The sequence below is a fragment of the Phycicoccus sp. Root101 genome (assembly GCF_001426245.1).
Classification (GTDB): domain Bacteria; phylum Actinomycetota; class Actinomycetes; order Actinomycetales; family Dermatophilaceae; genus Pedococcus.
Window position 1 is genome coordinate 391,496 of record NZ_LMCM01000010.1, and the last position, 57,671, is coordinate 449,166.

52 protein-coding genes and 1 tRNA gene (2 of these 53 running past the window's edge) are annotated in these 57,671 nt (G+C 71.8%); 40 read left to right on the plus strand and 13 right to left on the minus strand.

All coding sequences use genetic code 11. The features are described from left to right. The 18 genes from ASC58_RS18785 to ASC58_RS18870 all read left to right on the plus strand — a co-directional run. Positions 1-245 carry the end of an ABC transporter ATP-binding protein gene (locus ASC58_RS18785; protein ID WP_056915703.1) on the plus strand. Its footprint begins 463 nt before the window's first position, so the window shows 245 of its 708 coding nt (coding positions 464-708); the start codon falls outside the window, past its left edge; it ends in the stop codon at positions 243-245. Between the two features lie 72 nt (positions 246-317). Next, positions 318-1,589: an ABC transporter substrate-binding protein gene (locus tag ASC58_RS18790; protein ID WP_235529319.1), complete on the plus strand. Its 1,272-nt coding sequence runs from the start codon at positions 318-320 to the stop codon at positions 1,587-1,589. 93 nt (positions 1,590-1,682) lie between these two features. Beyond that, the gene (locus ASC58_RS18795; RefSeq protein WP_056915701.1) at positions 1,683-2,555 is read left to right on the plus strand and encodes a branched-chain amino acid ABC transporter permease; all 873 of its coding nucleotides are present in this window, start codon (positions 1,683-1,685) and stop codon (positions 2,553-2,555) included. Next, positions 2,552-3,580 (plus strand): branched-chain amino acid ABC transporter permease, encoded by a 1,029-nt coding sequence (locus tag ASC58_RS18800; RefSeq protein WP_056920351.1) that lies wholly within the window; start codon positions 2,552-2,554, stop codon positions 3,578-3,580. Before ASC58_RS18795 ends, ASC58_RS18800 begins: the two co-directional genes overlap by 4 nt. Positions 3,581-3,632: 52 nt before the next feature. Beyond that, positions 3,633-4,409, plus strand: a complete 777-nt coding sequence (locus tag ASC58_RS18805) for a MerR family transcriptional regulator (protein ID WP_056917280.1) — start codon at positions 3,633-3,635, stop codon at positions 4,407-4,409. A gap of 192 nt (positions 4,410-4,601) precedes the next feature. Continuing rightward, complete coding sequence (locus ASC58_RS18810) at positions 4,602-4,997, plus strand: hypothetical protein (protein ID WP_056920352.1); 396 nt, start codon at positions 4,602-4,604, stop codon at positions 4,995-4,997. 49 nt (positions 4,998-5,046) lie between these two features. Continuing rightward, positions 5,047-5,595, plus strand: a complete 549-nt coding sequence (locus ASC58_RS18815; protein WP_056915698.1) for a hypothetical protein — start codon at positions 5,047-5,049, stop codon at positions 5,593-5,595. Next, the gene (locus ASC58_RS18820; protein WP_056920353.1) at positions 5,596-7,080 is read left to right on the plus strand and encodes a sensor histidine kinase; all 1,485 of its coding nucleotides are present in this window, start codon (positions 5,596-5,598) and stop codon (positions 7,078-7,080) included. Next, positions 7,077-7,703: a response regulator transcription factor gene (locus ASC58_RS18825; RefSeq protein ID WP_056920354.1), complete on the plus strand. Its 627-nt coding sequence runs from the start codon at positions 7,077-7,079 to the stop codon at positions 7,701-7,703. Before ASC58_RS18820 ends, ASC58_RS18825 begins: the two co-directional genes overlap by 4 nt. Before the next feature lie 103 nt (positions 7,704-7,806). Next, positions 7,807-9,615, plus strand: a complete 1,809-nt coding sequence (locus tag ASC58_RS18830; protein ID WP_056920355.1) for a gamma-glutamyltransferase family protein — start codon at positions 7,807-7,809, stop codon at positions 9,613-9,615. 353 nt (positions 9,616-9,968) lie between these two features. Beyond that, a complete protein-coding gene (locus ASC58_RS18835) occupies positions 9,969-10,445 on the plus strand; it encodes a hypothetical protein (protein ID WP_056920356.1) in 477 nt (158 codons plus the stop codon). 79 nt (positions 10,446-10,524) lie between these two features. Continuing rightward, a complete protein-coding gene (locus ASC58_RS18840; RefSeq protein WP_056920357.1) occupies positions 10,525-11,694 on the plus strand; it encodes a hypothetical protein in 1,170 nt (389 codons plus the stop codon). Beyond that, positions 11,691-12,233, plus strand: a complete 543-nt coding sequence (locus ASC58_RS18845; protein WP_056920358.1) for a hypothetical protein — start codon at positions 11,691-11,693, stop codon at positions 12,231-12,233. The genes ASC58_RS18840 and ASC58_RS18845 overlap by 4 nt, the downstream gene beginning before the upstream one ends. Positions 12,234-12,244: 11 nt before the next feature. Beyond that, entirely contained in the window at positions 12,245-13,891 is a 1,647-nt protein-coding gene (locus ASC58_RS18850; RefSeq protein WP_056920359.1) for a chitobiase/beta-hexosaminidase C-terminal domain-containing protein, read from the plus strand. An 89-nt stretch (positions 13,892-13,980) separates the two neighbouring features. Further along, on the plus strand, positions 13,981-14,598 hold the full coding sequence (tmk, locus tag ASC58_RS18855; protein WP_056915689.1) for a dTMP kinase: 618 nt from the start codon (positions 13,981-13,983) through the stop codon (positions 14,596-14,598). Continuing rightward, positions 14,595-15,734 (plus strand): DNA polymerase III subunit delta', encoded by a 1,140-nt coding sequence (locus tag ASC58_RS18860; protein WP_056915688.1) that lies wholly within the window; start codon positions 14,595-14,597, stop codon positions 15,732-15,734. Before tmk ends, ASC58_RS18860 begins: the two co-directional genes overlap by 4 nt. A gap of 64 nt (positions 15,735-15,798) precedes the next feature. Next, a complete protein-coding gene (locus tag ASC58_RS18865) occupies positions 15,799-17,352 on the plus strand; it encodes an alpha/beta hydrolase (RefSeq protein WP_056920360.1) in 1,554 nt (517 codons plus the stop codon). 78 nt (positions 17,353-17,430) lie between these two features. Further along, positions 17,431-17,507, plus strand: a tRNA-Thr gene (locus ASC58_RS18870). 282 nt (positions 17,508-17,789) lie between these two features. On the opposite strand, the gene ASC58_RS18875 is transcribed toward ASC58_RS18870, so the two are convergent. The 3 genes from ASC58_RS18875 to ASC58_RS18885 all read right to left on the minus strand — a co-directional run bounded on the left by ASC58_RS18875 (position 17,790) and on the right by ASC58_RS18885 (position 21,209). Then, positions 17,790-20,021, minus strand: a complete 2,232-nt coding sequence (locus tag ASC58_RS18875) for a response regulator (RefSeq protein ID WP_056920361.1) — start codon at positions 20,019-20,021, stop codon at positions 17,790-17,792. Beyond that, positions 20,018-20,386, minus strand: a complete 369-nt coding sequence (locus ASC58_RS18880; protein WP_056920362.1) for an STAS/SEC14 domain-containing protein — start codon at positions 20,384-20,386, stop codon at positions 20,018-20,020. Before ASC58_RS18880 ends, ASC58_RS18875 begins: the two co-directional genes overlap by 4 nt. A gap of 73 nt (positions 20,387-20,459) precedes the next feature. Then, a complete protein-coding gene (locus ASC58_RS18885; RefSeq protein WP_056920363.1) occupies positions 20,460-21,209 on the minus strand; it encodes a DinB family protein in 750 nt (249 codons plus the stop codon). 219 nt (positions 21,210-21,428) lie between these two features. Here ASC58_RS18885 and ASC58_RS21195 point away from each other — a divergent pair, with 219 nt between their 5' ends. From ASC58_RS21195 to ASC58_RS18895, 3 genes are all read left to right on the plus strand, one after another. Continuing rightward, on the plus strand, positions 21,429-21,566 hold the full coding sequence (locus ASC58_RS21195; RefSeq protein WP_235529320.1) for a hypothetical protein: 138 nt from the start codon (positions 21,429-21,431) through the stop codon (positions 21,564-21,566). A 99-nt stretch (positions 21,567-21,665) separates the two neighbouring features. Then, entirely contained in the window at positions 21,666-22,286 is a 621-nt protein-coding gene (locus tag ASC58_RS18890; RefSeq protein ID WP_056920364.1) for a LysE family transporter, read from the plus strand. A 35-nt stretch (positions 22,287-22,321) separates the two neighbouring features. Next, positions 22,322-22,981 carry a GNAT family N-acetyltransferase gene (locus tag ASC58_RS18895; RefSeq protein ID WP_056920365.1) on the plus strand — a complete coding sequence of 220 codons (660 nt, stop codon included), beginning with the start codon at positions 22,322-22,324 and terminating at the stop codon, positions 22,979-22,981. A 69-nt stretch (positions 22,982-23,050) separates the two neighbouring features. Here the strand turns inward: ASC58_RS18895 and ASC58_RS21450 are convergent, their stop codons facing one another. Continuing rightward, the gene (locus tag ASC58_RS21450; RefSeq protein WP_056920366.1) at positions 23,051-23,800 is read right to left on the minus strand and encodes a hypothetical protein; all 750 of its coding nucleotides are present in this window, start codon (positions 23,798-23,800) and stop codon (positions 23,051-23,053) included. Between the two features lie 178 nt (positions 23,801-23,978). Continuing rightward, on the minus strand, positions 23,979-25,811 hold the full coding sequence (locus tag ASC58_RS18905; RefSeq protein ID WP_162246878.1) for an ATP-binding protein: 1,833 nt from the start codon (positions 25,809-25,811) through the stop codon (positions 23,979-23,981). Between the two features lie 420 nt (positions 25,812-26,231). Between ASC58_RS18905 and ASC58_RS18910 the strand changes: the two genes are divergently transcribed. The 5 genes from ASC58_RS18910 (at position 26,232) to ASC58_RS18930 (ending at position 33,282) form a co-directional block, all read left to right on the plus strand. Next, on the plus strand, positions 26,232-29,885 hold the full coding sequence (locus ASC58_RS18910; protein ID WP_162246879.1) for an ATP-binding protein: 3,654 nt from the start codon (positions 26,232-26,234) through the stop codon (positions 29,883-29,885). 4 nt (positions 29,886-29,889) lie between these two features. Further along, complete coding sequence (locus tag ASC58_RS18915; protein WP_056917277.1) at positions 29,890-30,291, plus strand: roadblock/LC7 domain-containing protein; 402 nt, start codon at positions 29,890-29,892, stop codon at positions 30,289-30,291. Positions 30,292-30,296: 5 nt separating this feature from the next. After that, complete coding sequence (locus ASC58_RS18920) at positions 30,297-30,668, plus strand: DUF742 domain-containing protein (protein ID WP_056920369.1); 372 nt, start codon at positions 30,297-30,299, stop codon at positions 30,666-30,668. Continuing rightward, positions 30,649-31,233, plus strand: a complete 585-nt coding sequence (locus tag ASC58_RS18925; RefSeq protein WP_056915676.1) for an ATP/GTP-binding protein — start codon at positions 30,649-30,651, stop codon at positions 31,231-31,233. The genes ASC58_RS18920 and ASC58_RS18925 overlap by 20 nt, the downstream gene beginning before the upstream one ends. Positions 31,234-31,344: 111 nt before the next feature. After that, on the plus strand, positions 31,345-33,282 hold the full coding sequence (locus tag ASC58_RS18930; protein ID WP_056920452.1) for a prolyl oligopeptidase family serine peptidase: 1,938 nt from the start codon (positions 31,345-31,347) through the stop codon (positions 33,280-33,282). Here the strand turns inward: ASC58_RS18930 and ASC58_RS18935 are convergent. Together ASC58_RS18935 and ASC58_RS18940 are read right to left on the minus strand one after the other, a co-directional pair. Then, positions 33,234-34,730 carry an LLM class flavin-dependent oxidoreductase gene (locus ASC58_RS18935; protein WP_235529321.1) on the minus strand — a complete coding sequence of 499 codons (1,497 nt, stop codon included), beginning with the start codon at positions 34,728-34,730 and terminating at the stop codon, positions 33,234-33,236. The genes ASC58_RS18930 and ASC58_RS18935 overlap by 49 nt on opposite strands. Positions 34,731-34,768: 38 nt before the next feature. Continuing rightward, positions 34,769-35,149: a VOC family protein gene (locus tag ASC58_RS18940; protein WP_056920453.1), complete on the minus strand. Its 381-nt coding sequence runs from the start codon at positions 35,147-35,149 to the stop codon at positions 34,769-34,771. A gap of 79 nt (positions 35,150-35,228) precedes the next feature. Here ASC58_RS18940 and ASC58_RS18945 point away from each other — a divergent pair, with 79 nt between their 5' ends. Further along, on the plus strand, positions 35,229-36,755 hold the full coding sequence (locus ASC58_RS18945; RefSeq protein ID WP_056920370.1) for a glycoside hydrolase family 32 protein: 1,527 nt from the start codon (positions 35,229-35,231) through the stop codon (positions 36,753-36,755). On the opposite strand, the gene ASC58_RS18950 is transcribed toward ASC58_RS18945, so the two are convergent. Then, entirely contained in the window at positions 36,746-37,597 is an 852-nt protein-coding gene (locus ASC58_RS18950; RefSeq protein WP_056920371.1) for an alpha/beta fold hydrolase, read from the minus strand. The genes ASC58_RS18945 and ASC58_RS18950 overlap by 10 nt on opposite strands. A gap of 87 nt (positions 37,598-37,684) precedes the next feature. On the opposite strand from ASC58_RS18950, the gene ASC58_RS18955 reads away from it, so the two are divergent. Both ASC58_RS18955 and ASC58_RS18960 read left to right on the plus strand, forming a co-directional pair. Then, positions 37,685-39,004, plus strand: coding sequence for a nitrate/nitrite transporter (locus ASC58_RS18955; RefSeq protein WP_235529322.1), 1,320 nt, complete (start codon positions 37,685-37,687; stop codon positions 39,002-39,004). Between the two features lie 406 nt (positions 39,005-39,410). Next, positions 39,411-40,796 (plus strand): NlpC/P60 family protein, encoded by a 1,386-nt coding sequence (locus tag ASC58_RS18960; protein ID WP_056920372.1) that lies wholly within the window; start codon positions 39,411-39,413, stop codon positions 40,794-40,796. 48 nt (positions 40,797-40,844) lie between these two features. Here the strand turns inward: ASC58_RS18960 and ASC58_RS18965 are convergent, their stop codons facing one another. Next, complete coding sequence (locus ASC58_RS18965; protein ID WP_056920373.1) at positions 40,845-42,017, minus strand: hypothetical protein; 1,173 nt, start codon at positions 42,015-42,017, stop codon at positions 40,845-40,847. 577 nt (positions 42,018-42,594) lie between these two features. Then, complete coding sequence (locus ASC58_RS18970; RefSeq protein ID WP_056915670.1) at positions 42,595-43,152, minus strand: inorganic diphosphatase; 558 nt, start codon at positions 43,150-43,152, stop codon at positions 42,595-42,597. Between the two features lie 93 nt (positions 43,153-43,245). Between ASC58_RS18970 and dacB the strand changes: the two genes are divergently transcribed. From dacB to ASC58_RS19020, 10 genes are all read left to right on the plus strand, one after another. Next, a complete protein-coding gene (gene dacB, locus ASC58_RS18975; protein WP_056920374.1) occupies positions 43,246-44,739 on the plus strand; it encodes a D-alanyl-D-alanine carboxypeptidase/D-alanyl-D-alanine-endopeptidase in 1,494 nt (497 codons plus the stop codon). A gap of 14 nt (positions 44,740-44,753) precedes the next feature. After that, positions 44,754-45,818: a zinc-dependent metalloprotease gene (locus ASC58_RS18980; protein ID WP_056920454.1), complete on the plus strand. Its 1,065-nt coding sequence runs from the start codon at positions 44,754-44,756 to the stop codon at positions 45,816-45,818. A 31-nt stretch (positions 45,819-45,849) separates the two neighbouring features. Then, a complete protein-coding gene (gene tilS / locus ASC58_RS18985) occupies positions 45,850-46,878 on the plus strand; it encodes a tRNA lysidine(34) synthetase TilS (protein WP_056920375.1) in 1,029 nt (342 codons plus the stop codon). Positions 46,879-46,968: 90 nt separating this feature from the next. Further along, positions 46,969-47,505, plus strand: coding sequence for a hypoxanthine phosphoribosyltransferase (gene hpt, locus ASC58_RS18990; RefSeq protein WP_082553477.1), 537 nt, complete (start codon positions 46,969-46,971; stop codon positions 47,503-47,505). 203 nt (positions 47,506-47,708) lie between these two features. After that, the gene (gene ftsH, locus ASC58_RS18995; RefSeq protein WP_056915666.1) at positions 47,709-49,805 is read left to right on the plus strand and encodes an ATP-dependent zinc metalloprotease FtsH; all 2,097 of its coding nucleotides are present in this window, start codon (positions 47,709-47,711) and stop codon (positions 49,803-49,805) included. Further along, the gene (gene folE, locus ASC58_RS19000; RefSeq protein WP_056915665.1) at positions 49,795-50,385 is read left to right on the plus strand and encodes a GTP cyclohydrolase I FolE; all 591 of its coding nucleotides are present in this window, start codon (positions 49,795-49,797) and stop codon (positions 50,383-50,385) included. Before ftsH ends, folE begins: the two co-directional genes overlap by 11 nt. Further along, the gene (locus ASC58_RS19005) at positions 50,382-52,127 is read left to right on the plus strand and encodes a phosphatidylglycerol lysyltransferase domain-containing protein (RefSeq protein WP_056915664.1); all 1,746 of its coding nucleotides are present in this window, start codon (positions 50,382-50,384) and stop codon (positions 52,125-52,127) included. The genes folE and ASC58_RS19005 overlap by 4 nt, the downstream gene beginning before the upstream one ends. 44 nt (positions 52,128-52,171) lie before the next feature. Next, positions 52,172-53,038: a dihydropteroate synthase gene (gene folP / locus ASC58_RS19010; RefSeq protein WP_056920455.1), complete on the plus strand. Its 867-nt coding sequence runs from the start codon at positions 52,172-52,174 to the stop codon at positions 53,036-53,038. A gap of 4 nt (positions 53,039-53,042) precedes the next feature. After that, entirely contained in the window at positions 53,043-53,927 is an 885-nt protein-coding gene (gene folK, locus ASC58_RS19015) for a 2-amino-4-hydroxy-6-hydroxymethyldihydropteridine diphosphokinase (protein ID WP_056920376.1), read from the plus strand. Further along, entirely contained in the window at positions 53,924-54,394 is a 471-nt protein-coding gene (locus ASC58_RS19020) for a DUF3180 domain-containing protein (protein WP_162246880.1), read from the plus strand. The genes folK and ASC58_RS19020 overlap by 4 nt, the downstream gene beginning before the upstream one ends. 4 nt (positions 54,395-54,398) lie before the next feature. Here the strand turns inward: ASC58_RS19020 and ASC58_RS19025 are convergent, their stop codons facing one another. Both ASC58_RS19025 and ASC58_RS19030 read right to left on the minus strand, forming a co-directional pair. Continuing rightward, complete coding sequence (locus tag ASC58_RS19025) at positions 54,399-55,568, minus strand: NADH-quinone oxidoreductase subunit D (RefSeq protein WP_056915662.1); 1,170 nt, start codon at positions 55,566-55,568, stop codon at positions 54,399-54,401. 49 nt (positions 55,569-55,617) lie between these two features. Next, complete coding sequence (locus ASC58_RS19030; RefSeq protein WP_056920377.1) at positions 55,618-56,199, minus strand: hypothetical protein; 582 nt, start codon at positions 56,197-56,199, stop codon at positions 55,618-55,620. A 96-nt stretch (positions 56,200-56,295) separates the two neighbouring features. Between ASC58_RS19030 and ASC58_RS19035 the strand changes: the two genes are divergently transcribed. Continuing rightward, positions 56,296-57,528 (plus strand): cytochrome P450, encoded by a 1,233-nt coding sequence (locus tag ASC58_RS19035; RefSeq protein WP_235529323.1) that lies wholly within the window; start codon positions 56,296-56,298, stop codon positions 57,526-57,528. On the opposite strand, the gene ASC58_RS19040 is transcribed toward ASC58_RS19035, so the two are convergent. After that, positions 57,512-57,671: the 3' end of an SAM-dependent methyltransferase gene (locus tag ASC58_RS19040; RefSeq protein ID WP_056920378.1), read on the minus strand. The gene runs 785 nt beyond the window's last position; only the last 160 of its 945 coding nucleotides appear in the window; its start codon lies off the right edge, out of view; it ends in the stop codon at positions 57,512-57,514. The two genes, ASC58_RS19035 and ASC58_RS19040, sit on opposite strands and share 17 nt — an antisense overlap.

Here is a 57,671-nt window from a genome sequence, read left to right on the forward strand (position 1 = left end):
CGCTCCTCCTGCTCGACGAGCCCAGCGAGGGCCTCGCCCCGGTGATCGTGCAGCGGATCGGCGAGATCATCCGCCAGATCAAGTCCCAGGGCGTCTCCGTCCTGCTCGTCGAGCAGAACGTGAAGTTCGCCTCCACGGTCGCCGACCGCCACTACCTGCTCGCCCAGGGCCGGGTCGTGGAGTCCCTGGACAACGACAGCTTCCAGTCCCGCACCACCGAGCTCCTCGAGTACCTCGGCATGTAGCCGGGGCTCGAGGCACCTGCACACCGCGTCACCACATCCCACACGCACCACTGAACAACCCCAGGAGGGGACATGCAGCGCACCCGGAACTCGATGTCCAGCTTCGCCCGGAGGCCCTTGGCCCTCGCGGCCACCGCGGTCACCGGCAGCCTCGTGCTCGCCGCCTGTGGCGCCGGAGGCCCGAGCTCGGGCGGCGGCAAGATCAGCGACGACAAGGTCGTCCTCGGTCTGCTCAACGACCAGTCGGGGGTCTACAAGGACCTGTCCGGCCCCAACTCCAAGGTCGCCATCGAGATGGCCGTCGCGGACTACAAGGCCAAGTACGGCGACAAGGCGGTGGCCAAGAACATCGAGATCGTGCAGGCCGACCACCAGAACAAGCCCGACATCGCCAACACCAAGGCGCAGGAGATGTACGACCGCCAGAAGGCCGACATCATCCTCGACGTCCCCACCTCCTCGGCCGCGCTCGCCGTCGCCACGCAGGCCAAGGCCAAGAAGAAGCTGTTCATCGACATCGGCGCCGGCACCACCGCGCTGACCGGCAAGTCGTGCAACAAGTACACGTTCCACTGGGCCTACGACACCTACATGCTCGCCCAGGGCACCGGCGCCACGGCCGTGCAGAACGGTGGCAAGAACTGGTCCATCGTCTACCCCGACTACGCCTTCGGCCAGGACATGACCAAGTCCTTCACCAACGCCGTCACCAAGGCCGGCGGCACGGTGCAGCAGTCCATCGCGACGCCGTTCCCCAACGACAACTTCTCGACCTTCATCACCAAGGCCGAGTCGAGCAAGCCCAACGTCATCGGGATCATGGCCGCCGGCGGCGACCTCATCAACTTCGTCAAGCAGTTCAACCAGGCCGGCCTGCAGGGCAAGACCCAGCTCGCCGTCGGCCTGATGTTCATCACCGACATCCACAGCCTGGGCGTCGACCAGTTCCAGGGCACGCAGTTCACCGACGCGTGGTACTGGAACTTCGACGACCAGAACCGCGCCTGGGCCGACAAGTTCAAGGCCAAGACCCAGACGCGTCCGTCCTTCGCCCACGCCGGCAACTACTCCGCGGCCCTGCAGTACCTCGAGGCCGTGCAGCGCGCCGGCACCGACAACTCCGACGCCGTGGTGAAGGAGCTCGAGGGCAAGAAGCTCAACGACGTCTTCCTGCGCAACGGTGAGGTCCGCGCCGCCGACCACCGCGTCCTGCACGACGCGTACCTGGTCAAGGTCAAGAGCAAGGACCAGGTCAAGGAGGAGTGGGACTACGAGGAGGTCGTCTCAACGATCCCCGCGGCCGAGGCCTTCAACCCGACCGTGAGCACCGACTGCACGATGTGACGGCCCGGACCCGGTGGGAACCCCCCCACCCACCGGGTCCGCACCCTACGCGCACCCTTCCCGCCACCGCCGCACCGACGAACCGGAAGAGCCATGACCGCATTCATCCAGTACACCCTCCAGGGCCTGGCCCTCGGCGGGTTCTACGCCCTGGCCGCCCTGGGCCTGGCGGTGATCTTCGGCGTGCTCGGCGTGGTCAACTTCAGCCACGGCGCCTGCTACATGCTCGGCGCCGTCGGTGCCGCCCTGCTGCTCGACGCGACCGGCCTCGGCTTCTGGGCCGCCCTGCCGATCATCACGGTGGCGATGTTCCTGTTCGGCGTGCTACTGGAACGGCTCTTCGTCCAGTGGCTGCTGCGCCTGGACCCCCTCTACAACTTCCTGCTCACCTTCGGCATCACCTTGTTCCTCGTCGACTTCGTCAAGCGCCGGTACGGCGTCTCGTCGCTGCCCTACGAGCTGCCCGCCGGCCTGCAGGGCCGGGTGAACGTCGGCAGCGTCTCGCTGTCGAGCTACCAGATCTTCGTGGCGGTCTTCTCGGTCGCCCTGTGCCTGGCGGTGTGGCTGCTGCTCACCAAGACGCGGGTGGGCATGATCGTGCGGGCCTCGACCGAGGACGCCGAGCGCTCGCGGGCGCTGGGCATCAACGTCGGCCGCTGGGTCACCCCCGTGTTCGGCTTCGGCATCGCCCTGGCCGGCCTCGCCGGTGTGCTGCGGGCGCCCACGGGTTCGGTCAACGCCGACATGGGCAGCTTCTTCATCATCATCCTGTTCGCCGTGGTCGTCATCGGCGGACTCGGGTCCATCCTCGGCGCAGTGGTGGCGGGCTTCCTCGTCGGACTCGTCGAGGCCTACGGCCAGGGCTACGCCGGGTCGTTCAGCCAGGTCCTCATCTTCGTCCTCATGGCCGTGGTGATCCTGGTCCGGCCCTCGGGCCTGTTCGGTCGCGAGGAGGCCGCATCATGAGCTCCCAGCTGGTGTCCAAGGTCGACGTCGACCTCCCCGACGCCCCGTCCATCACGGCGCAGCGCCCCTACCTGCGGTGGGTGGGCATGGCCGTCGGCCTCCTCGTCGTCCTCGCGCTGCCGTTCTTCATCTACCCGCCGGTCGCGATGGACATCGCCGCCTGGGCGCTGTTCGCGATCTCGGTCGACCTGCTGCTCGGCTACACCGGCCTGCTGTCCTTCGGGCACGCCGCCTTCTGGGGTACGTCGGCATACACGACCGGCCTCATCGCGATCCACGCCGGCCTGCCGTTCCCGGTCGCGGTGCTGGGCGGCGCGGTCTGCGCCATGATCCTGGCGGTGCCGACCGGGTACCTCGCGGTCCGGCGCACCGGCATCTACTTCGCCATGGTGACCTTGGCGTTCGCGCAGATGGTCTACTTCATCGCCAACCAGTGGCGCAGCGTCACCGGCGGCGAGAACGGCCTGCAGGGCGTGCCCAAGAACCTCGGTCCGCTGACCGACCTGATCAACCAGGACCCGTTCTACTTCTACTACGCGGCCCTCCCGCTGATCCTCATCGGCGTCGTCATCGCCTGGCGCACGGTCAACAGCCCGTTCGGCCGGGTCCTGGTCGCCATCCGCGACAACCCGGCCCGCGCCCGCGCCCTGGGTTACGACGTCGAGCGCTACAAGATCATGGTGTTCGTCATCTCGGCGGGCCTGGCCGGCCTGGCCGGTGGGGTGTTCTCCGCCAGCCACGGGTTCGCCTCGCTGCAGGAGCTCATCTGGACGACGTCGGGCAAGGTCGTGCTGATCACCGTCCTCGGCGGCATCGGCACCCTCTGGGGCGGTCCTGTCGGCGCCGCGCTCGTGGTGCTCCTCGAGGACCGGCTCGCCTCCTCGGGGTTCAACGGCATCGGCATCATCACCGGCGCGATCTTCGTGATCATCGTCCTGGCCTTCCGGCACGGCATCTGGGGCACCGCCCGCAACGGCATCGGTTCCTGGCTGCGGTCGCGGCGCCGGGCCCGCGAGGACGCCTGAGTCACGGAACGGCCTTGACCCTCACGCGGCGTGAGGGGTCACAGTGGTCGTCATGACCGAAGGCACGCAGCTGACCATGCTCACGGTGGGGCAGGTGGCCGAGCAGTTCGACCTCACGGTGCGGACCCTGCACCACTACGACGAGATCGGGCTGCTCACCCCCACCGACCGTTCGCGGGCGGGCTACCGGCTCTACACCCCCGACGACCTCACGCGCTTGCAGCACGTGGTGGTCTACCGGCGGCTCGGGTTCACCCTCGAGGAGGTCGCCCTCCTCCTGGACCACCCGGAGAGCGCGGAGCAGCACCTGCGTCGCCAACGCGCAGCGGTCATGTCCCGGCTCGACGAGATGCGCGATCTCGTCGTGGCCATCGACCGAGCACTGGAGCGAGAGATGAACAACCAGCCAGCCAGCACCGAGGACATGAAGGAGCTCTTCGGAGACGGCTTCCACGACAGCCAGACCGAGGCCGAGCAGCGGTGGGGCGACACCGACGCCTGGAAGCAGTCCCAGCAGCGGACCAAGGGGTACACCAAGGCCGACTGGGCGCAGGTCAAGGTCGAGAGCGACGCCCTGCACCAGGGTTTCACCGACGCCATGGACGCAGGGGAGCCCCCGACCAGCGTCGCGGCGATGGACGCGGCCGAGGCGCACCGGCGGCACATCGACGAGCGGTTCTACGACTGCTCGCCCCAGTTCCACCGCAACCTGGCCGACCTGTACACCAGCGACCCGCGGTTCACGGCGACGTACGACGAGATCCGCCCGGGCATGGCGCTCTACGTGCGGGACGCGATCTACGCCAACGCCGACCGCCAGGAGGCCTGACCTCCCTCGCCCGACGACCCACCGGTATGGAGCCGGCTCCCCCTCGAGGGAGCCGGCTCCTCCGCGTGGGGTGGCCGGTCGGAGAAGGGCGCGTGGGTACTACGACCATCGCCCAATACCGCGTGAACCGACCTGAACCGCACAGTGGTCGCACGGTCACAGGTGGTGACCACCTCACGGAAGGACAGAGCGATGAACACCTCCACGAAGAGCGCAGCGGTGGTCCTCGGCGTCGCGCTGGTCGCCACCGTCGGCGCCCAGCCCGCCAGTGCCAAGGGCCTGGACGTCCGCGCCAGCGGCACCTGCTCCAAGGGCAGCGTCTGGAAGCTCAAGGCCAAGGCCGACGACGGTCGTATCCAGACCGAGCTGGAGGTCGACTCCAACCGGGTCGGCCAGGCCTGGTCGGTGCGGCTCTCGGACAACGGCGTCCTGCTCTGGTCGGGGAAGCGCACGACGGTGGCCCCGAGCGGCTCGTTCACCCTGGGCCGCCTCGTCGCGAACCGCGCGGGCACCGACCGCATCAGGGCCACCGCCACCACGGCGTCGACCGGCGAGACCTGCTCCGCCGTCGTGGTCTTCCCCGGATAGGCCCCCTGCACCTCCATCACCCGTCACACTGGTCCCGGAAGGATCTGTCATGAAGCGCACCACCATCACCCTCGCCGCCCTCGTCGTGGCCCTCTTGCCCGCCGCCGCAGGGCTCTGGGGCAACGCCTCCTTCTCCCAGGCGGTCCCCGTGCGGGTCCCGGCCAGCGGCCAGGTCGCCACCGGGACGGCCACGTCGCCCACCGGGACCTCGACCACGGCCGACGACCACGGCGGCGACACCCCCCGTGACCAGCGCACCGAACCCGGTGACGACCGCGACCACAGCGCCACCTCGACGGGCTCCTCCACGTCCTCCGGCCACTCCGGCCGCGGGCACTCGGGTTCGGCCACGCCGAGCGGCACCTCCACCACGGCCGACGACCACGGTGGCCGCACCCCGCGCGACCAGCGGACCGAACCCGGTGACGACCGCGGGTCGGCGACGTCAGGCAGCGCGACGTCCGGCGGCTCCGGTTCGGGGTCCGGTTCGGGGTCTGGTTCGAGCGGATCGGGCTCGAGTGGTTCCGGCTCGGGCGGCCACGGTGGTTCCGACGACAAGGGCGCCGACGACCACGGCGGCCACGGAAGCGACGACTGAGTGACCAGCACCCCCAGCAGCCCGGCCGTCTCGGAGCACCCCTCTCCCGAGACGGCTGCGGCTGTGCCCGCAGCCCCCGCCGACGAGGCCGTCGCCGTGCCCGCCGACGAGGCCGTCGCCGTGCCCTGGGTGACGGTGTCGCGGCCCGTCGTCGAGGCCGAGGTGGACCCACCGGTGCGGCCCAGGCGGGTGCTGCTGCAGCTCATCGCGGGCCTGGTCGCGGTGCTCGTGGTCGTGGGGGTGCTGGGTTCCCTTGCGTCGCAACGGCTCGCCGAGCGCGAAGCCGTCAACGACGCCGCGAACACCGCGGACGTCCTCGCCGATGCCGTGATCGCCCCGTCGCTCAGCGACGCGCTCGTCGCGGGCGACCCGACCGCGCTGGCCGAGTTCGACACCCTCGTGCGCGACCGCATCCTCGGTCCGGCGATCATCCGCGTGAAGCTGTGGGCGCCCGACGGCCGGGTCGTCTACGCCGACGAGCCCCAGCTGGTCGGTCGCACCTTCGCCCTCAGCGAGGACCAGCGCATCGCCCTGTCGGACCCGCAGACCAAGGCCGAGGTCTCCAACCTCACCGGCTCCGAGAACCAGTTCGAGACCGGGGGCAAGGCGCTGGAGGTCTACCGTCCGGTGTGGTTGCCCGACGGGCGCCAGCTGCTCTTCGAGACGTACTCGCCGTACGAGCCGGTCCAGCAGCGGTCCTCCCAGCTGTGGCGCGGCTTCTCCGGGGTGACGCTGAGCAGCCTGCTGCTCCTGGTCGTGCTCATGGCGCCGATCCTCTGGCGCCTCCTTCGCCGCCTGTCCGAGGCCCAGCGGCAGCGCGAACGCCTGCTCGAGCGCACCGTCGACGCCTCCGACGCCGAACGCCGCCGGATCGCGGGGACCCTGCACGACGGTCCGGTCCAGGACCTGGTCGCGACGTCGTTCGTCGCGGCAGGGGCGGCGGCGCGCGCGCAGATCGCGGGCGACGACCGGACGGCTGCCGAGCTGCACGAGCTGGCGGGCTCGGTCCGGGGCAACATCCGGGTCCTGCGCTCGCTGCTCGTCGACATCTACCCGCCGAGCCTGGCCGGGGCAGGACTGGGTACGGCGCTCGCGGACCTCGCGGAGTCCGCGACCAACCGGGGGCTCACCGTCCACCTCGACACCGAGGGGGAGGCGGACCTCGGGCTGGACGAGAGTGAGGAGCGACTCGTGTACGGAGTGGCCCAGGAGTGCCTGCGGAACGCGGCCAAGCACGCCGCACCGTGCACGGTCAGCGTCCGGCTGGCTCGCGAGGAGGGTGACCGGGACGAGGTCGTCCTCGACATCGTCGACGACGGGCCAGGGTTCGACACGGTGCTGCTGCGCGAACCCGCCGACGGCCACTTCGGCCTGCGAGTGCTGGCCGACCTCGCCAGCGACGGGGGTGCGACCCTCCAGGTGGCCTCGGCTCCCGGGGCCGGCACGCACTGGCGGCTGGCCTTGGTTCCCGGGGGTGCCGCGTGATCAGGGTCCTGGTCGTCGACGACCACGCCATGGTCCGCAGCGGCCTCACGGCCCTGCTCGAGGCCAGCGGCGACATCACCGTCGTGGGCCAGGCGCCGGACGGCCGGGTCGCGGTGACCCAGGCCGGCACGCACCAGCCCGACGTGGTCCTCATGGACCTGTCGATGCCGGTCATGGACGGTGCCGAGGCCACGCGCGAGGTGCTCGCCGTCGCCCCGGACGCCAAGGTCGTGGTGCTGACGTCCTTCTCCGACAAGGACCGGGTCAACGCCGCCCTGCGTTCTGGTGCCGTCGGCTACCAGCTCAAGGACGGCGAACCTGCCGAGCTGCTCGCGGCCGTCCGCGCCGCGGCGGCCGGGCACGCCCCGCTCGACCCCAGGGTGGCGCGGGTGCTCCTGCCGACGCCTGGGGAGCAGTCCGGTGACGGCCTGAGCCCGCGGGAGCGCGAGGTGCTGCGGCTCGTCGCACAGGGCCTGGCCAACAAGCAGATCGGCCGCGCGCTGGGCATCAGCGAACGCACCGTGAAGGCGCACCTCGGCCGGGTGTTCCGTGAGATCGGGGTGGTGGACCGGACCAGCGCGGCCCTGTGGGCGCGCGACCACCTCCCCGACGCCACCCTCTGACCGGACCACGCGGCATACCCGTCGCGACGGTCGGGCCGGACTGCGGCAGGGTGGGACGTGCACACCCCTGCACCGCCACCGGCCACGACGACGGGACGCCTCGATGAGCTTCACCACCCGACCGACCCTGGAGGGGACGTTCGGCATGGTCTCCTCGACGCACTGGATCGCCTCGCAGGCGGCCATGCGCGAGCTCGAGCTCGGGGGCAACGCGTTCGACGCCGCGGTGTGTGCCGGCTTCGTGCTGCATGTCGTCGAGCCGCACCTCAACGGCCCCGGTGGGGACATGCCCGCGATCATCGCGACCGCCGCGGACCCGACGCCGCGCGTGCTCTGCGGCCAGGGTCCGGCCCCCGCCGCGGCGACCATCGGGCACTACCGGTCGGAGGGGCTCGACCTCGTGCCCGGGTCGGGGCCGCTGGCGGCGGCGGTACCCGGCGCGGTGGACGCGTGGCTGCTGCTGCTCCGGGACCACGGCACCCGTTCCCTCGAGGACGTCCTCGCGCCGGCGATCGGCTACGCCCGGCACGGACACCCCCTCCTCGGCCGGGTGGCTGCCACCGTCGAGACGGTGCGCGAGCTCTTCGAGAGCGACTGGCGCACGTCCGCGGACCTCTGGCTCGAGGATGGGAAGGCGCCGGTCCCGGGTGCCCTGTTCCGGAACCCGACGTATGCCGACACGCTCGACCGCCTCGTCACCGAGGGGCGGGCAGCGGGCACCACCCGCGAGGCGCAGATCGACTGTGCCCGGCGGGCCTGGGGGCAGGGTTTCGTCGCCGAGGCGGTGGATGCATTCTCCCGCAAGGCTTTTCGCGACTCGAGTGGTGAGCGCCACGGCGGTCTGGTCACTGGCGCCGACCTGGCGGCGTTCCGTGCGACCTGGGAGGCCCCCGCCACCATCGACTGGCAGGGCCACACCATCGCCAAGACAGGCGCATGGGGTCAGGGCCCGACCCTCCTGCAGACCCTCAGGGTCCTCGACGCGCTGGACGATCCCGAGCTGCTCGACCCGTCGACGGCCGCCGGCATCCACGCGTCGACCGAGGCCCTCAAGCTGTCCTTCGCCGACCGCGAGGCCTGGTACGGGGACGTCGACGACGTCCCCCTCGGGACCCTCCTCTCCCGGGGGTATGCCGCGCAGCGTGCCGCCCTGGTCGGCGAGACCGCCTCGCGGGACCTGCGCCCCGGCAGCCCGGACGGCCGGGAACCCAGGCTCGCGGCCTACGTCCGGGGAGCGGTGCCACAGGCGTCCGGTGACGCCACCACCGGGGAGCCGACCGTGGCCCCCACCGGGGAGCCGACGGTGGCACCCACCGGGGTGACTCGCGGCGACACGTGTCACGTCGACGTCGTCGACCGGTGGGGAAACATGGTCTCGGCCACCCCGAGCGGTGGGTGGCTGCAGAGCTCGCCGACGATCCCCGAGCTGGGCTTCTGCCTCGGGAGCCGGATGCAGATGTTCTGGCTCGAGGAGGGGCTGCCGTCCTCGCTCGCGCCGGGGCGCCGTCCGCGCACCACGCTCACCCCGACGCTGGTCCTGCGGGACGGGGTGCCCCACCTCGCCTGCGGGTCGCCGGGAGGCGACCAGCAGGACCAGTGGCAGCTGGGGTTCCTGCTGCGCCACCTCGTCGGTGGGCAGGACCTGCAGGAGGCCATCGACGCACCGGCGTGGCACACGACGAGCTTCCCGGGGTCGTTCTACCCGCGGCACAGCGAGCCGCGGGTCGTCGTCGCCGAGGCGCGGCTCGGGACCGACGTGATCGCAGGGTTGGAGGCGCGGGGGCACACCGTCCACGTCGCCGACCCCTGGAGCCTCGGGAGGTTGTGCGCCGTGAGTCGGGACGTCGACACCGGGGTGTTGCGCGCCGGGGCGAACCCGCGCGGCATGCAGGGTTACGCGGTCGGCCGCTGACACTGCGGTCGTCGTCCCCGTCAGGGCAGGCTCGGGCCCACGTCCTGAGCTGAACAGACGCACCCGGGCTCACCGCGCCCCAGCCGCACGAACCGGCTGCGCCATTCCCCCGCCCGGGGCCGAGAGTGCGTTCATCACTGCAGGTGAGAGACCTGTCCCTCAGTCGAAGTACTGCACAAGGGTGACCGTTTCTACGTCGCAGATGATCTTTTGTCATCGAACGGCCGGGGTGTCCCTCATGTCGTCGTCGCGCTGATGTGTCCGACCGGATCCTGATCCGCGATCGCACCGACGAGTTCCGCCGGGACGCAGATCACTCCTCACATCGGCACCACCCCAGACAAGGACACACCATGGCTCACCTCTCTCGTCGTCAGAAGATCGCCGCCAGCGCCACCGCCCTGGTTCTCGTCGGCTCCGGCACCGCCGCCTTCGCGTTCTGGAGCAGCACCGGCGCCGGCTCGGGCGCCGGCTCCACCACTACGGGGGGCTCGAACCTCACGATCAGCGGCGACGTCGCCAGCCAGCTCTACCCGGGACAGGGCGCCCAGCCCTTCACCGTCACGGTGAAGAACAATGCCGACAACAACGCCCGGGTCGCCGGCCTCACCGCCGTCGTCACCACGGACAAGGTGGGCTGCGACGGTTCGGACTTCTCGATCAACGGCTCGAGCAGCTCGGCGTCGCCGGTCACGCTGAACTTCACCGCCATCGACCTCGCGAAGGACGTCTCGTCGACGTCGTCCAACACGATCCAGTTCATCAACAAGACCTCCAACCAGGACGCCTGCAAGGACGCCCACCTCGTGCTGACCTACGCCTCCAACTGAGGCGCGCCCGCTGCATGAACCCAGCCTGACCCTCGTCTGAGCCACTGCCGGCACGCCGGCCGACCACAACGGAGCACCCATGAACGCACGAGCCATCACCAGGGCGACCACCCTGCTGGCCCTTTGCGCCGTGCTGGCACTCGTCGTGGTCGGTCGGCTGCCAGGGGCGAACGGCGGCCTGGCGGAAGGCATCGGCCTCGGGCGCGCCACCACGGTGGCCGCCAAGGTCAAGGACTTCACCGTCACGTCACAGCCGCTCAGCGTCTCGGTGCAACGGAGCCAGTCGGCGACGTTCGCCGTGACGGTCACCCCGTCGGGCGACTTCACGGGGGCCGTGGTCCTCACCGCCGCCGGGCTGCCGCTCGGGTCGACGGCCACCTTCACGCCCGGCGCCGTGAACGTCACGGGCGCCGCGGCGGTCGGCTCGACCCTCGTCGTGACGACCTCGGCCACGACGCCGCTGGGTAGCGACGGGTTCACGGTCACCGGGACCAACGGCTCGACCAAGCGGACCCTCGACCTCGCCGTCGTCGTGTCCACCCCACCAGCCGCGCTCGCCGTCGCGATCACCCCGGCGTCCGTCTCGGTCGCACCCGGTTCGACTGCCACGTACGCCGTGGGCATCAGCCGCGTCAACGGTTACGCGGGCGCGGTCTCCCTGACCGCCACCGGGCCGTTGCCCAAGGGCGTCCAGGTCGTGCTCTCCCCGGCGTCCCTCCCCGCCGGGACGGGCTCCGGGACCGCGACCCTACAGGTCACCACCGGGTCGACCACCCCGGACGGGACCACTGCGATCGGCGTCACCGTGTCCGGCCCCGGGGTCAGCTCGTCGAGCGCCACGGCCTCCCTCGTCGTCGACTCCAAGGTCAGCGCGAAACCGTTCACCCTGAGCGGCGACCTTATGGGGTCGCTCTACCCGGGGGCGCCGGGACGTCCGGTCGCCCTCGCGGTGACGAACCCCAACAACCAGCCGATCAAGATCACCAACCTCGGGGTGACCGTGAGCTCGGTGACGAGACTCGGGTCCGCCGTGTCCGGTTGCACCCCCACAGATTTCGCCGTCCGTCAGTATGTCGGGTCCTACCCGCTCTCCGTGCCGGCGAACGCGCAGGCCACCCGGCTGGAGAACCTGGGTGTCCCCACGTCGGCCCTCCCCACCGTCACGTTCGTCAACGCGGCCCGCAGCCAGGACGCGTGCCGTGGTGTGACGGTCAACCTCGCCTACACGGGATCGGCGACGAACCAGTGACCACGCGCCATACCTCTCGGGCTGCCGGGTCCCGGCACCTCCACCGTCGAGCGAACGGCCGCCTGCGCGCGCTCCGCGCCCTGGTCTCGGTCGCCACGACCCTCGTGCTGAGCGCCGTCATCGGAGGGGCCGCCTTCGCGGTCTGGTCCGTGACGGGTGCCGGCTCCGGAACTGCCACCGCCGGCTCGACGGTTGCCCTCACGACCAGCTCCGTGACGGCACCCGACGCCGGGGCGTACCCCGGTGGGCCGGCGGTGGCTCTCGCCCTCGTGGTCTCGAACCCCAACGGCGTGCCCGTCCAGATCACGGCGGTCTCGCTCGACACCACCCGGCAGGTCACGGTCACAGGGGCCTCAGGAACCTGCGTCGCGCCCCCGGTCTCCGTGTCGGCCACCGGACTGGCGATCCCACTGCCGGCCAACGCCTCCAACGCCTCGGTCTCGGTCCCCGCCGCGCTGACCCTCGGTGCGACCACCGCATCCGGCTGCCAGGGCGCCACCTTCACCGTGCCCGTCGTCCTCAGCGGACGGACGCCATGACAGGACAACGGATGACCCGCACCTCCCGCCGCGCCGGCCTCGGCGGCGCCGTCGCCGTCCTCGTGCTGCTCGGCCTGGCCGTGCCTGCCTGGGCGTACTTCTCCGTCTCCTCCTCGGCGGCGACGGCCTCAGGGCGTGCCGCCATCCTCGGAACCCCGGGCGTCGTGACCACCGGAGTCAGCGCCTCCACCGTGACCTTCGGCGTCACCGCCCCCAACGGGGGCGCGACCCCGACCGGCTACCGGGTCGCCCGCACGTCTCCGACGGCAGTGGCCAACGTCTGCGCCGTGGTCGGCGCCAGCGGGTCGTGCACGGACTCCTCCCCGGTGTCCGGCCAGACCAACAGCTATGCCGTGTATGCCGTCCTGTCCGGCAGCACCTGGGAGTCCCCTGTCCCCGCGACCACTTCGGTCGCCGTCCCCAGTGCCGACACCAGCGCCCCCACGACGACTGTCTCGACCTCGCCGGCTCCCAACGGTGCCGGCTGGAACTCGGCCAACGTCACGGTCACCCTCGCCGCCACCGACGCGAGCGGGGTGGCGGGCACCTGGTACACCACCGACGGAAGTGCACCGACGACGTCCTCGACCGCCTACACCGGCGCCTTCGGCCTGACCTCCTCGGCGACGGTCAGGTTCTTCTCGACGGACACCGTCGGCAACGCCGAGACGCCCAAGTCGTTCGCCGTGAAGATCGACAAGGTCGGCCCCTCCGTGGTCGTCGGGTCACCCGCCGCGGCGTCCACCCAGGGCGGGACCATCGCGGTCTCCGGGACTGCGTCCGACACGGGTTCGGGGGTGTCGTCCGTCATGGTGCAGTACAAGCAAGGCACTGGCGCCTTCCAGATCCTGCCCGGCACAGTGACGCTCAACGGCACCTCGTGGTCCACGTCCTGGCCCACCGCCACCGTCGCCGATGGCACCTACTCCGTGCAGGCGCTCGCCACCGACGTGGCCGGCAACACCACGACCAGTGGGCCCGTGTCGGTCACGCTGAAGAACACGTTCACCGTCACCGGTGCACCGGCGACAGCTACCGCAGGAACGCCCTTCAACCTCACCGTCACGACCTACCCCGGTTACAGCGGCACGAAGCCGGTCACCGTGACCGGGCTCCAGGCCAGTCCGAGCGGAGGTACAGCCACGGTCCCGACGTCGGCGAGCTTCTCCGGTGGCACGGCGACGATCTCGGTCACACCGGTGAGGTCCGGGCCGCAGCAGGTCACCGTGACGGACACCGGCCTGCCGTCGATGACCGGCACCAGCAGCACCGTCAACGTCAACGCAGGGACGGCGACGCGACTTGCCTGGACGACGTTCACCGCGCAGGGCCAGGTGCAGCCGGCGAGCTCGTGCTACTTCACCTGTACGGCAGTCATCGGGAACAACCTCCAGGCCACGTCCAACATCAGCGTGACGGACTCGCTGGGCAACATCGTCAGCGACCTGGGAGCGAGCCGTACCGTGACCGTCAGTGCACCCACCCCGGGTGGTGGCAACCCTGCAGGCACGCAGTCCCTCGTCGTTCCTGCCAGCGGCGCCGCAACATCGGGCACCCCGCAGTGGGGCTTCAAGGACAACGGTTCCTGGACCTCGTACACGTTCACGGCGACGTCCTCGGGCCTGGCGCAGGCCTCCTTGACGGTGAAGAAGCAATGACCCGGACCGGGCCCGGGTGCGCCGAGGTCCACGTCGGTGCACCCGTGCCTGCCGCACCCGCTGTCCGCCGGACGGCCTAGGCTCACTGCGTGACCGACGGACTCTTCATCGCCTTCGAGGGTGGCGACGGCGCGGGCAAGTCCACGCAGGTGGCCCTGCTCCGTGACGCCCTCCAGGCTGCGGGCAGGACGGTCACCGTGACCCGCCAGCCCGGTGGCACCGACCTCGGGCACCAGATCCGCGACCTGGTGCTGCACGGCGCCCACGTGGCCCCCCGGGCCGAGGCCCTGCTCTTCGCCGCCGACAAGGCGCATCACGTCGACCAGCTGATCCGCCCCGCCCTCGACCGGGGCGAGGTCGTGCTGACCGACCGCTACACCGACTCCTCGGTGGCCTACCAGGGCGCCGGTCGCGACCTCGGCGCGCAGGAGATCCACGACCTCAACATGTGGGCCGTTGACGAGCTCGTCCCCGACCTCACCGTCATCGTCGACGTGTCCGCGCAGGAGGGGCGCCGTCGGCGGGGCGAGGTCCACGACCGGCTCGAGGCGGAGGCGGACGCGTTCCACGAGGCCATCCGTGCGCACTTCCTGGCCATGGCGGAGGGCAACCCCCAGCGCTACCTCGTCGTCGACGGCACCCTGCCTCCCGACGAGATCCACGCGGCGGTCCTCGCACGGCTGAGGTCGCTGGTGGTGCTGCCGTGACCGTCTGGCGCGACGTCATCGGGCAGGACTCCGCCGTCGCGACGCTCCAGCGAGCCGTCGCCGAGCCCGGGTCGATGACGCACGCGTGGCTGCTCACCGGACCACCCGGATCGGGACGCTCGGTGGCCGCGCGGGCGTTCGCCGGTGCGCTCGAGTGCCCGCTGAACGGCTGCGGCGAGTGCCGTGAGTGCCGCACCGCGGTCGACGGCACGCACGCCGACGTGGACCTCGTCGCCACGGAGGGCCTGTCGATCAAGGTCGAGCAGGCGCGCGAGCTCGCCGCCATGTCTGCCCTGCGCCCGTCCGTCGGGCCCTGGCGCGTCATCATCGTCGAGGACGCCGACCGCCTCACCGAACGCGCCGCCGATGCCCTGCTCAAGGCGATCGAGGAGCCCGTCGCACGCACGGTCTGGATCCTGTGCGCGCCCTCGCTCGAGGACGTCGTCATCACGATCCGTTCGCGCTCGCGCCACGTGCGGCTGCGCACCCCTCCCGTCGAGGCGGTCGCCGAGCTGCTCCACCGCCGCGACGGCATCGAGATGCCGATGGCCCTGTATGCCGCGCGAGCGGCCCAGAGCCACGTGGGCCTCGCACGCCGACTGGCCCGTGACGAGGGTGCCCGCATCCGGCGCCGGGACGTCGTCGCCCTCGCGGGCAGGATCCACGGTGTCGGCGACGCGGTGGGCGCGGCCGCCGACCTCGTCTCCATCGCGGACGAGGAGTCCTCGGCCGCGGCCAGTGAGCGGGACGTCGCCGAGAAGAAGAGGCTGATGGAGATGCTGGGGGCCGACCCGTCGGCGCGCACCCAGCCGCCCCACATCCGCAGCCAGCTCTCGTCGCTGGAGAAGGAGCAGAAGGCGCGGGCCACCCGCCACTCGCGCGACGTGCTCGACCGGTCCCTGGTCGACCTGTTGTCGGTGTACCGGGACGCCCTCGTGGTGCACAGCGGTGCCGGTCTCGGGCTGGTCAACCAGGACAGCATCCGCGAGGTGCAGGCGCTCGCGCGGTCGATGACGCCCGAGCAGCTGCTCGGGGCGATGGATGCCATCGGCACCGCGCGCGAGCGCATCGGGCTCAACGTCGCACCGCTGCTGGCCCTCGAGGCGATGGCGATCACGCTGCGCGTACCCCGCTGAGGCGCGCACGCGCCATACGCGTCCGAGGCGGCGTCTCCCAGCACGGCGGGATACCGTGCCGCCCATGACTTCTCGCACACGGATGCTCGTGGCGGCGACCGCGATCGTGACCGTCGGCCTCTCCGGGTGCTCCCTGCTCGGTGGGGGCGACTCCGGCGCAACGCCCTCGACCTCCTCGACCGCGGCGGCCAGGCCCCCGGCCGGGTCCGAGGCGCTCGCGTCGTACTACGGGCAGAAGCTGGACTGGCAGAAGTGCCGGATCTCCGAGTGCGCGAAGCTCGAGGTCCCGCTCGACTACGCCAAGCCGGACGGCGACCGGATCGAGATCTCGGTGCTGCGCATGAAGGCCACCAAGCCCAGGGACCGCATCGGGTCGCTCGTGGTCAACCCGGGCGGCCCCGGAGGGTCGGGCGTGGACTACGCGCAGGCTGCGGACTTCATCGTGGGGAAGCCGGTGCGTCAGCGCTTCGACGTCGTGGGCTTCGACCCCCGCGGCGTGCAGCGGTCGCAGCCGATCGACTGCCTCCCGGACACCCAGATGGACGCGTTCCTCGGGCAGGACCCGACCCCGGACGACGCCGCCGAGGCCGCCGCGTTCGCCGCCTCGGGCAAGGAGTTCGCGCAGGGGTGCGTGCAGCGGACCGGGGCGCTCATCAGCCACGTCTCGACCGTCGACGCCGCCAAGGACATGGACATCCTGCGGTCGGCCCTCGGGGACGAGAAGCTCAACTACCTGGGCAAGTCCTACGGCACCTTCCTCGGCGCCACGTATGCCGGGCTGTTCCCGAAGCTCGTCGGTCGGTTCGTCCTCGACGGGGTCCTCCCGCCGGACATCAGCGCCGCAGAGGTGGCCAAGGGCCAGGCCGAGGGGTTCGAGCGGGCCACTCGCGCGTATGCCGCCAACTGCGTGGACGAGGGCGACTGCCCCCTCGGCGGCTCCGTCGACGAGGTCATGTCCGGGATGCGTGCGCTGCTGACCCGGCTGGACCAGCAGCCGGTGCCCATGCAGGACGGCACCCTCAAGCAGCTCACCGAGGGGTGGGCCGCCACCGGCATCGCGCAGGCCATGTACGACCAGGGTTCGTGGGGGACCCTCACGGACGCCCTGGCCCAGGTCGTGCGCAAGGACGACGGCACCGAGCTGATGAAGCTCGCCGACCAGTACGCGCAGCGCAACCAGAACGGCGTCTACGCCGGCAACCTGCTCGAGGCGTTCTACGCGATCTCCTGCCTGGACAACCCCGACAGCCCCGACCCGGCGGTGTACGCCCAGCGGGCCGCTGACAACGCGAAGGTCGCCCCGACCTGGGGGCCGTTCCTCGCGTGGGGGTCGCTGGTCTGCGGGCAGTGGCCGGTGAAGTCGACAGAGGGCCAGACCGGCCCGCACAAGATCAGCGCGGAGGGCAGCGGCCCCATCGTCGTGGTCGGCACGACCCGCGACCCCGCGACGCCGTACGAGTGGTCGGTGCGGCTGCGTGACCAGCTCTCCAACGCCGCACTGCTGACCTTCGACGGCGACGGGCACACGGCCTACACCCGCTCCAACAGCTGCGTCGACGACGCGATCAACGACTACTACACCGACGGCAAGGTGCCCAAGGACGGGACCAGGTGCTGACCTGACGGGTGTCGTCGGGCCCGGTTCGGAGATTCCGCGGCTCATCCGTATACTCATCGTCCGTGCCTTCGGGCACCTGCCGCCTTAGCTCAGTCGGCCAGAGCGATTCACTCGTAATGAATAGGTCATCGGTTCGATTCCGATAGGCGGCTCCACAGCAAAACCGCAGGTCAGGCCCCCACGACGCCAGTCGAGGGGGCCTTTCCCTTGCCCGTCCGTCTGGGACGTGCGTCGACAGGTCGAGCGATGGCGCCGCCGGGCGGTGGTGGCTCAGCGGTGCTCGTCGACGCTGCGCGAGTCGGTCAGGGTGAGGGCACCCCAGCCGGCCACGAGGCCGACGACCACGGCCAGGGCGCCGTACGTGATCCGCCCACCGTGGAAGAAGGAGGCGACGAGCTGCGGGCTCCACGTGCCGGCGCCGAAGCGTGCGGTCGCCGTCAGAGCGACTCGCGAAGCAGCTGGCCCGCCCGCTCCAGCTCGGTCTCGAGCCGGTCGAGCAGGGTGGCGGCGGCCGCGAGGCCGCCCGTCTCGACCTGTCGGGCGAGCTCGGCGACCCTGACGGCCCCGATGCTCGCCGCGGACCCGGTCAGCTCGTGCGCTGCGTGCCGCAGTCCCTGCGCGTCGTCGGCGGTGACCATCGCCCGCATCGTCGCCACGAGGACCGGCGAGGCCGTCGTGAAGGCCTCGGTCAGGGCTGCGAGGAGGTCCTGCCCGGTGGTGGCGCCGAGGTCGCGCAGCGTCGCGAGCCTCGCGCTGTCCAGCGGCTCCTGCCCGGGCGAGGGGTCCGGAGCCCGAGCCGCGCCGGTCGGACCCGGCCCTTCGCCGATGGCGTCGGCCGGGCGCGCCCACGCACCCAGGACCTCCCTCAGGGTGGACTCGTCGACCGGCTTGGAGACGTAGGCGTCCATGCCGACGGCCAGGCAGCGCTCGCGGTCCTCGGTGGTCGCGCTGGCCGTCATGGCGATGATCGGCAGCCGCTCTCCGCCGACCTCCCGTCGGCGGACCTCTGCGGTCGCGGAGTACCCGTCCATCACTGGCATGTGGCAGTCCATCAGCACGGCGGCATACCGTTGCCCCGCAATGGCTTCCAGCGCCTCGGCGCCGTTCTCCACGACGTCCACGTCGTACCCGATCCGGGTCACGAGGCCCCGTGCCACGAGCTGGTTGACCGTGTTGTCCTCGACGACCAGGACCCGACCGGGGGAGGGGCTGTGGGCGGGACGCTCGACGGCGCCCGCGTCCGTCGCCGGCCCGGCGCCCTTCGTCGGGCGGCGCACGCTCGCTGCTGGTGCGCCGGCCACCAGGCGGACCAGGCGGTCGAACAGGTCGCTGCTGCGCACCGGCTTGCTCAACGCGTCGCGCACCCCGACCCGAGCCAGCTCGGCACGGTCGATCTCGCCCGTGGAGGACAGCATGATCATGAGGGTGTCGCGCAGGGAGGGGTCGGCGCTGATCCGTCGGGCGAGCTCGATGCCGTCGAGATCGGGCATGCACATGTCCAGCACCGTGATCGCGTACGGGTCGCCGGCAGCGCGCGCGGCGCGCATCAGGTCGATGACGGAGCCCGGGTGGTCGGTGCTGTCGGGCCGCAACCCCCACTGGGTGAGCTGGGACCCCAGGACCAGCCGGTTCGTGGCGTTGTCGTCGACGACCAGGGCGCGTAGCCCGAGGAGCAGGTCGCTGGCCGGGACGGGAGGAGGTGTCGTCGCGGAGACCGGCAGGGGGAGCTCGAACCAGAAGGTGCTCCCGACGCCCACGTCGCTGTCGACCCCGATGCTGCCCCCCATCGCCTCGACGAGGGTGCGCGAGATGGCCAGGCCGAGGCCGCTGCCGCCGTACCGGCGGGTGGTCGAGGCATCGGCCTGTCGGAACGAGTCGAACATCGCGGGTCGGACGTCCTCGGGGATGCCGATCCCGGTGTCGGACACCTCGAAGCGCACCCGTCCGTCGCCCGGGTCGACCATCCGGGCGCTGATCACGACCTCGCCCTTGTCGGTGAACTTCACGGCGTTGGAGGCCAGGTTGAGCAGGACCTGTTGCAGCCGTCCCTCGTCACCGACGAGGCGTGGCGGCACCTCGGCAGCGCAGTAGGCGATGACCTCCAGCTCCGGCGTGGTCGTCATCGGTGCCACGAGGGCCGCCACCGACTCGACCAGGGACCGTGGGTCGAGGTCCACGGCCTCGAGGTCCACCTTGCCGGCCTCGAGCTTGGAGAAGTCGAGGATGTCGTTGATGACGCGCAGCAGCGACTCCCCGGCGCTCTGCAGCCCCCCGACGTACTGCTGCTGCGTCTCGTCGAGGTCGGTGTGGTGCAGCAGGGTGGTCAGGCCGATCACGCCGTTCATCGGCGTCCTGATCTCGTGGCTCATCGTGGCCAGGAACTCCGACTTCAGCCGGGACGCCTCCAGGGCCTGCTTGCGCGCGGCCTCGAGCTCGATGGTGCGCAGGTGCACCCGGTGCTCGAGCTCCGAGCGGTTGGCCTCGAGCTCCTCGGCGAGCATGTTGATCCCCACGATGACCGCATCGAGGTCCTCGTCGTCCGTGCGGGGCCCGCGCGCGTCCAGGTCGCCGGCAGCCAGCCTCGTGAGCAGCTCGATGACGGCGTCGATGGGGGAGCCGCCCGGGCCCTCCTGGCCCTCCGTGTCCGTCGTGGCGCCCCCGTCGCTCATGGCTGCGCTTGCAGCCAGGTGACTGCGTCGGCCTCGGACGTGAACATCTTCACGGGGATGGAGCCACGCTTCAGGCCCAGGAAGAAGTTGGCCAGCATGCGGGTGGAGGCCGAGCCCGCCACGAGGGCCACGGCCCGGTAGTTGGGGTTGCGGTCCATGAAGAACTCACGGGCCGGCCGGTCGATCGAGGCGACCTCGCGCAGGTCGACCAGCGAGCGGATCTTGTCCTGCCCGAGGGCCTTGATCTCCGCGTCGACGGCGCGGGCCTCCTCGATGCCGCACACCGCACCGGGGAGCCAGTCGGTCCGGGCGATCCCCGTCGCCTCGTCCCACGTGATCTCGTAGCACTTCTCCTCCGCGGCCATCCCGCTCCCCCTCTGCAGCAGTCCACGATCTGCGGTCAAGGTACCCCAGCGGGCCGGCGAGGACCCCTGGGGATCAGTCCCGACCGGTGCCGCCCACCGTGTCCAGGTCGCGCACGGCATACCGGTGGTGCTCCCACTCCTCCTCGAGGATGGTGTGCAGGCACGCCAGGGTGCTCTCGCTGTGCTCCGGAGCCCAGGGGTGGCGCCGCGCCACCGCGAGGTCCTCGGTGGTGGCGGCGGCGAGGAAGTCCCGCACCATTGCGACGCGCCCGGCGCGCACCTCCAGCACCTCGTCGAACGACGGTTCCGTGCGGGAGAAGAACGAGGCGTCGTAGCCGTCGAGCTCGTACTCCGCATGGGGCTGGCCGATGGGGTGGTACGGCTGCTCGCGTCCCAGGACGGCGCGCCCGAGCCACGTGTCGGTCGCCATCACCAGGTGTCGCAACGTCTGCGCGAAGGACCACTCGCCGTCCACCTGGACGTCGACCGCCCCCGGGGGCATCGTGCCGACCCGGTCGAGCGTCGTGGCCCAGGCCGCCTCGACCGCGGCCCACGCCTCCCGGAGGCCGTCAGGGTCCGTCGCCCTCCGCAGCGAACGCCCGGGAAAGCGGCGGTCCAGCTCCGCGTCCACGTATGGCGCCACGTCGACTCCGTTGACCCACAACGAGTTCCCGCCCTCGAGGAGCCAGGGTGCATCGATGTCGGCGCCGGTGACGTGCACCGCGCGCATGACGACGCCGGACAGGTCGCTCCGGACGAAGCGGGCCCCGCTCAGGTCGGCATCGACGAACACCTGCACCTGCGGCTGGTCGGGTGGGCTCATCGGTTCACCGTGGTGGCAGGGCCGCGCCTCGTCAAGACCGTGGGCCAGGACCGCTCGTCAGGACCGCTCGGCGAGGAGGGCGTGGATCAGGTCGTGCAGGGGAGCGGCGAGGTCCGCGGCGTCGGCCGAGGCGAGGGGGCTCGAGCCCGGCGGAGCGCAGCAGCAGGATGAGGACCTGGTTGGGCCGGCCGCCTGTTCCTGCTTGCGACCGTCCTGATGATGATGGTGTTCGGTCCCGTCGCCGGGGTCATCGACCGCCGCTACGGCCCGAAGGTGCCCATGACGATCGGTACCGCGCGCGCCGCCCTCGCCCTGCCGTCCGGCCGTGCGCGCCGCGAGGTCCCTGCGGCGACCTGACCCGCCACCCGGGAGCCCGGGACCACCCGGCCCTCGAGGGCAGTTCGGTGCCGTGGACGCCCGCCGGGGCGGCCGCGGCACCGAACTACACTCGCCGCTGTGTCGTGGTCGCTCTGGTTCACCCTGCTCGGGGCCGCGGTCCTCATCTCCCTGACGCCGGGTGCGGGGGCGATCAACACCATGGCCAACTCGATCGGCTCGGGGTGGGCCCGCTCCATCTGGGGCATCATCGGCCAGCAGCTCGCCCTCCTCGTGCACATCGCCGTGGTGGCGGCCGGGGTGGGCGTCCTCGTGGCCGAGTCCCCGTTGCTGTTCAACGTCATCCGGTATGCCGGTGCGGCCTACCTGGTCTTCCTCGGCGTCCGCCAGCTGCGTGCCCAGCCGACCGCGCAGGACGTCGAGGCGTCGGTGCCGCCGGCCTCCCGCGGGGCGATGCTCCGCCAAGGGGTGCTGGTCAACCTGACCAACCCCAAGGCCGTGGTCTTCTTCCTCGCGTTCACGCCGCAGTTCATCCGTCCGGAACGGCCCCTCGTGCCGCAGTACGTCGTGCTCGCCGCGACGGTCGTGGTCGTGGACGTCCTCGTCATGTGGTTCGTGTTCGCGTTCGCCGCGCGGTGGCTGCGTCGGCTCACCCGCAGCCGCGACGGCCAGCGTCGCCTCAACCGCGTGTTCGGTGGGCTCTTCGTCGGGGTCGGCGTGCTGCTGGCCGCCGTGCACTGACGGCACCGGCCACGCCGTCCGCGAGGATGGGGCCCATGCTGCAGGACCACTGGCCCCTCTATGCCCTGACCACCCGGACCACTGTCGCCGGTGGCGACGCAGTCGTCGAGCTGCGACTGCCTCGGGAGGAGGAGGTCGCCGAGCTGGCCGACCTGGCCGGCCGTGGCGTCCACCGACCCGGCGAGCGACCGTTCCTCACGCCCTGGACCGAGGGCAGCGCCGGTGAGCGGGCCGACGCCGTCCTGCGCGGTCACTGGGAGCGGCTCGCCTCATGGACGCCGCAGTCGTGGCGCCTCGGGATGGCGGTCCTCCTCGACGGACGCCCGGTGGGCATGGTCACGTTGAGGGCCGACGACTTCCGCGTCGTCCGGGACGTGAGCACCTCGTCCTGGCTCGGGCTCGCGCACCAGGGCAGGGGCGTCGGGACGGCGGCGCGCGCCAGCCTCCTCGCCGTGGCCTTCGACCACCTGGGGGCCGAGTCCGCCCTGACCGAGGTCTTCCGTGACAACCACGCGTCGCAAGGGGTTTCGCGACGCCTCGGCTACGAGCCGGACGGCATCTCGCGCGATGCCCGCGGCGACGAGGTGCTCGTCTCCGACCGGCTCCGTCTCACCAGGACCCGGTGGTCCGCCCGGTCACGACCGGTGGTGGAGGTCACGGGGATGGACGGCTGCCGCGGGATGTTCGGGGTCTGACAGGGGAAGTGCACGACGGAGCCCGGCCACCGCGATGGTGACCGGGCTCCACCCCTCGGGTGGTGAGGGTCAGACAGTACGGAACGCCGTGGTGCTCGCCGTGCCGTTGCTCTGGGTTCCGTTGCTCTCCGTGCCCGAGCCGGTCGAGCCGCCCGGGGCGCCGGGGCCGTCGCCGTCGGGGCCGTGACCCTGGCCACCGCCGGGACCGCCGGTGCGGGCGGTGATGGTCTTGAGGTCCTTGCTCACCTCGAGCATGACCTGGGCGCCGGCCCTGGTGCCGAACACGTCGTACGAGCCGTCCTCGTCCTTGCGGACGGAGGTGACGGTCACGGCGGAGTCCTTGGCCTTGACCGCGGCGGTGACCTTGGAGAGCTCGGTGCCGGTGACCGCGGTGTGCGCGCCACCACCGGGCCCTCCACCGTGGTTGCCACGACCGCCGGGACCGCCGGGACCGCCGGTGCGGGCGGTGATGGTCTTGAGGTCCTTGCTCACGTCGAACATGACCTGGGCACCGGCCTTCGTGCCGAACACGTCGTACGAGCCGTCCTCGTCCTTCTGGACGGAGGTGACGGTGACGGCGGAGTCCGTGGCCTTGACCTCGGCGGTGACCTTGGACAGCTCCGATCCGGTGACCGCGGTGTGCGTTCCGCCGCCGGGTCCACGGCCCTCGCCGGACTGCTGCCCGTAGCCGAAGGCGTAGCCCGTGACGGCGGACGGGGACGTGCTGGTGGAGGCGTTGGCCAACGAGGCGACGGTGACGACGATCCCCGTCGCGGCGACGAGGCCGGCGGCCGCGGTGATGATGGTCTTGCTGGGCACTGTCGTGCTCCCCTCGGGTGCGGTGCCCGGCCGGGTGGCGAGGCTGTCACCACACCGTCGGCCCCCCACCTGTGGTGAGCCTGTGGTCGAACTGGCGCGACCCTAGGAGTCGGCGACCCGCCGCACAGGCGGGGTGTGGCGCATGGTCGCCCGTGCGCCATACCCGACCGGGTGGGTGCTAGCCGCGGTCCTGGGCGGAGTCGGCGCGGGGGAGCAGCACCGTGAACCTGGTGCCCTTGCCGAGCTCGGAGTCCACCGAGATCGTGCCGTTGTGCCGAGCCACGATGCGCTGGACGATGCTCAGCCCGAGCCCTGTGCCCGGGACCTCGAGGGCGTCGGGGTTGGTGCTGCGGAAGAACTCCGTGAACAGCGACTGCAGGTCGGTGCGCGAGATACCCAGGCCCTCGTCCGCGACGACCATCTCGACCTTGTCGCCGAGGGGACGCAGGGACACCGTGACCTCACCGCCGTCGGTCGTGTACTTCACGGCGTTGCTCACGAGGTTCTCGACGAGGCGGGCGAGCTCGTCGGTGCTGCCCAGCGCGGTCGGTGGGTGCTCCGGCGCGATGACCTTGATCGTGACGTCCTGCTGCGCCGCCCGCGGGAGGAACATGTCGGCGGCATCGCGGACGAGCTCGGAGATGTCGACGTGGTTGCGCACCAGCGGCCGGTCGGGGTCGCTCACCTTGGACAGCGTGAGCAGGTCGTCGACCAGGCCCTGGAGGCGGTGGGTGTTGCGGGCCATCACCTTCAGCGACCACGTGGCGTCCCCGGTCGGGTTCTCCTTGAGGAGCTCGACGTGGCCGACGATCGACGCCAGCGGGTTCTTGAGCTCGTGGTGCACCGTGGAGAAGAGCGTCGTCTTGGCCCGGTCGGCACGGCGCAGCTCGGCGATCATCCGGCGCTCGAGCTCGAACAGCCGGGCGTTGACGATCGAGCGGCCCACGTCACGGCCGATCTCGAGCGCGGCGACCCGCTCGGCGTCGCTCCACGGCGGGGCGTCCGGGGACCGCGTCAGCACCATGTGGCCCAGGCACTCGGTGCCGGCACCGATCGGTGCGAGGAGCAGGGAGCCGGCGCCGGTGTTGGTGAGGTAGGCCAGGAGCTCGTCGAGGTCCTCGTCCGACAGCGCGCCGGCGGGTTGGACAGCTCCGTTGCTCACGACTCCGGAGACCTGCTCGGCCCAGGCCCGCTCGGCGAGCGTCCTGGCGACCTCGACCATCTTCGCCGGCGTCCGGGTGGTGCCCTGCGCGGAGTAGGCCGCGACGCTGTCGGTCTTGGCGGCGTCCTTGGTCGCGAACGCCCGGACCCACAGGCCGAGGCAGTCCAGCCCGGTGCGGATGGGGTCGACGATGGCCTCGACGACCTTGGAGGGCTCGAGGATGCCCTGCGAGATGCGGGCGACGCTCTGCACCGTGGCGGCGAGGCGCACCTGCTCGGCGAGGGTCTGGCGCTGGCGGAAGGAGTTGATGGCGATGCCGGCCTGGTTGGCGAAGACCTCGAGCACGCCCTGCTGGACCTGTGTCGGGCGCTTGGCCGACAGCGGCAGGTCGACGGAGATCATGCCGAGCATCTCGCCGGTCGGGTCGTAGAACGGTGCGAGCAGGGTGTCCTCGGGATCCCAGGCGTCCGGGTCGCCGATGACCTGCTCGTCCCACTCGGGCGCGACCCAACCGGGCCGCGCGTTGCTCGGGAGGTTGGCTGCCGGGATGAAGCGCAGCGAACCCCAGTGCTCGGCAACAGCGAACTCCCCGTCGAGGCTCTCGCGCGGTGTGCGCCGACCGACGAGCTGTGCCGTGGCGTCCGGGTGGCCCCCCACCGCGACGATCTGCAGGTCGCCGTTCGAGCGCACGAGGCTGATCGCCGCGACCTGGAAGCCCACGACATCGGCGGCACCGGCGACCACGAGGTCGAGCAGCTCCTGCAGGCTCTCCAGACCACTGGCCTGGTTCATCAGCTGAGAGAGCCGGCGCAGCGCCTGCACCTCGGCTGATGAAACGGTCGATTCCATATCGATTCCCATTGTGTACCTCGCCCCCTGACGATGACGGGGAAAACGTACCCATAGCGCAAAGGCGCTACGGGCAAAACACCGATCAAGACACCTCTGGGACTAGGACCGTTCCGACGTTCGTGCCTTTTTTCGTGGACAGGTTGAGACGAGTCGGATCTCGTGCTTCGCTCTGGCGTCGGTCGCATGGTGCGGGCCTCGGGGAAGGCCGTGTCACCACCGTCCCGCATGTGGATCCCGGCAGCCCTGGGGAGTGGTCGGGACGACCGCTCCCGTGGTCGTCCGAGCGGCTCTAGTCCGTTCGGCCAGACGTGCAGCATCCGAACGTCCCAAGTCGGCTTCCAACCCCGTGTCGTGGCTGTACTCCCGGCCATATGTTGCCGTTCGCCCGAGTTTTCGTTGATGAGGAAAGGTGGCTCAGTGTCCAGACTGCAGTCGGTAGCTGGCCGTGTCCCGCAAGGCTGGTCCTTCGGGCACTGGCCCCTGCGCCGAAAGCTTGCGGCGGCCGTTGCCCTGCCCGTGATCCTGGCCTTCGTGTTCGGTGGCCTGCGCGTCCAGAGCGACGTCAACTCGGCACAGCAGCTCTCGCGGGCGGCCGACACCGTCCTCGTGATCCGCCCCGTCGTCGACTACAACCTGGCCGTGCAGCGCCTCGCCGCCGCGGGCAGCGTCGGTGGCAGCGGGGTCATCTCCGCCATCACGCGCTACGAGTCGGCTGCGGCCGACCTGCGCATCGCGCTGAAGACCCCGGGCATCCCCGAGACGGTCAAGCGCAACGCCCAGAGCGCCCTCTCGCTCGGCCAGGCCGTCCGCAACGCCAAGACCCAGAACGGGTTCTCCGACGTCGTCATCGACCGGTCCGGCAACATCGCGACCCTGCTGTCGACCGCCGTGTCCGACCTGGGGCTCTCCGACGACTCGGCCTCGGCCAAGATCGTCGTCGGCCTTCAGGACACCATCGCCGCCCAGCGCGCGATGACGGGCCAGCAGCTCAACCTCTCCAACGCCGACGACGGCGCTGCCTCGCTGCGCGCCATCGGCCAGGTCGGCGCCGAGACGGCCGCCCTCACGCGTCTGCAGTCGGAGGCCGTCGGCGACACCAGCCAGATCCGTCAGCTGCTCAACGAGAACGGCCGCCGCGGGTACACCCTCCAGCAGGAGGCACCCGAGAAGCAGCAGATCGCCGACCTGGGCACCGTGATCGAGTCCAGCAACGCCGGGTACACCAAGCTCCTCGACACCCAGCTCGTCGCGCTCGAGGCCAACCTGCGTGACCGTGCCGCCACCTTCCGCGACACCGCCATCCTCAACGCCGCGCTCGTCGCCGTCGCCCTGCTGGCCGCCCTGGTGATCGTGCTCGCGCTGCTGCGCTCGCTGCTCGTCCCGATCCGTGCGGTCCGTCAGGGCGCCCTCGACGTCGCCCAGAAGCGCCTCCCCGAGGCCGTTGCCGCGATGCGTGACGGCACCGAACCGCCGGCCTTCGTCGCGATCCCGGTCCACACCCGTGAGGAGATGGGCCAGCTGGCCCGCGCGGTGGACGACCTCCACAGCCAGGCGCTCACCCTCGCCGGGGACCAGGCCCGCCTGCGTGTCCAGGTCGGGCACATGTTCGAGACGCTCTCCCGTCGAAGCACCTCGCTCATCGACCAGCAGCTGTCCCTCATCGAGCGCCTCGAGAGCGACGAGGAGGACCCCAAGCGGCTCCAGAGCCTCTTCCGCCTCGACCACCTCGCCGCCCGCATGCGCCGCAACAGCGACTCGCTGCTCGTGCTCGCCGGCACCTCGACGCGACGCGGCTTCTCGGGTGCGGTCTCCGTCTCCGACGCCGTGCGTGCCGCGGTGTCCGAGGTCGAGAACTACGAGCGCATCGACATCGGTGACACCTCGAACGACCAGGTCCTCGGCGCCGTCGGCTCCGACCTCATCCACCTGGTCGCCGAGGTCGTCGACAACGCCCTGGCCTACTCGCCGCCCACCACCCGCGTGGACATCCGTGGTGCCCGCACCCCGGAGGGTGGCCTCCTCGTCGAGGTCAGCGACAAGGGCCTCGGTATGCCGCCCAAGGAGCTCGCCGCGCTCAACGACCGGCTGGCCCACGGTGGCGACATCACGCCGGACACCGCACGCCGCATGGGTCTGTTCGTGGTGGGCAGCCTGGCCAAGCGGCACGGCATCGCCGTCCGCCTGCGCCGCAACGGCGACGAGAAGCCCGGCATCACCGTCTCGGTCCACCTGCCTGCCGGCCTCCTGGCCGACACCGCGGGCCGAGCCGACCGCCCCGCTCGCCCGACCCTGGCCGCTGCTGCGGCAGCTGCCCCCGTGGCTCCGACCGCGCCTGCCGTCCCCGCCGTCGGTGGGACCACGAAGGCCGGCCTCCCCACCCGCGTCAAGGGCGCCAGCGGGGCCCCCAGCCCGGTCACGGACGCGGCCAAGAAGGTCCTGCCGACCCGCACCCCCGGTGCGCACGGCCCGACCACCGCGGACGCCATCACGGCCGTCCCGATCAAGCCCGTCATCGAGGGTGCTGCCGCGGCCGACGTCAAGGCCGGCGCCAACGGCCACGGCACCAACGGCGACAAGCCCGCGGTGAACGGGACGAACGGCCACGCCACCAACGGCACCCAGACCGACGCCCAGGCCGCCGAGGCCAAGGCTGCGGACGACGCCAAGGCCGCTGAGGCTGCCAAGGTCGCCGAGGCCAAGGCCGCCGACGACGCGAAGATCGCTGAGGCTGCGAAGGCCGCCGAGGCCAAGGCCGCCGACGACGCCAAGGCCGCCGAGGCTGCCAAGGTCGCCGCCGAGGCCAAGGCTGCGGACGACGCCAGGGCTGCGGAGGACGCCAAGGCCGCCGAGGCTGCCAAGGTCGCCGCCGAGGCGAAGGCTGCGGAGGAGGCGAAGGCCGCCGAGGCTGCCAAGGTCACCGAGGCCCCGCGTTCGGCCGCCGGCCTCCCGGTCCGCAAGCCGCGCGCCACCGGCATCACCGAGTACCGCGAGTTCGCCGACGCGCCGTCCGAGCCTGCTGCCGAGGCATCCGACAAGGGTGGCGACAAGGGCAAGAGCGGTCGCCGCACGAGCTGGTTCGGGGGCCGCAAGGCCGCCGAGGCTGCTCGCCTCGAGGCCGAGGCAGCCGCCGAGCCGCACCGGATGCCCTCCAACCTCTCGGCGTGGCTCGAGCACCGCAACGCGGTGACCGAGGCGCGTGCGAAGGCGGAGAACGGTGAGGGCGAGGTCGCTGAGCAGGCGACCGAGGCCGCGCCGCAGACCACCGAGCTGACCGTCCCGGACGCCTGGGTGGCCGAGGCCGAGCAGGCGCCGGTCGACCGTGCAGCCGAGCCGGTTGCCGCTCCGGAGCCCACCGAGCCGGTGCTGCCGACGCGGGTCCCCGGTGCGAGCGGTTCGACCACGCCGGTCGTGGCCGACCCGGAGCCCACCACCGGTCGTCCGGCGCTGCGCGCCCACAACACCTCGTTCTTCGGCGCCCGCAAGGCTCGCGCCGTCGAGGCTCCCGAGGCCGGCGTCGTCGAGGCGCCCGTCGCGGAGCACCAGGTCGAGGCCGCTCCGGCCGAGGCCACGGTCGAGGCTCCGGTCGAGGCTCCGGTCGACCAGCCGGTCGCCGAGGTGACCGACACCGCATACACCAAGGACACCCAGGTCGACCAGGTCGAGGAGCAGATTGACGTGCAGGCTGACCCCCAGGCCGCGCCCAGCCCGGCAGCCGAGAACACGCCGATCTTCCGCTCCATGATGTCGGGGTGGTTGGCCACGGACGCCGCGGCAGCCACGCCGGAGACGGCCTGGACCGGGACCGAGGGTGACCAGGAGCTGTTCTCGGCCGAGGCCGAGCAGGCTCCCCGCCAGGAGTCGTCCGCCGGTCTGCCCATGCGGCGCCCCGGCACCACCATGAACTCCGGCGCAGCCGACTCGCCGGCCGAGGAGCCCGTCGCCCCCGCGACGTCGCGCCGAGACCCCGAGGCGATTCGCCGCAGCCTGAACCGCCACAAGAACGGTGTGAGCACCGCACGCACCGAGGCACAAGACGGAACCCACCGAGAGGAAGCCGATGTTCACCACTGACGCCATGGCCCAGCCCAAGGGCGAGTACGACTGGCTCGTGGCCAAGTTCGCGACCGAGACCCCTGGCGTGTCCCACGCCATCCTGGTCTCTGCCGACGGACTGCCCATGGCCTCCAGCGAGCAGCTGCCCGAGGACCGCGCCGAGCAGATGGCGGCGGTGGCCTCCGGTATGGCGAGCCTCGCCTCCGGTGCGGCTCGGCTCTTCCAGGGTGGCACGGTCCTTCAGTCCGTGATCGAGATGGAGCTCGGCTTCCTGCTGCTCATGAGCGTCGGCGACGGTTCGCACCTCGCCGCTCTCACGAGCACGGAGTCGGACATCGGTCAGGTTGGCTACGAGATGGCGGTGCTGGTTGACCGCGTCGGCAAGATGATCGACGCGGCTGCCCGGGCGCCGATGTCGGGGTAAGCGCCATGGCGCCTGACCCACGCGAGGAGCAGTCCGGACCGAGGTTGGTCCGGCCCTACGCGCTGACGTCCGGACGCACCGAGTCCGTGGTGGACCTGCCCATCGAAGCCACGCTCGAGGTGCTCCCGTCCGGACGCAACGCGACCTGGCCCGAGGGACACATGTCGGGTCGCATCATCGAGCTCTGCGCCACCTCGCAGTCGGTGGCCGAGATCTCCGCCAAGCTGCACGTCCCTCTCGGGGTCGCGCGAGTGCTCATCGGGGACCTGATCTCCGCGGGGCACCTGAAGACCCGCAAGACCATCTCCGAAAACACGACGACCGACGAACGACGTGAACTCATCGAAAGGACACTCAGTGGACTACGCGCCCTCTAACCGCAACAGCGCATCGACCAAGATCGTCGTGGCTGGCGGGTTCGGCGTCGGCAAGACCACCTTCGTTGGTGCCGTCTCCGAGATCGACCCGCTGCGCACGGAGGCCCTGGTCACGCAGGAGTCCGCCGGCCAGGATGACATCTCCAAGGTGCAGCAGAAGCACACCACCACGGTGGCGATGGACTTCGGCCGCATCACCCTCGCCCAGAACCTCGTCCTCTACCTGTTCGGCACGCCCGGCCAGCGACGCTTCTGGTTCATGTGGGACGACCTGGTCATCGGTGCCATCGGTGCCGTGGTCCTGGTCGACACCCGCCGGCTCGACGACAGCTTCGCCGCCGTCGACTACTTCGAGGCCAAGGGGCTGCCCTTCATCGTCGCGCTGAACCAGTTCGACGGCTCGGGCGAGTTCGGTCCGGACGAGATCCGTGAGGCCCTTGCCATCTCGGACCACATCCCCGTCATCGAGGTGGACGCCCGTGACCGGGAGTCCGCCAAGCACGCCCTCGTGCGGGTCACGGAGTTCGCCCTCACCCAGCTCAGCCGGGTGCCCGCCACGACCTGACGCCGCGAACCAGGGCACCAGGCCGAAACAGGCCGACACCGCCCGACAACAGGAGCCCGACGACCCGCAGGGGTCGGCGGGCTCCTGTCGTCTGGTGGCATCATGCGCGGCATGACCAGTTCCGCGAGCACCCCGACCACCGCTGCGTACGGCTCCTGGACCTCTCCCGTGAGCGCAGCGAGCCTCGCGGGCGACCGGGTCGCGCTGGACCAGCCCTCGATCGACACCGGACACGTCCACTGGCTCGAGGGGCGCGGCAGCGAGGGTGGCAGGGTGGTGCTGGTCCGCGACGGTGTCGACCTCACCCCGCCGCCGTTCAACGTGCGGTCACGGGTCCACGAGTACGGAGGCGGCGCCTACACCGTCGCTGGCGACCTGGTCGCGTTCGTCGACTTCGCCGACCAGCGGGTGCGGGTCCTCACGGTCGGCGCCGGCGAGGAGCCGCGCGCCATCACGCCGGAGAGCGACAGCCGGCTGCGCTATGCCGACCTGCGACTCGACGAAGGTCGGCGACACCTGTACTGCGTGCGCGAGGACCACCGAGGTGACGGTGAGGCCGTCGCCGCGATCGTCCGCCTCGAGGTCGACGGTGACAACGCCGACGGCGGGACGGTGCTCGTGCAGGGCGCGGACTTCCTCTCGGCGCCGCGCCTCAGCCCGGACGGCGGCCGGCTCGCCTGGCTGCAGTGGAACCACCCCAACATGCCCTGGGACTCCACCGAGCTGTGGGTCGCCGATGTCACCGACTCGGGGACCACGGGAGCGAAGCGCGTGACCGGGGGCCAGGACGTCGCGGTCACCGAACCGCGCTGGTCGCAGGACGGCGACCTGCTCCACCTCAGCGACGAGTCCGGCTGGTCCAACCTCGCGGCGGCCCGGACCGACGGCACCGTCGTCGCGCTGACCGCGGCCGAGGTCGAGCTGGGGTGGCCGCAGTGGGTCTTCGACCGCCCCTCCTTCGGCACCACCGACGACGGCACCATCGTCTGCAGCTGGTTCGACGAGGGGAACGGCCACCTCGGGACCGTCGTCGACGGCGTGGTCACCGCCCTCGACCTCGAGGGCGTGGCCTTCGACCACGTCCGGGTCGAGGGGCGCACCGTGGTGGCCCTGGTCGACCGGAGCGATCGCTCGCGCGCGGTGGTCACCGTCGACCTTGACCGGGGCGTGGTCGAGGTGGTCCGCGAGGAGTCGGCGTTCGAGCTGCCGGCCGGGATGCTGTCCACGCCGGAGCTGGTCTCCTGGACCAACTCGGCCGGCCTGACGGTCCATGGCGCGTTCCACCCACCGGCCAGTGCAGGGTTCCGGGCCCCGGACGGTGAGCTGCCGCCCCTCGTCGTCCGGCTGCACGGTGGCCCGACCTCCATGACGGTCCCCGCCTTCAGCCTCGACACCGCCTACTGGACCAGCCGTGGCCTGGCCGTCCTCGACGTCAACTACGGCGGGAGCACCGGCTTCGGTCGCGCCTACCGTGAGCGGCTCCTGGGGCAGTGGGGCGTCGTCGACGTGGACGACTGCGCGACCGGGGCGCGGGCCATGGCGGAGCAGGGTCGGGTCGACGGGGACCGGCTGGCCATCCGCGGTGGCAGCGCCGGCGGCTTCACCACGCTCGCCGCCCTGACCGGCACCGACGTCTTCGCCGTGGGCGCGAGCTACTTCGGGGTCGGCGACCTCGAGGCCCTCGCGCGGGACACCCACAAGTTCGAGTCCCGCTACCTCGACAGGATGGTCGCGCCCTATCCCGAGGGCCGTGACGTCTACCGCGAACGCTCGCCGTTGCACCACCTGGAGTCGCTCAGCGCGCCGATGATCCTGTTGCAGGGACTCGATGACCGCGTCGTCCCGCCCAACCAGGCCACGGAGATGGCCCAGGCCGTCCGTGCCAAGGGACTGCCCGTCGCCCACCTCGAGTTCGCCGGGGAGGGGCACGGGTTCCGCAAGGCGGAGACCATCGTCCGGGCCCGGGAGGCCGAGGCCTACTTCTACGCGCGCATCTTCGGCTACGAGCTGGCCGACGACGTCGAGCCGGTGGAGATCGACAACGGGTGAGCCGCGCCCTGGCGGGTGGCCAGGACCGCGGCGACCCGCTCGAGGTCGTCCGGGCCCTCGAGGTCCGGCAGGGCGAGGAACACCGTCGCCACCCCGAGGTCCGCGAGCTCGCGGAACCGGCGCGCGTGCGTCGCAGCCTCACCGGCGTGGTGCCTGCGGGCGAACGACGCGGCTGCGGTCCGACCCCGCAACCGCTCGACCCGCCGCCACGTGTCGTCCCGGTCGCGGCCGAGGACGGGGACGTCGAGGACGGTGATCGCGACCTCCGCCGGGTCGCGGCCCACCTCGTCGCAGTGCCGGCGGAGCACGGAGACCTTGTGCCGCAACGTCTCCAGGTCGCTCGGAAGGTTGCAGGCATCGCCAAGACGCGCCGCGATGCGCAGGGTGCGCACCTCCCCGGAGCCACCCACGATGACCTGTGGTCGCCCCACCGGCCGCGGGTATGCCGTCGTCTCGGGCAACGTCACCCGCTCGCCTGTGTAGGGCTTGGTGCCGGTGCCCCAGAGCGCCCGCATCGTCTCGATCGACGACTCGAGGAGGTCCAGCCGCTCGCCCGCAGAGGGGAAGGGCAGCCCGAACCCACGGTGCTCTCGCTCCCACCAGCCGGCTCCGACACCGACGAAGGCGCGTCCGCCGGACAGCACGTCCAGGGTGGCGACGGCCTTCGCGGTGATCCCGGCGGGGCGGAAGGTGACGGGGGAGACGAGGGTTCCCAGACGGAGTTCGGTGTCGAGACCGGCGAGCAGCCCGAGGGTCACCCAGGGCTCGGGGATGGGCTCCCACGCGCGGTCGACCTGCGGGATCTGGATGAGGTGGTCCATCAGGGCGATGCCTCCGCAGCCGGCCTCCGCCGCCGCGAGCGCCACCGACCGCAGCCATCCGGCCGGCTCGCTGCCCCACGGGAAGCGCGAGACCTGGAGGATGACCTCCGGCAGCCCGTCGTCGGACGCCGCCACCGCGGGTGGCCGCCCGGTCTGCGCCAGGGGAGCGGGGGTCGCGCGATCCCCGTCCTCGTCGGAGACCACCAGGACGCCGTCCCAGCCTTCTTCGGCCAGCGCCACCCGGGCACCCGGCACGGCGGCGAGCTGCTGGGCGAGGACCCGGCTCGGGACGGGCAGGTCGCGCTGGGAGTTGCGCCGGCGGCATACGGGTGCCGGGGTCTCGAAAAGCACTGCGACACAGGGGATTCCCGCGGACCTCCCCAGGGAGAGGTACTGCGCACGGCGCGCCGGGTCGAGGCCCAGCGTGTCCACGACGACGGTGAGTCGGCGTCCGGACCTCGCGGCAACCACCTGGTCGAGCAGCGAGAACGCGTCCTCGGAGGCGTCCAGGTCGTGCTCACCGCTGCCGACGACCGCCCGCAGGGCGTCGGAGGACACGACCTCGGCGGCACGGAAGTGCCGCGCGGCCCAGGTGGACTTCCCACTGCCACTGGGACCGACGAGCACGACCAGCGACGGGTCGGGCAGCGGGAGCGAGGGGCCGCTCAGCTCTCGGCCCTCGGTGCGTGGCTGACGAGGCCGACGAGGTTGCCCTCGCTGTCGCGCACGAACGCCATCCACTCGTCGGTGCCGGCCGGGCCCAGGGTGTCGTCGGTGTGGCTGAAGATGACGTGGGGTTCCGACTCGACCGTCACACCGGCGCTGCGCAGCTCGCCGACACGGACGCGGACGTCGTCCACGCGCAGGTACAGCAGCGCGCTGGGCGCGCCACGGTCGAGCAGCAGGCGGGTGCCGTCGCCCAGGGCGAAGAACAGCAGCCCCGGCGGGTCGAACCTGGCCAGCGGCGGTGCCCCGAGCAGGAGCTCGTAGAAGGCCGACGCGCGGTCGAGGTCTTCGGCGTGCTGCGCCACCTGGACCAGACCCATGACGACCACCTCCTGCTCGTAGGCTAGCGCCGCCCGAACCGGCCGCAGGCCGGGTCGCCCGACCCCAGGACCGTCACGCATGAGCAGCCGTGCCCCCCAGCCGACCCTCGTCGAGCTCGCCGAGGCGGACCGCCACCGACCGCGATTCCACTTCGTCTCGCCGGCCGGCTGGCTCAACGACCCCAACGGCCTGACCCAGTGGGACGGGACCTACCACCTCTTCTACCAGTACAACCCGACGTCAGCGCTGCACAGCCGGATCCACTGGGGCCATGCGACGAGCACCGACCTCGTCACCTGGGCCGACCAGCCGATCGCCCTGGTGCCGGGCGACGAGGGTCCCGACCGGGACGGGTGCTGGTCAGGGGTGCTCGTCGACGACGACGGCACTCCCACGGTCGTCTACTCCGGTCGCCACGACGAGCGCGAGCTTCCCTGCGTCGCAACGGGTTCGGCCGACCTGAACACGTGGATCAAGGACCCCGGCAACCCGGTGATCGCCGACTACCCCGACGGGCTCGACCTGACGGCCTACCGCGACCACTGCGTCTGGCGCGAGGACGGTCGGTGGCGCCACCTCGTCGGTTCCGGGATCGCGGGACAGGGCGGTACCGCCCTGCTCTACGAGTCCACCGACCTGCGGCACTGGGACTACGTCGGCCCCCTCCTCACCGGGGACGCGTCCACGGGCACCGTCGACGCCGGCGACTGGACGGGCACGATGTGGGAGTGCGTCGACCTGTTCCGCCCGCCGGCGGCGAGCGAGGGGGACGGGGCACGGAAGCCGGATCCCGTTGACGTGCTGGTGTTCTCGGCCTGGGACGCAGGGGTGACCCACTACCCCCTCTACTGGAGCGGGCGCTATCGCGGCGACACGTTCGAGCCGGACCGGCTGCACCGCCTCGACCTCGGGGGGCGGTACTTCTACGCCCCCCAGAGCTTCAGGGACGAGAGCGGCCGGCGGGTGCTGTTCGGCTGGCTGCAGGAGGGCCGCGACGACGAGGCGATGGTCGCCCACGGCTGGTCCGGCGTCATGTCGCTGCCTCGCGTCGTCACCCTCGGTCCGGACGGCGCCCTCGCCCAGGCGCCGGCGCCGGAGGTGGCCACCCTGCGCACCGACGAGCAGCGGCGCGCCGCCCAGGAGCTCGGCCCGGTGCCGCTCGGCCTGGGGGAGGGGGACCAGCGCGACCTGGAGCTCGTCATGGTCCTGGAACCCGGGGCGAGCGCCGTCCTCGTGCTGGCCTCGACCGGGGACGGCGAAGAGGCCACCGTGCTGCGCGTCAGGCGCGACGTCGGCCCGGGGCCCGGTGGGACGGTCGCGCTGGACCGGTCCCGCTCCAGCCTCGACGACTCCGTGGACCGCACGCCCCGCTCGGGTGAGGTGCCGATCGGCGCCGACGGACGGGTGGACCTCCGGGTGCTGGTCGACCACTCGGCCCTGGAGGTGTTCGTCAACGGTCGTGCCCTGACGGCCCGGGTCTACCCGACCCGTGAGGACGCGACCCGCGCGACGGTGGCCGCCGAGACGGGTGCCGTGGAGCTGCTGGCCGCCACGAGCTGGGCCATGCGCGGCACGTGGGACGGCCCGCGGCCCCTCTACCCCTGAGGCGTCGGGCGCACCCGGTCCAGGACGGCGGCAGCCACGTCACCGGGGTGCGTCTCCGGCAGCCAGTGGCCGGCCTCGAGCTCGACGAACCGGTAGTCGGCCCCCACCCACAGCGCGGTGCGCTCCGCGGCGGCGCGTCCGAGCGCCGGGTCGCGACGGCCCCAGAGGTAGGTCGTCGGCACCTGGATCGGCCCGGGCGCCGGGCGGGAGGGACGTCGGCGGGCGAGGGCCGACGGGCGGGGGCGCAGCGCCCGGTACCAGGCCAGACCGCCACGCGCGGCGCCCGGCTCACGGAAGCGGGCGACATACCTCGTGACGTGCTCGGCGGGGAGGCCGCTGCGCCGGAGCACGTCGGGGAGGCGGCGGCGCAGCACCGCCTCGGGGAGGAGGGGGAGCTGGAAGGCGAGCATGTACCAGCTCTTGCGCGCCTGGCCGCCGTGGCGCAGGGCCCAGGCCATCGCGCGGTGGTGGGGGGTCGAGACGACGGTGAGACCGGTCAGCCGCTCCGGGTGCCGCTCCGCGAACGCCCACGCGACCGCCCCTCCCCAGTCGTGCCCGACGAGGTGCACGCGGTCGGCGCCGCTGGCGTCGACGAGGGCGAGGACGTCCGCGACCAGCTGCGACATCCGGTATGCCGCCACGGCACGGGGGCGGGCCCCGGGCGAGTAGCCGCGCTGGTCGGGTGCCAGGACGCGCAGTCCCGCCGTGGCGAGCCGGTCGGCCACCGCGTCCCACGCGGACCGGTCCTGCGGCCAGCCGTGCAGCAGCACGACGACCTCTCCGTCGGACGGACCGGTGTCGGTGACGTCGAAGACCAGGCCGTCCCTGCGCAGCTGTTCCACGCGGCGAACCTACGCTTCCACGCCGGCGCTCGTCCGGCCGGTGGTCCGGCGCGAGGCCGGGACGGGGGCTGCGCGAGAATGAGGCACGTGACCAGCCGCCCCGCCTCGTTCGAGCTCGGTGGTCGCCGGGCCTGGGTCGTCTACGGCGCCTCGGTCTCGATCTACGTGCTGGCCGTCTTCCACCGCAGCTCGCTCGGCGTCGCCGGGCTGATCGCCACCGAGCGGTTCCACATCGCCGCGACCCAGCTGTCGGTGTTCACGATGGTGCAGCTGCTCGTCTACGCCGCGATGCAGATCCCGGTGGGTGCCCTGCTCGACCGGTTCGGGTCCAAGCGGCTGCTGCTGTCCGGCGTCACGCTGATGACGTTGGCGCAGCTGGGGTTCGCGTTCGCCGACTCGTTCGCCGCCGGTCTCGTGGCCCGGGTGTTCGTCGGGGTCGGCGACGCCATGATCTTCATCCCGTTGCTGCGGATCGTCGCGCTGTGGTTCCCGCCCCTGCGCATCCCGATGGTCACCCAGCTCACCGGGCTGCTGGGCCAGGTGGGCGCCCTGGTCGCTGCCACGCCCCTGGTCCACGCACTCCACGCCTACGGGTGGACGCCGTCCTACGCGACCGCCGGACTCGTCGGGGTCGTCCTCGGCCTGCTGGTCCTCGTCGTCGTCCGTGACTCCCCGAACCCCGACCACGAGCTCGACGAGATCAAGGTGAGGGCCATCGCCAGGGCCGTGCGCGCCGCCTGGCGCACCCCGGGCACCCGGCTCGGGCTCTGGTCGCACTTCTCCGCGCAGTTCGGTGCCACGGTCTTCGCCCTGCTCTGGGGCTACCCGTTCCTCGTCGCCGGTCAGGGCCTCTCGCCGTCGACCGCAGGCACCCTGCTCATGCTCATGACCATCACCACGGTCGTGACCAGCCCGATCATCGGCGGCTTCGTCACGAGGTACCCGTTCTCGCGGTCGACCCTGATCCTTGCGATCGTGGCCGCGATCATGACGGTGTGGGCGGTCGTGCTCCTGTGGCCGGGCCGCGCACCCCTGCCCGTGCTGGTGGTCCTCGTCGTCGTCACCGCCGTCGGGGGCCCCGGCTCCATGGTCGGCTTCGACCTGGCCAGGACGTTCAACCCGCCCACCCGGCTAGGTAGCGCGACCGGCATCGTCAACGTCGGGGGGTTCCTCGCGTCGTTGTCCACGGTGACGCTCATCGGGATCGTCCTCGACCGGGTCGCCCCGGGAGGTCCCAGCACCTACGACGTCGACTCGTTCCGGGCCGCGATGTCCGTGCAGTACCTCGTCTGGGGACTCGGGGTGGCCCAGATCCTGCGCTACCGGCGCAAGGTCCGCCGGGAGCTCAAGGCGAACGACCCGGCGGCCTACGACGCGCTGCGCGCCGGGGAACCCCTCACCCCCTGACGGCTCCGGGCAGGTCCGATTCGCGGGGGTATGGGTGTCGGGAGAACAGCCGATTCCCGGCTCCCGGACGACGTGATCCACCGCCGGGAGGGCCTCTCACCTGCACAAACGCCGATTTCGTGACCGATTCGTGACCAAAATTGGACACCTGATCGAAGCGGCCCGCCTGCCTGCTGAAAAACATGGGTGTAACTCGTCGCCCGACGGGCAGATCTGCGGCCGGCAGGGCCCTGGAGGCGTGGTAGCGGTGTGACTCGAGGGGTTCGAGTGAAATCCAGCCCTAGTCTGCTCCGGCTGCCACTTTCCCCGGCACCACCAGCCCCACCCGCACCCCCCCGGAACCATCCCCGGTCCACCCCGAACCACCCCGGTCCGTCCCGCGTCCCCGTCCGAGAGGCATCCCCCCGTGCCAGGTACCTTCGTCGCTCGCCGCGCGCTGCGCGCAGGCTCGGCGCTGTCCCTCGTCGGTCTGCTGACCCTCGCGACGACGCTGTCGGCCACGGCCGACCCCAACCCCGTGTACCCGTCCAAGGCGCAGGTCGACCGCGCCAAGGCCGCGGTGACCGGCACGGCCGGCCAAATCTCCACCCTCGACGCGCAGTACGCCTCCGCCAGCGCCCAGCTCAGCCAGGTCCAGGACTCGGCTGCTGCGGCCGCCGAGGAGTTCAACGGCGCCCGCGTCGCACTGGAGCAGCGGGCTGCCGAGTCCGCCGCGGCGCAGAAGCGTGCCGCCGCCGCACAGAAGATCGCCGACTCGGCCAGTCTCGAGGTGCGTCGCTACGCGGCCAACGTCTACCAGCAGGGCGGCAGCTTCGGGGAGCTCGAGGCCTACCTCGACAGCAAGGGTCCGCAGGAGCTGATCGACAAGGCCTCCGCACTCGAGGCCGTCGGTGACGCGCGGACCCGGTCGCTGCAGCGCGCCGACGCCACCTCGATCGTCGCGAGGACGATGCGCCGTCAGGCCGCCGAGGCGCAGGCCGCCCAGGCGAAGGCGGCCCAGGCCGCCGAGGCAGCCCGCAACGCGGCCCAGTCCCGCGCCGACGAGGCCCAGGCCGCAGCGGCCCGGATCCAGCAGCAGCAGGCCACGCTGGTGACGCAGCTCGCTTCGCTGCGCAAGACGTCGGTCGACCTCGAGCGCCAGCGCCAGGACGGCCTGGCTGCCGCCGCGGTGGCCCGTGCCGCCGCCGCCGAGGCGGCCAAGCAGGCCCAGCTCGCGCAGGAGCGCGCCCGGACCGCCCGTGACGCCGCGGCCAAGAGGGCGGCCCAGCAGGCCGCCGCCCGCGCCGAGGCCGAGGCCGCCCGTCAGCGCGCCGCCGCCATCGCTGCGGAGAAGGCGGCCAAGGCTGCGAAGAACAACCGCCCCCAGCCGTCCCGTCCGAAGCCGCCGGCACCCAAGCCGGCCGACCCGACCCCTGCCCCGCCGCCCCCGAGCAGCGGTGGCGTGTCCGCGGTCATCGCCTACGCCCAGGCCCAGCTCGGCAAGCCCTACCAGTGGGGTGCCACGGGGCCGGACTCCTTCGACTGCTCCGGTCTGACGATGCGCGCCTGGCAGCAGGCCGGGGTCAACCTCTCCCACTACACCGGCGCCCAGTGGAGCGAGACCTCGCGCGTCGCCATCAGCGACCTGCGACCCGGCGACCTGGTCTTCTACGGCAGCTCGGGCGAGACCAGCCACCACATGGGCCTGTACGTCGGCGACGGCCAGATGATCGAGGCGCCGCACACCGGTGCGAACGTCCGCTACGCCTCCATCTACCGCAGCGACCTGCTCCCGTACGGCGGCCGTCCCTGACGACGAAGTGGCCCCGGCTGTCAGCCGGGGCCACTCCAGGGACTGACTTCAGGCCGCGGTGACCGTCGCGTCGGTGACGAGGGCTCCACCGGTCCGGACCGCCTTGGGCTTGCTGCTCCAGTTGCCGCCCATGCCCAGGACGGTCGAAACGTAGGCCTGACCGCCTGACACCGCGACGACCGGGACCGACTCGGCCGTCGCCGTCGCGCGGTTGGTCCAGGTGTTGGTGAAGACGGCGGTGCCGCCCTGGACCATGATCAGGCCGGTGTCCGACTGGTCGGTGAAGTCCGACGGGCGCGCCATGCCGAAGTTCAGCTTGGTGTTCGTGAACGACGCACCGCCGCCCTTGACCACGATGAGGGCGCCCATGGCGGGGTCGTTGGCGTTCTGGCCCTCGATCACGCAGTCGGAGAAGTCGAGACCACCCTGCTGTGATGCCGGCCCCTCGACGAGGATGGCGCGCGAGCCCCCGCGGGCGGTCAGGTAGAGGTTCCGCACGCTCGTCTTCGAGACGTTCGAGAAGCGCATGAGGTACTTGCCGCCGTTGGCTCCGGCCCACCCGTAGTTCATCGAGGAGGGGCCGAACCAGTTGTCGGAACCGCGCAACGAGAACTGGGTGTCCTGCACGCCGACGAGCGTCCAGTCACCTGCCCAGGTGTTGAGGGTTGCGGCGAACGGGTCGGCCGGGGTGCCGAGGACGTGCTTGAACCCGAGGAAGGTGAGGGTGTCGAGCCGGGTGGCGTAGGACGTTCCTGCGCTGTAGGGGTGGTGGTAGAACTGCGTCACGCCGTTGGAGGACTTGAAGCAGATCCCCGAGACCGTGATGTCGTAGGTGGTCGCGGTCCCCACGAGCCACGAGCTGGCGCCGTTGCCGCAGTTGAGGGTGACGGTGCACTGAGGGAGCGCCCCGCTGGTACCGCTGATCTCGGGGTTCTGCCACCCGGTGTTGGGCCCCAGGATCCGCAGGCCGCTGAAGGTCGTGCGGGTCTGGCTGAAGGTGTGGCTCCTCGCCGCGAGCCGGATGGGCAGGCGCGGGCTCGATGCCTTGGCGGCGGCCAGGGCGGCGGTCAGCTTCTGGTCGTCGGTGCCCGCGTAGGAGTCGAGGAGGATCTCGTCGCCGGTCGGGGCAGCCTGGGCGGACGAGCCCCCTGTGAGGGTGAGTCCGGTCGTGACGAGGGCGCCGGCGCCCAGCCCTTTCAGGACGGTTCTGCGAGTGGACATGGTTGTCTCCTTCGTGCCGCGAGGGTGTCGTGGCAGGGATCGGCGTGCCAGGGGCACCGGGGGTCGTCATCCGGACGTGCTGGTCCGTGATGGAGAAGGTGAGCGGTCCCGGCGAGGGGGAGGTTTCGGGACCGCTCACCGCGTTGCCCGGTTGGCCCTGCCCAGGCCCAGGCAACTGGGTTTGCGGCTTCGTCCGAGATCGCTCCCCGACTAGGCCACAACCCTCGGATGCCTGTAGGCGCGGGCCTGGAGATCCGGGCCCCCGTCTGCAGCTGCACGCGCTACTTGGTCTCGTTCGCGCCACGTGCAGTTCATCCATGACCATGGAAGCCCGTCCGCGCCCCTTGTCCCTAGCCGCGCCGCGTCGTGCCCATAGCCGGATCGCGCAGTGTGGAGGTCGCGCCCCGATCGGCGCGTGGAGTAGCCGACACTGGACCCTCGATGCGTGCCTGCGACACAGATCTGTTGTGCGCCAAGGTGATTCGCGACCGACCACCGAAGAAGACCGAACCCCCGTGGCGACAGGACGTCGCCCGGGGGCTCAGGTGTGTGATGTGCGCGCCACAGCGCGCGGGTGCTACTCGGTCGGGGCCTTGGCCTCGGACATCGGCTCGGCACTCACGTCGGGCATGCGCCAGCGGGCGGTGGTCATGCCGGCGGCCCTGGCGCGCTCGATGGCTTCGCGGACGACCTTCTCGGCCTCCTCGCGACCGGCCCAGTGGGCGCCCTCGACGGACTTGCCGGGCTCGAGGTCCTTGTAGGTCTCGAAGAAGTGCTGGATCTCGAGGCGATCGAAGCTGCTGACCTGCTCGAGCTCGGTGATGTGGGCCTGACGCGGGTCGCCGGCGGGCACGCAGAGGATCTTGTCGTCGCCGCCGGCCTCGTCGCGCATGTGGAACATGCCGATGGGGCGGACGCGCACGAGGCAACCGGGGAAGGTGGGCTCCTCGAGGAGCACCAGGGCGTCGAGCGGGTCGCTGTCCTCGCCGAGGCTGTCCTCGACGTAGCCGTAGTCCGCGGGGTAGCGGGTGGAGGTGAACAGGAGGCGGTCCAGACGGATGCGTCCGGTCTCGTGGTCGACCTCGTACTTGTTGCGATGCCCCTGGGGGATCTCGATGGTGACGTCGAACTCCACGACGCTGGTCCCTTCCGTTTGGTGCGCGCGCCTATGACCTAGGCTCGCGGACAAGTGTTCCGTATGACGCAAGTCCAGCGCTGAGGGGGTCGAGTGCGTCGCGTCCTCGCCGCCGTGGTGGCGCTGCTGGTGCTCGTCCTCGGGTATGGCGCGCTGGACGTCTACGACGTCGTCCCCGGGATCCTCACCCGGGATGCTGCCCACTCTCCCACGGCCGGCTCGCCCCCGGCGACGCCGACGGGGTCCGGCGCGACGGGCACGACCACCACGGGGAGCGCGCCCCGTGGCGGCGCGACGGCCTCGCCCACCACGGTGCCCACGGTCGACTCGGCCGCGCAGCCGCTGCAGCCGGCCTCAGCAGGGGCCCCGATCCCCGACCCGGCGGCCCTCGCGGCCGCCCTGAGGTCGGAGGCGTCCGACCCGGCGCTGGGACCGGTGCCGGGGTACCTGGTCCGGGACGCCTTCACCGGACAGGTGCTGCTGCAGAGGTCGCCCGACGTCGCCCGCACCCCCGCCTCGACGCTCAAGCTCCTGACCGCCTTGGCCGTCGGCACGACGCTCGACCCGCACGCGACCCTCCCCACGAAGGTGGTGCAGGGCGCCTCTGCCGACGCCATTGTGCTCGTCGCGGGCGGCGACACGATGCTCGCAAAGGGCAAGGGGAACGTGTCGGCGGTCGAGGGCCGGGCCGGGCTCGGCGACCTGGCCGCCCAGGTCGCGACCGCGCTCCAGGCGTCGGGCACGTCGACGGTCACCCTGCGCCTCGACACCAGCTACGCGCGGGGTGCCCGGTGGGCGCCGACGTGGCTGCAGGCCGACGTCCGGGCCGGCTACACCGGCGGGGTCTCCATGCTCGGTCTCGCGGGCCAGCGCGCCATACCGTTCCGACCGGCGCCGCGGGACCCGGAGGCGGCGACCGCGTCGGCGTTCGTGGCCGCGCTCAGGACCCAGGGCATCACCGCGAAGCTGGCCCCGGAGAGGACCTGGACCACCCCGGTCGCCGCTGGCGCCACCGTCCTCGGCACGGTCGAGTCGGCGCCCATCGGTGACGTCCTCGCCCTCGCCCTCGACGACAGCGACAACGCGCTGACCGAGGGCTTGGCCCGCCAGGCCGCCGTCAAGGCCGGGGGCCGGCCCACGTTCGCGGCTGCGGTCGCCTTCGTGAAGAAGACGGTGTCGGCCAAGGGGGTCGACCTCTCCGGTGCCGTCATCAAGGACACCAGCGGCCTGTCGTCCGGACAGAAGGTGTCGCCGCGGATGCTGTCGGACGTGCTCCAGCTGGGAGCCGACGGTTCGGTCCCGGCGATGCAGGACACCATCGCGCGGCTGCCCGTCGCCGGACTCACGGGCACCCTGGCCCACCGCTTCACCACGACCACCACCCACCCCGCCGCGGGGATAGCCCGGGCCAAGACCGGCACCCTCACGGGGACGAGCACGATGGCCGGCACGGTCATCGACGCCGACGGCCGGGTGCTGTCCTACGTCGTCCAGGCCGACCGCGTCCCGGCCGGCGTCGGAACGCTGGCGGCCCGGGCGGCGTTGGACCGCTTCGTGGCGGCGCTCGCGACCTGCGGGTGCCGCTGACCTACCGTGAGGGGATGACCGTGCCGCTGCAGTCGAGCACCCGCTACGTCGACTGGGAGTTCGCCAAGGCGACCGGCTCCCGGCTCGTCCCCGCCGGGCCCACCGTGACCGCCCGAGAAGCCGCCGACGTCGTGGCCGAGGTCCGTGAGGCCGCCCGGCGGGCGAAGCAACCGGTCGCCGACACGGCCCGGATGCACGCGCCCGGTGACGCCCCGGAGGCGGTGGTCGTCGACCGACCGACCTGGATCGCGCTCAACGCCGACTCGATGTCCGCCCTGATGGACCCGGTCTTCGGCGCCCTCATGGACAAGCAGAAGAAGGTTCCCGGCGACCTGGCCAAGGCCATCGGTGGTCGGGTGACCGGTGCCGAGACCGGCGCCCTGCTCGCGTTCATGGCGGGCAAGGTGCTCGGCCAGTACGACCTGGCTCCCGGCGGCACCCCCCAGCTCATGCTCGTCGCGCCCAACATCGTCCAGGTCGAGCGCGAGCTCGGTGTCGACCCCGCCGACTTCCGGCTCTGGGTCTGCATGCACGAGGAGACCCACCGGGTGCAGTTCACCGCCGTGCCCTGGCTCCGCGACCACCTCGTCGACCGCGTCCGCGCGCTCGCCACGGACCTCGTACCCGACCCCGAGTCGCTCCAGGAGACCCTCCAGCGGGTCAGCCGGCAGCTGCCGGACGCCCTCAGGGCCGGGGGCGCGGGCATCACCGACATCATCGCGACGCCCGAGCAGCGAGCCCGGCTCGCCGAGGTCACGGCAGTCATGTCCCTGCTCGAGGGCCACGCCGACGTCGTCATGGACGAGGTGGGCCCGCAGGTCATCCCGTCCGTCGGGCAGATCCGCACCCAGTTCGACCAGCGTCGCAAGGGCGTCGGCGGGCTCGACCGCATCCTGCGGCGCCTGCTGGGCCTGGAGGCGAAGATGCGCCAGTACCGCGACGGCGCCGTCTTCGTCCGCGAGGTCACCGCCGCGGTCGGCACCGACGGCTTCAACCGGGTGTGGGAGTCCCCGGAGACGCTGCCGCGGGCCGCCGAGATCGAGACGCCGTCCGCGTGGGTCGCGCGCGTCCACGGGTGAACGTCCCCCGCGACCTCGACCCGGGACGCCCGTGACCGGCCCGCACCCCTCGACCGCCGCGGTCCGGCTGGCCGTGCGCCAGGCGCTCGCGGAGTGCGCTCCCGGCGACCTCGTCCTCGTGGCGTGCAGCGGGGGAGCCGACTCCCTGGCCCTGTCCGCGGCCGTCGCCTTCGAGGCGCCCAGGCTCGCCGTCCGCGCCGGCGCCTGCATCGTCGACCACGGGCTGGCCCCCGACTCCGCTGCCGTGGCACGACGGGTGGTTTCCCAGTGCGAGGCACTCGGACTCGCGCCGGTCGGGTCGGTCGTCGTCGAGGTCGGTGCGGGGCGTGACGGGCTCGAGTCCGCGGCGAGGGACGCGCGCTACGGCGCGCTCGACGAGGCTGCGACCCGGCACGGCGCGCGGTTCGTGCTGCTGGGCCACACCCGTGACGACCAGGCCGAGCAGGTGCTACTCGGTCTGACCCGCGGCTCCGGTGCCCGCTCCCTGGCCGGTATGCCGCGGGCCCGGGACCGCTACCGCCGTCCCCTCCTGAGCGTGTCGAGGACGCAGACCCGGGAGTCGTGCACCGCCGAGGGCCTCTCGTGGTGGGACGACCCCATGAACGACGACCCCGCCTTCACCCGGGTCCGGGCCCGCCGCGCCCTGGTCGACCTCGAGCGCGACCTCGGGCCGGGTGTCGCCGCTGCCCTCGCCCGCACCGCCGACCAGCTGCGCGAGGACGCCGACCTGCTCGACGACCTCGCCGACGACGCCGTTGCCGGCCTGGTCCCCTCCGCCCCTGCCGTGGTCGGGGGTGGACACGCCGGGGAGCCCCGGCGGGTCCACGTCGAGGTGACCGCGCTGGTCGCCCTCCCACGAGCCGTCCGGACCCGGGTGTGGCGCCGCCTCGCCATCGCGGCGGGCGCGCCGGCCGGGCAGCTGAGCACGCGGCATACCGATGCGTGCGACGCGCTCGTCACGGACTGGCACGGGCAGGGGCCGGTGAGCCTCCCCGGTCCGCTGGTGGCGACCCGGGCCGGTGGGCGGGTATCCATCGGTCCGCCGCCTCCGGTTGAATAGCCCCGCACCCGACCCCGTCGCCCAGGTGCCCCCGGGCGCCGACCGTCAGACCACCGAGAAACCTGGAGAAGAGCCGTGGACGCTGCCCACATGGGAGCCGATCTGGAGAAGGTCCTCATCACCGAGGAGGAGATCCACGCCCGCCTCGCCGAGCTCGCCACGGAGGTCTGGGCCGAGTACGAGGGCAAGGACCTGCTGCTCGTCGGCGTGCTCAAGGGCGCTGTCATGGTCATGGCCGACCTCTCGCGCGCCCTGCCCGGCACCGCCCCCGTCGACTGGATGGCCGTCTCGTCGTACGGGTCGGGCACCAAGTCCTCCGGCGTGGTGCGGATCCTCAAGGACCTCGACACCGACATCACCGGCAAGCACGTGCTGATCGTCGAGGACATCGTCGACTCGGGCCTGACCCTGTCGTGGATCAAGTCCAACCTCGAGTCCCGCTCGCCGGCCTCGGTCGAGATCTGCACCCTGCTGCGCAAGCCGGACGCCGCGAAGGTCCACATCGACGTCAAGTGGGTCGGCTTCGACATCGCCAACGAGTTCGTCGTGGGGTACGGGCTCGACTACGCGGAGCAGTACCGCAACCTGCGCGTCGTGGGCACCCTGGCGCCGCACGTCTACGCCTAGGGCGGAACCCGTCCGTCCGTGCCTCGGGACGCGCCTGCGGCACGGGACGCGACCGGAACACAAGGTCTGCCCGGGTCGTTGTCCAGCACGAACCACGGCAGCACCTCCGTAGTACCGTCGTGGTAGAGCCGCACCCAGATCCGGGCCGTGGCACAACAGCGTGATCGAGCAGGAGGCACGGGGCGGCCAGCCCCGCTACACACATGGATTTCAAGCGCATCCTTCGGGCCCCGTTGTTCTGGGTCGTCGCGGTCATCGCGATCACGCTGATGGTCATCTCCTTCGGCGACGCCGGTGGCTACACGCGGATCGACACGTCCGCGGCCCAGAAGCTCATCACCGAGGACAAGGTCCAGAAGGTCACGATCACGAACAACGAGATCGTCGACATCGACCTCAAGAGTGGTCAGACCTACTCCGACGGCAAGAACGTCAAGGACGCGACCAAGGTCCGCACGGAGTACGTCGAGGCGGCCGGTCCCAGCTTCGTCAAGCTCGTGGACGACAACCTGCCCCCCGGCGGCTTCAACCAGGACAACAAGGGCACCAACCCCTTCCTGGCCCTGCTCGGCTCGATCTTCCCGATCATCATCCTGCTCGGCCTGTTCTGGTTCCTCATGACCCAGATGCAGGGCGGCGGCTCCCGCGTCATGCAGTTCGGCAAGTCGAAGGCGAAGCTCGCGTCCAAGGACACCCCGAAGGTCACCTTCGCCGACGTGGCCGGTGCGGACGAGGCCGTCGAGGAGCTCCACGAGATCAAGGAGTTCCTGGCCGAGCCGTCGAAGTTCCTCGCCGTCGGCGCCAAGATCCCCAAGGGCGTCCTGCTCTACGGCCCTCCCGGTACCGGCAAGACCCTGCTCGCTCGAGCCGTCGCCGGTGAGGCCGGCGTCCCGTTCTACTCGATCTCGGGCTCGGACTTCGTCGAGATGTTCGTCGGTGTCGGTGCCTCCCGCGTCCGCGACTTGTTCGAGCAGGCCAAGGCGAACGCCCCGGCCATCGTGTTCGTCGACGAGATCGACGCCGTCGGTCGCCACCGTGGCGCAGGCCTCGGCGGCGGGCACGACGAGCGCGAGCAGACGCTCAACCAGCTCCTCGTCGAGATGGACGGCTTCGACGTCAAGACCAACGTCATCCTCATCGCCGCGACCAACCGCCCCGACATCCTCGACCCCGCGCTGCTGCGCCCGGGCCGGTTCGACCGCCAGATCGCGGTCGAGGCACCCGACATGATCGGTCGCCACCGCATCCTCGAGGTCCACTCGCAGGGCAAGCCGATGGCGACCGGCGTCGACCTCCTCGCCGTCGCCCGCCGCACCCCCGGCTTCACCGGTGCCGACCTCGCGAACGTGCTCAACGAGGCCGCCCTGCTCACCGCGCGCAGCGACGGCAAGCTCATCGACGACGCCGCCCTCGACGAGGCCATCGACCGCGTCATCGCGGGCCCGCAGAAGCGCACCCGGATCATGTCCGCCAAGGAGCGCAAGATCACGGCCTACCACGAGGGTGGCCACGCCCTGGTCGCCGCGGCGATGAACCACCTCGACCCGGTGACCAAGGTGACGATCCTGCCCCGCGGTCGGGCCCTCGGCTACACGATGGTCATGCCGACCGACGACAAGTACTCCACGACCCGCAACGAGATCCTCGACCAGCTGTCGTACGCCATGGGTGGCCGCGTCGCCGAGGAGGTCGTCTTCCACGACCCCACGACCGGCGCGTCCAACGACATCGAGAAGGCCACCGGCATGGCCCGCAAGATGGTCACCGAGTACGGCATGAGCGAGCGCATCGGCGCGATCAAGCTGGGCCAGAGCCAGGGCGAGGTCTTCCTCGGCCGCGACATGGGACACCAGCGCGACTACTCCGAGGAGATCGCGAGCATCGTCGACACCGAGGTGCGCAAGCTCATCGACGCGGCGCACGACGAGGCGTGGCACGTCATCAACGACAACCGCGACATCCTCGACCGTCTCGTGCTCGACCTGCTCGAGCACGAGACGCTCAACGCCAAGGAGCTCGCGGCGATCTTCGAGCCGATCCGCAAGCGCCCGCAGCGCCCGACCTGGCTGTCGAGCGAGACGCGCTTCCTGTCCGACCAGCCGCCGGTGCTCACCCCCGCCGAGATGGCCGCACAGAACGGCAGCGCGCACGCGCTGCAGGCCGCCGGCACCGACCGTCGCACGGCCGAGGCGATCGACAAGGCGGCGGAGGCCGGTGCGGTCAAGGCACCCGAGGAGCACCCGCCGACGCAGACCATCGAGCTCCCCGAGGGTGGCCAGGTCAACCCGAATGACCACTGAGGGGCGCTCGAGCGTGGACCAGCCCCGGGCCGAAGCAGCCGTCCGCGAGCTGCTGCTCGCGATCGGTGAGGACCCTGACCGGGACGGTCTGAAGGAGACCCCGGCACGTGTGGCCCGGGCCTACGGCGAGTTCTTCGCCGGACTCGGGCTCGAAGCCGGGGAGGTGCTGTCGAAGACCTTCGAGATCGACCACGAAGAGATGATCCTCGTGCGCGACATCGAGGTCTACAGCATGTGCGAGCACCACCTGGTGCCGTTCCACGGGGTCGCCCACGTCGGCTACATCCCGGCCAAGGACGGTCGGGTCACCGGGCTGTCGAAGCTGGCCCGGCTGGTCGAGATGTTCGCCCGTCGCCCCCAGGTGCAGGAGCGCCTGACCACGCAGGTGGCCGATGCGCTCGTCGAGCACGTCGGGGCGCAGGGGGTCATCGTGGTCGTCGAGTGCGAGCACCTCTGCATGTCGATGCGCGGCATCCGCAAGCCGGGGTCGCGGACGATCACGTCCGCCGTGCGCGGGCAGCTGCGCGACCCGGCGACCCGCGCCGAGGCGATGGCCCTCCTCCTCGGGGGCAAGCGGTGACCGGACGCGAACCCTCGCGCTCCACGCTCTCGACCCTCTCCACCAAGATCCCGTCGAGGCTGCCGGCGGTCCTGACCGGCCGCACGGTCCCGCGGATCCTGGGCAACCTCACCTACCTCGTCGGGGTGATCGACCTCGCGACGGGGTTGCGGCACGCGTGGCGCCACCGGCTCCAGGACCTCACCGAGGTCCTCCCCGGCGCCCTGTCGGACGCCGCGGCTGCCGCGACCGTCGTCTCGGGCATCTTCCTGCTCGTCCTCGGGCACTCGCTCAAGCGGCGCAAGCGTCGGGCCTGGCGTGCCGCGGTCGTGCTGCTGGCCCTGTCGATCGCGCTGCACGGCCTCAAGACCGAGCCCGTCGCCGCCCTGGTGGCCGTCGTCGGGCTGGTCCTGCTCTGGGTCCACCGCGACGAGTTCGAGGCCCTCGGCGACCCCGGCACGAGGTGGCGCGCCGTGCGCGCGTTCGGTGTGCTCCTGAGCATCTCCGTGGTCGCGGGGACGCTGGTCCTGTGGCTCAACCGGCACGAGCTCGCCGGCGGGTTCCCCGGCCTCGGCGAGCTCGCCCGCGAGCTGCTGTACGGCTTCGTCGGCGCCGACGGCCCGGTGCACTTCCTGCGTGACCGCACGGCCGACGTGGTGGGCGCGCTGCTGCTCGGACTCGGGCTGATGACCATGCTCACGCCCGTCTACCTCGCCCTGCGGCCGCCCGAGCCGCGCCCCGAGCTCACGGACGACGACGAGGCACGCCTGCGTGTCCTCATGGCTCGCCACGGTGACTCGCTGGCCTACTTCAACACCCGGCGCGACAAGAGCGTGGTGTGGTCCGAGTCCGGCAAGGCGGCCATCGCCTACCGGGTCGTGTCGGGCGTGATGCTCGCGAGCGGTGACCCGGTCGGCGACCCCGAGGCCTGGCCGGGAGCCATCGCCGCGTTCGTCGCCAAGGCCCGCGACCACGCGTGGACGCCGGCGGTGCTCGGCTGCTCGGAGCGGGCCGGCACCACCTGGGTGCGTGAGACCGGCATGTCCGCGATCGAGCTCGGTGACGAGGCGGTCGTGGACACGACGACGTTCAGCCTCGAGGGTCGGCCGATGCGCAACGTGCGCCAGATGGTCGGCCGGATCGCCCGGGCCGGGTACTCCGTCGAGATCACCCGCGTGCGCGACATCCAGCCCGGCCTGCGCGAGTTGGCCATGGCCGACGCCGCGGCCTGGCGCTCCACCGACACCGAGCGCGGGTTCTCCATGGCCCTCGGGCGGTTGCTCGACGAGTCCGACCCCGACTGCGTGTTCGTGGCGGCGCGGCAGGACGGGGTCGTCCGGGCGTTCCTGCAGTTCGTGCCCTGGGGTTCCGACGGCATGTCCCTCGACGTGATGCGGCGTGACAGCTCCGCCGAGGGTGGCGTCAACGAGCTGATGATCGTCGAGGCGCTCAAGGCGGCTCCCGGCCTCGGGGTGCACCGGGTCTCCCTCAACTTCGCCGCCTTCCGCTCGGCGCTGGAGCGCGGTGAGAAGCTCGGTGCGGGTCCGGTCCTTCGGGCCTGGCGCTCGCTGCTGCTGTTCGCGTCGCGCTGGCTGCAGATCGAGAGCCTCTACCGCTTCAACGCCAAGTTCCAGCCGGACTGGCAACCGCGGTTCCTCCTGTATCCCGCCGGGTCGGACCTCCCGCGCGTGGGCCTCGCGGCGCTCGAGGCCGAGGCCTTCCTCACCTGGCCGAAGCTCGGCCGGATCGGTGGGCGGCTGTGAGCCCCTCCTGGCCGCTCCGTCGGGCGGACGGGCTCCCGGTGGTCATGGGCGTCGTCAACGTCACGCCGGACTCGTTCAGCGACGGTGGTGAGTGGTTCGAGCCGTCCGCGGCGATCGCCCACGGTCGCGAGCTGCTCGCCCAGGGGGCCGACGTCCTCGACGTGGGCGGCGAGTCGACCCGCCCCGGGGCGCAGCGGCCCTCGGTCGAGGAGGAGCTGCGCCGGGTGCTGCCGGTGATCGAGGCCCTCGCCGGCGAGGGCGCCGTGCTGTCGGTCGACACGATGCGGGCGGCGGTGGCCGCCCAGGCACTGCGAGCCGGAGCGGCCATCGTCAACGACGTCAGCGGCGGCCTGGCCGACGAGGAGATGGCCGCGGTCGTCGCGCAGTCGGGTGCCCCGTTCGTCGTCATGCACTGGCGTGGCCACAGCGCCGCCATGCAGTCGCGCGCGGTCTACGACGACGTCGTCGCGGACGTCTGTGCCGAGCTGACGGCCCGGGCGCGGGACCTGACGGCGGCCGGGATCGAGGCCGACCACCTCGTGCTCGACCCGGGGTTCGGGTTCGCCAAGCTCGCCCACCACAACTGGACCCTCCTGCGGCACCTCGACCGCGTCGTCGACCTCGGCCACCCCGTCCTCGTCGGCACCTCCCGCAAGACCTTCCTCGGACGCGTCGGCGTGCCCGACGGCGAACCCCCGCGGCCGCCGGCGCAGCGGGACGCGGCGACGGCGGCCACCTCGGTCCACGCCGCGCGGCTCGGGGCCTGGGGAGTCCGTGTCCACCACGTGCCCTCGACCCTGGACGCCCTGCTCGCGACCGCGGCCATCGACCACGCCCCCGACACGGGCAACGACCACGCCCCCGGCGCGGGCATCCCGACCGCTGCCACCAGCACCACCGACGGAGGGTGACACCATGCCCGACCAGATCGTCCTGAAGGGCATCTCCGCCCACGGGCACCACGGCGTCCTCGACTTCGAGAAGCGCGACGGCCAGACCTTCGTCGTGGACGTCACCATGCAGGTCGACCTCGGCCCGGCCGGCTCGAGCGACGACCTGGCCGACACGGTCAACTACGCCGAGGTCGCCGGTGACGTCGTCGCCCTGATCCAGGGCGAGCCGCTCGACCTCATCGAGGCGCTCGCGGCCCGGATCGCCGACAAGGTGCTCACGCGCCCCCTCGTCGAGGCCGTCGAGGTCGTCGTGCACAAGCCGCAGGCACCCGTGGGCCACCCGTTCACCGACGTGCAGGTGCGCGTCTCGCGGGAGCGGCAGGCGCTCGTGGTCATCGCGCTGGGCTCCAACGTCGGCAGCTCGGTCGAGACCCTGCACGACGCGACCGTGGAGCTCTACGGCCTCATCGACATCACCGAGGTCTCGCCCGTGGTGGAGACCGACCCGGTCGGCGGACCCGACCAGCCGGTCTACCTCAACGCCGTCGTGACCGGCACGACCCACCTCGCGCCCTCGTCGCTGCTCGCCGGGCTGCACGAGATCGAGCTGTCGCACGGCCGCACGCGCGAGGTCCGCTGGGGTCCGCGCACCCTCGACCTCGACCTCGTCCAGTACGGCGACCCGGTCTTCGACACCGACGTCGTCATGGACACCACGAGCCTGACCCTGCCCCACCCGCGAGCCCACGAACGTGCGTTCGTCCTCGTCCCGTGGCTGCAGATCGAGCCGGAAGCCGTTCTGCGAGTCGACGGTTCGGTCCGCCGCGTCGCTGACCTCGTCGCGGGACTCGACACGTCGGGCGTGCGTCCCGGCCCGGACGTGGACCTGCTGGAGGGGCCGTGGTGAACGAGGGCCTCGGCCTGCGCTGGCCCCAGCTCGTCGCCACGGCCGTCGTCGTCGGCGCCGTGTCGTGGATCGGGTGGCGCATCTACCTCGGCACCGGGGCCCTCCTCGGACCGGCGTCGTGGATCTCCTCGGTGCTGCTCGTCGTCATGGCCGTGCTCGTCATCGGTGCCGGTCTCCCGGTGCGCCGGTTCCTGCGCGGCGAGGCGACCAAGCCGCTCAGCCCGATCCGTGCCGCCCGCACCCTGGTCCTCGCGCAGGCCGCCGCCCTCACGGGGTCCGGCGTGGTCGGCTGGTATGCCGCGCAGGTGGCCCACGCGCTCGCCGAGATCTCCCTGCCCGGCTACCGCGAGCTGCTCTGGCGCCTCGTGGCGCTCTGTCTGTCGGCAGCCGTGCTGGCGGTCGCCGGCATGGTGACCCAGCGGATGTGCCGCGTGGACCCGCCCGACCGCGGCGAGGACGACGCCTGAGCGGCTACTTGTCGACGTCGCCGACGACGAAGAACATCGAGCCCAGAATCGCCACCATGTCGGCGATGAGGTTGCCGGGGAGGACCTCGGCCAGCACGGCGACGTTGTTGAAGGATGCCGACCGCAGCTTGAGCCGCCACGGCGTCTTCTCGCCACGGGACACGAGGTAGTAGCCGTTGAAGCCGAGCGGGTTCTCGGTCGCGGTGTAGAGGTCGCCCTCGGGGACCTTGAGCACCTTGGGCAGCTTGACGTTGACCGGGCCGCGCGGCAGCGAGCCGAGCCGGTCGAGACAGGCCTCGGCGAGATCGAGGCTGACGTGGACCTGTTCCAGCAGCACCTCGAGGCGGGCCAGGCAGTCGCCGGCCGACCTCGTCACGACGCGTCCGGGGCCGCCGTCGGCGAACAGCTCGGCGTACGCCAGGTACGGCTCGTCACGGCGCAGGTCCATGTCGACCCCTGACGCGCGCGCGATCGGGCCCGAGACGCCATACGCGGCAATGGTCTCCGGCGTGAGCACCCCCACGCCCTTCGTGCGGGCCTCGAGGATCTCGTTGCCGACGATGAGCGACTCGAGGTCGGGCACCCGTGCGCGGACCGCAGCGACCGCGTGCGCGACGCGGCCGAGCCACCCGGCGGGCAGGTCCTCCTTGAGGCCGCCGACGCGGTTGAACATGTAGTGCATCCGGCCGCCCGACGCCTCCTCCATCACGGCCTGGAGCTCCTCGCGCTCACGGAACGCGTAGAAGATCGGCGTGATCGCCCCGAGCTCGAGGGGGTAGGAGCCGAGGAACATCAGGTGGTTGAGCACCCGGTTCAGCTCGGCCAGCAGGGTGCGCGCCCACACGGCCCGCTCCGGCACCTCCATGCCGAGCATCCGCTCGACCCCGAGCACCACGCCGAGCTCGGAGGAGAACGCCGAGAGCCAGTCGTGCCGGTTCGCCAGCACCACGATCTGGCGGTAGTCACGCACCTCGAACAGCTTCTCGGCCCCGCGGTGCATGTAGCCGACGATGGGTTCGGCCGAGACGATCCGCTCGCCGTCGACCACGATCCGCAGCCGCAGCACCCCGTGCGTGGCCGGGTGCTGGGGCCCGATGTTGAGGACCATGTCGGCGGACGCGAGGCCGCCTGCGCCGAGGCCGACGGTGAGCTCGCGGCCTCCCGTGGTGGTCATGCCGGTCAGTCTGCCGTATGCCGCGGTGCGGGCCCGGCGCAAGGGCGGCTCAGCCCGGGCAGCCGGCGATGTTGTCGGCGGTGGTCAGCCGGCCGCGGTCGTCGAGGCCGACGACGACGGTGTCCTCCCGGTCGCCGAGGCCGGCGAGCTCCTGGATCGTCGCCGACCGGGTCTGCAGCGGCTGGTCGGCCGCGACGCAGTGGTGGTAGAGGATCCGGGCGTTCGCGGCGAGCGGGATCGTGAACGTGATCGTGTCGTTCTGGTTCGTGTAGGGGGGCTTGCCCTTGAACCACCGCTCGGGCACGCCGCTCCGGGCGAGCTTCGCGTCGTCCAGCTTCTTCCACGTGTAGCGGTCGAGCTCGATCACCGTCGCGCCGGCGACCTTGGCCACCTTGGTGATGCGCCCGTAGTCGAAGGCGCGGCCCTGCACGTCGCTGGTCGGCGCCGCAGGTCGGGAGGGGCTGCTCGAGCTCGACGAGGAACCGCTGGCGGTCACGGTCGGGGTGACCGTGACGGTCACCGGGCTTCCGGGCGTGCCGCCGCCGCAGCCCGACAGGGCAAGGGCGGCAAGGGCGGTGGCGCAGGCCGCGTGGCGGGCGTTCGGGCGCAGGGGGAGTCGCTGGTGCTTCATGGGGACAGGGGGGTCCTTTCGACGGTCAGCAACGAACCAGTGTGCCCGCGTGGGCAGCACCTGACAAAACCCATGGCCCTGCGGCAGGCTGCTCAGGTGCCCCCCGAGAGCCCCGCCACCGCGTCCCGGACCGCCCCTGACGGCGTCGACGCCTCCGACCTGCTCGACCTCACCGATCCGGCGGTCGTCGCCGACCCGTACCCCCACCTGGCGGCTCTGCGCGCCGCCTCGCCGCTGGCCTGGCACAGCGGCATGGGCGTCTGGCTCGCGACCGGTCACGCCGAGGCGGGCGCGGTGCTGCGGGACCGTCGGCTCGGGCGCGTCTTCGGCCCGCGGACACCCGACGCCGACTGGGACACGTTCAACTGGCTGCACGCCGACTCCATCCTCGACAGCGAACCCCCCAAGCACACCCGGCTGCGCCGCCTGGTCGCCGGCGCGTTCGGGCGCGGCCACGTGCAGCGCCTCGCCCCGCGGATCGAGGAGCTGGCTGCCGGGCTGCTCGCGGACCTGCCCGACGGCGGGTTCGACGTGCTCGAGGGGTATGCCGAGCCGTTGCCAGTCCTCGTCATCGCCGAGCTGCTCGGGGTGCCGGAGTCCGAGCGCGAGCACCTGCGCCCGTGGAGCCAGGCCATCGTCAAGATGTACGAGGTCGACCGGACCCCCGAGCACGAGGCGCAGGCGAGGGCGGCGAGCGCCGAGTTCGCGGCATACGTGGAGGACCTCGCGGCCCACCGGGCGAAGGCGCCGGGGGAGGACCTCCTGAGCGACCTCGTCCAGGCCCGTGACGGGAGCGACCGGTTGTCGGCCCACGAGCTCGTCGCGACGGCTGTCCTGCTGCTGAACGCCGGTCACGAGGCGAGCGTCAACGGGTTCGGCAACGGCCTGCACTCGTGGCTGACGGCGCCGGACCGCCCGCAGGTCGACGTCACCGACGATGCGGCCCGCGCGCGACTGGTGGAGGAGTTCCTGCGCCACGACAGCCCGTTGCACCTGTTCGAGCGCACCGCCAAGGAGCCGGCCGACGTCGGCGGGGTCCACCTCGAGCCCGGTGACAAGGTGGCTGCGCTGCTGGGTGCGGCGAACCGCGATCCCCAGGTCTTCGCCGACCCCGACCGGTTCGACCCGACCCGCGACCCGAACCCGCACCTGGCCTTCGGCGCCGGCATCCACTTCTGCATCGGGGCGCCGCTGGCGCGGCTGGAGCTGGAGATCTCGTTGCGGACGCTGCTCGCACGGTTCCCCGACCTGGAGGTGGTCGACGTCGAGCGCCGGCCGACGTTCGTGCTGCGCGGGTTCGAGCGGTTGGTGGTCAGCCCACGCGCTTGACGGCCCACAGGAAGTCGCCGAAGCCCCCGGGGGCGGTGAGGGCCGCGGACGCCGTCGAGCGCTCGAGGGCGCTCAGGTAGGCCTGCGGGTCCTCGGCGGCGAGGGCGAAGGGCGGGTTGGCTCCGTCGACGCCGAGCCCCCGC

Excerpts from the sequence above, each read along its gene's own strand:
- ASC58_RS18790 (WP_235529319.1), top strand. The coding sequence starts at position 318 with ATGCAGCGCACCCGGAACTCGATGTCCAGCTTCGCCCGGAGGCCCTTG.
- ASC58_RS18795 (WP_056915701.1), top strand. The coding sequence starts at position 1,683 with ATGACCGCATTCATCCAGTACACCCTCCAGGGCCTGGCCCTCGGCGGG.
- ASC58_RS18800 (WP_056920351.1), top strand. The coding sequence starts at position 2,552 with ATGAGCTCCCAGCTGGTGTCCAAGGTCGACGTCGACCTCCCCGACGCC.
- ASC58_RS18805 (WP_056917280.1), top strand. The coding sequence starts at position 3,633 with ATGACCGAAGGCACGCAGCTGACCATGCTCACGGTGGGGCAGGTGGCC.
- ASC58_RS18810 (WP_056920352.1), top strand. The coding sequence starts at position 4,602 with ATGAACACCTCCACGAAGAGCGCAGCGGTGGTCCTCGGCGTCGCGCTG.
- ASC58_RS18815 (WP_056915698.1), top strand. The coding sequence starts at position 5,047 with ATGAAGCGCACCACCATCACCCTCGCCGCCCTCGTCGTGGCCCTCTTG.
- ASC58_RS18830 (WP_056920355.1), top strand. The coding sequence starts at position 7,807 with ATGAGCTTCACCACCCGACCGACCCTGGAGGGGACGTTCGGCATGGTC.
- ASC58_RS18835 (WP_056920356.1), top strand. The coding sequence starts at position 9,969 with ATGGCTCACCTCTCTCGTCGTCAGAAGATCGCCGCCAGCGCCACCGCC.
- ASC58_RS18840 (WP_056920357.1), top strand. The coding sequence starts at position 10,525 with ATGAACGCACGAGCCATCACCAGGGCGACCACCCTGCTGGCCCTTTGC.
- ASC58_RS18850 (WP_056920359.1), top strand. The coding sequence starts at position 12,245 with ATGACCCGCACCTCCCGCCGCGCCGGCCTCGGCGGCGCCGTCGCCGTC.
- ASC58_RS18865 (WP_056920360.1), top strand. The coding sequence starts at position 15,799 with ATGACTTCTCGCACACGGATGCTCGTGGCGGCGACCGCGATCGTGACC.
- ASC58_RS18875 (WP_056920361.1), bottom strand. The coding sequence starts at position 20,021 with ATGAGCGACGGGGGCGCCACGACGGACACGGAGGGCCAGGAGGGCCCG.
- ASC58_RS18880 (WP_056920362.1), bottom strand. The coding sequence starts at position 20,386 with ATGGCCGCGGAGGAGAAGTGCTACGAGATCACGTGGGACGAGGCGACG.
- ASC58_RS18885 (WP_056920363.1), bottom strand. The coding sequence starts at position 21,209 with ATGAGCCCACCCGACCAGCCGCAGGTGCAGGTGTTCGTCGATGCCGAC.
- ASC58_RS21195 (WP_235529320.1), top strand. The coding sequence starts at position 21,429 with ATGATGGTGTTCGGTCCCGTCGCCGGGGTCATCGACCGCCGCTACGGC.
- ASC58_RS18895 (WP_056920365.1), top strand. The coding sequence starts at position 22,322 with ATGCTGCAGGACCACTGGCCCCTCTATGCCCTGACCACCCGGACCACT.
- ASC58_RS18905 (WP_162246878.1), bottom strand. The coding sequence starts at position 25,811 with ATGGAATCGACCGTTTCATCAGCCGAGGTGCAGGCGCTGCGCCGGCTC.
- ASC58_RS18915 (WP_056917277.1), top strand. The coding sequence starts at position 29,890 with ATGGCCCAGCCCAAGGGCGAGTACGACTGGCTCGTGGCCAAGTTCGCG.
- ASC58_RS18920 (WP_056920369.1), top strand. The coding sequence starts at position 30,297 with ATGGCGCCTGACCCACGCGAGGAGCAGTCCGGACCGAGGTTGGTCCGG.
- ASC58_RS18930 (WP_056920452.1), top strand. The coding sequence starts at position 31,345 with ATGACCAGTTCCGCGAGCACCCCGACCACCGCTGCGTACGGCTCCTGG.
- ASC58_RS18940 (WP_056920453.1), bottom strand. The coding sequence starts at position 35,149 with ATGGGTCTGGTCCAGGTGGCGCAGCACGCCGAAGACCTCGACCGCGCG.
- ASC58_RS18945 (WP_056920370.1), top strand. The coding sequence starts at position 35,229 with ATGAGCAGCCGTGCCCCCCAGCCGACCCTCGTCGAGCTCGCCGAGGCG.
- ASC58_RS18965 (WP_056920373.1), bottom strand. The coding sequence starts at position 42,017 with ATGTCCACTCGCAGAACCGTCCTGAAAGGGCTGGGCGCCGGCGCCCTC.
- ASC58_RS18980 (WP_056920454.1), top strand. The coding sequence starts at position 44,754 with ATGACCGTGCCGCTGCAGTCGAGCACCCGCTACGTCGACTGGGAGTTC.
- hpt (WP_082553477.1), top strand. The coding sequence starts at position 46,969 with ATGGGAGCCGATCTGGAGAAGGTCCTCATCACCGAGGAGGAGATCCAC.
- ftsH (WP_056915666.1), top strand. The coding sequence starts at position 47,709 with ATGGATTTCAAGCGCATCCTTCGGGCCCCGTTGTTCTGGGTCGTCGCG.
- folE (WP_056915665.1), top strand. The coding sequence starts at position 49,795 with ATGACCACTGAGGGGCGCTCGAGCGTGGACCAGCCCCGGGCCGAAGCA.
- folP (WP_056920455.1), top strand. The coding sequence starts at position 52,172 with ATGGGCGTCGTCAACGTCACGCCGGACTCGTTCAGCGACGGTGGTGAG.
- folK (WP_056920376.1), top strand. The coding sequence starts at position 53,043 with ATGCCCGACCAGATCGTCCTGAAGGGCATCTCCGCCCACGGGCACCAC.
- ASC58_RS19025 (WP_056915662.1), bottom strand. The coding sequence starts at position 55,568 with ATGACCACCACGGGAGGCCGCGAGCTCACCGTCGGCCTCGGCGCAGGC.
- ASC58_RS19030 (WP_056920377.1), bottom strand. The coding sequence starts at position 56,199 with ATGAAGCACCAGCGACTCCCCCTGCGCCCGAACGCCCGCCACGCGGCC.